Origin of the sequence: Pseudescherichia sp. AS216 (assembly GCF_037152055.1) — a bacterium.
Taxonomy (GTDB): Bacteria; Pseudomonadota; Gammaproteobacteria; order Enterobacterales; family Enterobacteriaceae; genus Pseudescherichia.
Genome location: NZ_JBBCMV010000002.1, coordinates 1 through 54,575, shown reverse-complemented (window position 1 = coordinate 54,575; position 54,575 = coordinate 1). Strand labels below are relative to the sequence as shown.

The window sequence follows — 54,575 nt, the reverse complement described above, 5'->3', positions numbered from 1 at the left end:
ATAGCTATAATCTTTCGGATGGATCAGGTTGAGATGGTAGTCGCAGCGGCGGATTAACACATCCTCACCCTCCTGGATCGGCAGGGCAATCTGGCTGTCGCAGCTGATCTCCAGATCGTTGCGCCGGTGGGAAAAACGCAGGCGAATGGTGCTGCTGCTGTTGATCACCAGCGGGCGAGCCGACAGCGTGTGCGGGAACATCGGCACCAGGGTAATGGCGTCCAGCGACGGGGTCAGAATGGGGCCGCCCGCCGACAGCGAGTAGGCCGTGGAGCCGGTGGGCGTGGAGATGATCAGGCCGTCCGAGCGCTGGGAGAAGGCAAATACCTCATCGATATAGACCTCAAACTCGATCATATGCGCCACCTTGCCCGGATGGAGAACCACCTCGTTGATGGCGGTGCTGATCCGCTTCTGGCAGTCGTGCTGGCACACCTGGGCCTCCAGCAAAAAGCGCTTTTCGGTGATGTAGTGCCCTTCAAGCACATCAGCCAGCTGCTGCTGGGCGTTATCAGGATCGAGATCGGTGAGAAAGCCGAGGTTGCCACGGTTGATACCGATGACCTTAATATCGTAACGCGCAAGGGTGCGGGCCGCGCCGAGCATATTGCCGTCGCCACCGACCACCACCGCCAGATCGGCCTGCTGGCCAATCTCCGCCAGCGTGCCGGTGCGCACGTTGGTCAGTTTTAGCTCCTGGGCGATCTGCTGCTCAACGATAACGTCATATCCCCGGCCAGACAGCCAGCGCCAGAGCATCTCATGTGTGGTCAGCGCCGTAGGGTGACGCGGGTGGCCGACAATCCCAATACAGGTGAAATGAGTACTCATTATCTGGAGTCCTTTTGCCAAATGAAGGGTGACAATCTTAAGGCTTCTCTTGAAACCGGAAAACTGATCCCCATAATAAGCGAAGTTAGCGAGATAAATGCAAAAAAACGCGGAGAAATTCATGAGTAGTAAAGAACAGAAAACGCCTGAGGGGCAAGCCCCGGAAGAAATTATCACGGAGCAGCATGAAGAGGTTGAGGCAGTAGAGTCTGACGCTTCTGTTGAGCAGGTGGATCCGCGCGATGAAAAAATTGCGAACCTCGAAGCGCAGTTAGTCGAGGCGCAGAATCGCGAGCGTGACGGTGTCCTGCGTATCAAAGCCGAGATGGAAAACCTGCGTCGCCGTACCGAGCTGGACATTGAGAAGGCGCACAAGTTTGCGCTGGAGAAGTTTATCAATGAGCTGCTGCCGGTGATCGACAGCCTGGATCGCGCGCTGGAAGTGGCGGATAAAGCTAACCCAGAGCTGGCACCGATGGTGGAAGGTATCGAGCTGACCATGAAGTCGATGCTGGATGTCGTGCGCAAGTTCGGCGTTGAGGTGGTGGCCGATACCAACGTGCCGCTGGATCCGAACGTTCACCAGGCGATTGCCATGGTTGAATCTGAAGAGGTCTCAGCAGGCAACGTGCTGGCCGTGATGCAGAAAGGCTACACCCTGAACGGCCGCACCCTGCGCGCCGCGATGGTCACCGTCGCGAAAGCGAAGGCCTAATCAGCACAACAGTAAGCACAGTGTAATTTGTAGGCCCGGTAAGCGAAGCGCCACCGGGCTTTACTGTGCTGAGGCTGCTATGCCGGGCGGCACTGCGTTTGCCCGGCCTGCAATTTCTGCGGCCTACATCTTTTATTCGGTCACGCTCTCCCGCAGCGGTTTAACCGGCAGCACCTTCACCTGCTTAATCATGTTGTCCTGCACGTCGAGAATATCGATATCGTACTGGGCAATACGTACCCGCGTTCCCGCCGCAGGGATCTCCTCTAACGCCTCCAGCAGCATGCCGTTGATGGTGCGTGCTTCTTCTTCCGGCAGCTGCCAGTTGAAGGCTTTATTGAGCTCCCGCACGTTGGCCGTGCCGTCAATGATCACCGACCCGTCGTTCTGCGGGGTGACCTCTTCCGCGAGGGTAGGGGACATTGAGGTGGTAAAGTCACCGACGATCTCTTCGAGAATATCCTCCACCGTCAGCAGACCCTGCACGTCACCGTACTCGTCGACCACCAGGCCAACCTTTTTCTTGTTACGCTGGAATTTCACCAGCTGGACGTTGAGAGGCGTGCCTTCAGGGATATAGTAGATCTCATCCGCCGCCCGCAGCAGCATCTCTTTGGTAAACTCCTGCTTCTCGGTCATCAGGCGGTAGGCTTCGCGCACCCGCAGCATGCTGATGGTGTCGTCCAGCGATTCGCGGTAGAGCACGATGCGTCCGTGCGGAGAGTGGGTCAGCTGGCGAACAATGGACTTCCAGTCGTCGTTGATGTCGATGCCGACAATCTCATTGCGCGGCACCATGATGTCGTTAACGGTGACCTTCTCCAGATCCAGCACCGACAGCAGCATGTCCTGATTCCGCCGCGACATCTGCGAGCGGGATTCATGCACAATGGTGCGCAGCTCCTCTTTGCTCAGCGCGCTGCTCACCACGACGTCGGCCTTGATGCCCACCATCCGCATCAGCAGACGGGTGACGGTATTGAGCAGCCACACCAGCGGCATCATGACGATCTGCAGCGGCCCGAGCAGAACGCTGCTGGGGAAGGCGACCTTTTCCGGGTAGAGCGCGGCGATGGTTTTCGGCAGCACCTCGGCAAAGACCAGTACCACAAAGGTCAGTACCCCGGTGGCAATCGCCACCCCGGCGTTGCCGTAGAGACGCATGCCGACGATGGTGCCGAGTGCGGAGGCGAGGATGTTAACCAGGTTATTGCCGATCAGCACCAGGCTGATGAGACGGTCAGGTTTACGCAGTAATTTTTCTACGCGCTTTGCTGCGCGGTTGCCTTGCTTCGCCATGTGACGCAGCCGGTAGCGGTTCAGCGTCATCATGCCGGTTTCGGAGCCGGAGAAGTAGGCGGAGATCACCACCATGACGATCAGCGTGATAATCAGCGTGGTGGTGGAGATGTGTTCCAAGAGAGTTCCTTACGTACTTTACGTTTGTGCTTAACCAGCAAAATGCTGAACAACGCGACTACCGAAGTAGGCCAGCGTGAGAAGACCAGCGCCCGCCACGTTAAACCAGACCACCGGGCGGCCGCGCCACCCTTTATGATAGTGTCCCCACAGCAGAACGATATAGACAAACCAGGCAATGATAGAGAGCACCGCTTTATCAATGTTCTCCATGGTGAACAGGTTGCGCATGTAGAACAGGCCGGTGCAGAGCGTCAGGGTCAGCAGCACCACACCGATCTGGGTGATGTGAAACATCTTACGCTCGATGCTCATCAGCGGCGGCATTTCGCTGCTAAAGGCCAGACGCTTGTTCTTTAGCTGGTAGTCGATCCACGCCAGCTGCAGGGCATACATGGCGGCAATGATCAGCGTCGCATAGGCAAACAGCGACAGGCCAATGTGCACCATCATTCCCGGCGTCGCTTCGAGGTGGGTGATGAACGCATTAGGCACAAAGGTGGCGAAAGCCAGGTTGATCAGCGCGAAGGCGTAGACGATAGGCAGCAGCAGCCAGCCGCGATTCTTTGACGCCACGATGGTCATCACCGTACAGATCATCAGGCTGACCAGCGAGCCGACGTTGAGCAGGCTCAGGTTTTGTCCCGTATCGCCGTCGGGAAAAATGCGCGCCTCCAGCGCCAGCGCATGGCTTACCAGGGCAATGACCGCGGAGATGATAGCCATCCGCCGCCAGCCGCTGTTTTTTTGCAGCAGGCCGGGAATAATCAGCGCAAGGCTGACGGAGTAAGCAATAAGCGCAAGCAGGGCAAAAACGGGCATAGTAATGTCGACAGTTGCAGTAGATAGAAGAGAGGCAGTATAGCGTTACGTGACCTTGCCTCCAACCGTTGCATCACACCCCTGACATCACAACCCCTACATCACAACAACAGCGGCTTCTGTTATACTGCCGCAAAATCGTATTTATGTGTCGCTCAGGCGGCCACCGTTTCCACCCCAGGTGAAAGACAATGTTTGATAATTTAACCGATCGTTTGTCGCGCACGTTGCGCAATATCAGTGGCCGTGGACGCCTCACCGAAGAGAACATCAAAGAGACGCTGCGCGAAGTGCGAATGGCACTGCTGGAAGCGGACGTCGCCCTGCCGGTTGTACGCGAGTTCATTAACCGCGTAAAAGAAAAATCGGTTGGACATGAAGTGAATAAGAGCCTGACCCCGGGTCAGGAGTTCGTCAAAATCGTGCGCGGCGAGCTGGTTGCAGCGATGGGCGAAGAGAACCAGGTGCTTAACCTGGCCGCACAGCCGCCTGCGGTAGTGCTGATGGCAGGCCTGCAGGGTGCGGGTAAAACCACCAGCGTAGGTAAGCTGGGTAAGTTCCTGCGCGAGAAGCACAAGAAGAAAGTGCTGGTGGTTTCCGCCGACGTCTATCGCCCGGCGGCGATCAAGCAGCTTGAGACTCTGGCCCAGCAGGTCGGCGTCGATTTCTTCCCTTCCGACGTTGCCCAGAAGCCGGTTGATATCGTTAACGCGGCGCTGAAAGAGGCGAAGCTGAAGTTCTACGACGTGCTGCTGGTGGATACCGCCGGTCGTCTGCACGTTGACGAAGCGATGATGGACGAGATCAAACACGTCCATGCCGCCATTAACCCGGTAGAGACGCTGTTCGTGGTTGATGCCATGACCGGCCAGGACGCCGCCAATACGGCGAAGGCGTTCAACGAAGCGCTGCCGCTGACTGGCGTGGTACTGACCAAGGTTGACGGCGACGCCCGCGGCGGTGCAGCCCTCTCTATTCGCCATATCACCGGCAAGCCGATCAAGTTCCTCGGCGTGGGTGAAAAAACCGAAGCGCTGGAGCCGTTCCACCCGGATCGTATCGCCTCCCGTATCCTCGGCATGGGCGACGTGCTGTCGCTGATCGAAGATATCGAGAGCAAGGTAGACCGCGCTCAGGCAGAGAAGCTGGCGAACAAGCTGAAGAAAGGCGACGGCTTTGACCTCACCGACTTCCTTGAGCAGCTCAAGCAGATGAAAAACATGGGCGGCATGGCCAGCCTGATGGGCAAGCTGCCGGGCATGGGCCAGCTGCCGGACAACGTGAAATCCCAGATGGATGACAAGGTTCTGGTGCGGATGGAAGCTATCATCAACTCAATGACGCTGAAAGAGCGCGCCAACCCGGACATCATCAAAGGCTCGCGCAAGCGTCGCATCGCGGCGGGCTGCGGCATGCAGGTGCAGGACGTAAACCGTCTGCTGAAGCAGTTCGATGACATGCAGCGCATGATGAAAAAGATGAAGAAAGGCGGGATGGCAAAAATGATGCGCAGCATGAAGGGCATGATGCCGCCAGCCGGTTTTCCAAAGCGTTAGTCGCTTTAGAGATTGCTTTTTGCCCCGAAACGAGTAAAATTTTCGGGCTTTTAATATGACACCGGGCTCCGTTCCTCGACGGGGCCTGTTGTTTTATTCACACAAGAGGATGTTATGGTAACTATTCGTTTAGCTCGTCACGGCGCTAAAAAGCGTCCGTTCTACCAGGTTGTTGTTACTGACAGCCGTAATGCACGCAACGGTCGCTTCATTGAGCGCGTTGGTTTCTTCAACCCAATCGCTAGCGAAAAAGAAGAAGGCACCCGCCTGGATCTGGATCGCATCGCTCACTGGGTTGGCCAGGGCGCTACCGTTTCCGATCGCGTTGCTACGCTGATCAAAGAAGCAAACAAAGCAGCTTAATCTGTCACGGTGGTCATGATGAGCATTAAAGTACCTGTTGAACCGATCGTATTGGGAAAAATGGGTTCTTGCTACGGGATCCGTGGTTGGCTCAGAGTGTTTTCCTCCACTGAAGACGCTGAAAGCATTTTTGATTACCAGCCCTGGTTTATCCAGAAGGCCGGTAAGTGGCAGATGGTCGAGCTGGAAAGCTGGCGTCACCACAATCAGGACATTGTCATTAAGCTGAAAGGCATTGATGACCGTGATGCCGCGAATGCGCTGACTAATTGTGAAATTGTCGTGGATTCGTCGCAGTTGCCGCCGCTTACTGAGGGTGACTACTACTGGAAAGACCTTATGGGTTGCCAGGTAGTGACCACAGAAGGCTACGCCCTGGGGAAAGTCATCGACATGATGGAAACCGGGTCAAATGACGTTCTCGTCATTAAGGCAAACCTGAAAGATGCGTTTGGTATCAAGGAGCGGCTGGTTCCGTTCCTCGATGGACAGGTTATCAAGAATGTCGATCTCACTACTCGCACAATCGAAGTAGATTGGGATCCTGGTTTTTAAACCTCCGGATAAACGGTAGGCACGGCACGATGGGGATTGGCTTGTGTTCATTGGTATAGTTAGCCTGTTTCCTGACATGTTTCGCGCCATTACCGATTACGGGGTAACTGGCCGGGCCGTTAAAAATGGCCTGCTGAGCATCCAGAGCTGGAGTCCACGTGACTTCGCTCATGACCGGCACCGTACCGTGGACGATCGTCCTTACGGCGGCGGACCGGGGATGCTGATGATGGTTCAACCCTTGCGGGATGCCATCCACGCAGCGAAAGCCGCGGCGGGTGAGGGCGCAAAGGTGATCTATCTGTCACCTCAGGGACGCAAGCTTGATCAAGCGGGCGTGAGCGAACTGGCAACGAATCAGAAAATGATTCTGGTGTGCGGGCGCTACGAAGGGGTCGATGAGCGTGTGATCCAAACCGAAGTCGACGAAGAGTGGTCTATCGGCGATTACGTGCTCAGCGGTGGTGAGTTACCAGCAATGACGCTGATTGACTCGGTTGCCCGGTTTATTCCAGGCGTACTGGGGCATGAGGCTTCGGCAACGGAAGATTCCTTTGCCGATGGGTTGCTGGACTGCCCACACTATACCCGTCCTGAGGTGTTAGAAGGCATGGAGGTGCCGGCGGTTCTGCTGTCGGGTAACCATGCCGAGATACGTCGCTGGCGTCTGAAACAGTCGCTGGGCCGCACCTGGCTTAGAAGACCTGAACTTCTGGAAAACCTGGCTCTGACTGAAGAGCAAGCAAAGCTGCTGGCGGAGTTCCGAAAAGAGCACGCACAACAGCAGCAAATACATGATGGGATGGCGTAAGCCTCCAAATATCAGTTTACCCAGGATAAGAGATTAAATTATGAGCAACATCATTAAGCAAATTGAACAAGAGCAGATGAAGCAGGACGTACCTTCCTTCCGTCCGGGTGATACCGTGGAAGTGAAAGTATGGGTTGTTGAAGGTTCCAAAAAACGTCTGCAGGCATTCGAGGGCGTGGTTATCGCTATTCGTAACCGCGGTCTGCACTCTGCATTCACTGTTCGCAAAATTTCCAACGGCGAAGGCGTTGAGCGTGTCTTCCAGACTCACTCTCCGGTAGTTGACAGCATTGCTGTTAAACGTCGTGGTGCTGTACGTAAAGCTAAACTGTACTACCTGCGTGAGCGTACCGGTAAGTCTGCTCGTATCAAAGAGCGTCTGAACTAAGGTTCGCTGTCGCGACATCCGAATTAGTCTTGTAGAATCAAGGGGTTGGAGTTTTCCAGCCCCTTTTTTTTGGCCTTGTGTCCACCAAATGCCCACCAAATAATGGACAGTGACCATTTTTGCCCATAAAAAAGCCCACCATAAGGTGGGCTGATTCAAAAATTCATGTGGCTTTGCCCGCCCGTAGCAGGGTGGGGCGGGGCGGCCACTACCACCCCTGGACACGTTATCGACCTGACAAACGTTTCATGCGTTACAAACGTGTGGCTACATTCAATATTCCGGCATTGGTTGTAACGTTCTTTCGTTGTTTTTGAGACCTGGAACGAGCTTCGGGTATGGGCAGCGCTACCGCATAGCGGACAATTCATCATTTTCTGTAGGCCTCGTCTTAAATTTGCAAGATATGTTATCCTTTTTTGTTTCATTTTTAAACTGCCGCCTCGCTATTCCATATCCAAATCTGCGATTTTTACTTCCAGTTCCAGCGATGTTGTGAAGCCGCCCTCCCCAATAGTGTTGGTCACAGTTGTAATCGTCCAGTCTGCCTCGTCTATCGGTCCCTTAAATCCGCTGACCCTTACCGGCAGCTCCGGGAACAGATCGCCGCGCCCCTTAGCCAGGTTGATAGAAAACGTTGCCGCCCCGCGCTGTATACGCTCCCATGTCATTTTGGCGGCCCGTTCGGCATTTGCTTTGTTGGCATAGGTACGGCTCAGAACCTTTACGTTCTCATCGGTGCCGATCAGATATTCACCCTGCTTAGGCTCCGGGGCCTTAGTTGGTTTCGCAGCTGCTTTACGACGACGGCGGCGTTTTACTTTTACCTCCTGCTTTTTCTTTGGCTCTTTGGTATGCAGCCAGCTGGCAACCACACCCGTATAGGCTCCGCGATCGGCCATGCTGAACCGGTGGCCATCACCGCTTGAACGGGTGATCGTCATAACAGGCAGCAGCTTGCCGCTGGCCGTCATGCCCTGACCCTGGCGAATAAACATGAGGTTGCCGTTTTTTACTGACGCGATAGCGCCATACTGGCGGGCCAGCCTCATCAGAAACGACCCGTCAGACTCATTGGTCTGATCGATATGGTCCAGCGGCTGCTTTGCCATATCTTCGCCAATTGCCTGCTGCAGCTTGTGCCTGGCGGCCATCTCGCTGATGACCGCCCCGACAGTGGTGTTATGCCATGATTTTTCACGCTTGATGTTCAGTGTGTTGCGGAAGTCAGCCGACCGCGCACGGATAGTTAGCCTGTCCGGCGCACCTGAGTGCTCAATTTCGTCTACCGTAAATTTTCCCTTCACATAGAGCGGTTCTCCCTGCCAGCCGATCGCCAGTGACAGCACCGCACCGCGGCGCGGCATCATCAACAGTCCGTCAGCATCATCCAGCTCCATATCCAGCTGGTCAGCCTCAAACCCCCGATTGTCCGTGTGCGTCAGCGATATCAGCCGTGGCTCAATCGTGGTTGTTATGTCCTTATTTTCGAGCGTGACGCGGAAAGCCGGTATCAGTCCGGTTCCTTCCATCCATGAGATACCTGTCATGACAATAACCCTCCGGCCATCGAGATTGCAGAATCCTTAAGCTGGGTAAGCTGCCCCGACAGATCGCCCAGCATGTTATTCAGCGACTCATCCACCCGTTTAAGGGTGATAGTGAATTCAATCTGTCGCGCCGCGCCATCACTGAATAATTCGCGTTTAGTCTGGTTGATGCTCTCTATAACAAACATGCCGTAAATCGTGCCGCTGCCCTCAATAAGTGGCCATGCCTTACCTGTCTCCGCCATCTGATCCAGCGTCAGCATCGAGAGATTGCCGCCAGTAATGGCAGGCATCAGCGTACCGTTCAGCGTGATAGTGTCCGTATCAGGTCCCACAAACTGCAGCACTGGCCGGGCGTTAACCCGGCTGTTACTGGCGTGACGCCACTGGCGCTGTAGCTGCAGCTCCTGATACGGAATAGTTTTCAGTGCGAAAACGAATAACCCCAGCACCATCATCATTCGAAGTCTCCCCTGTCTGAAAAATTACTCCGCGTGCGCGCACCGGCCCGGCGTTCACGTTCATCAAGTTGCCGCGCCACCTCGCGGGCTATGTCGTTAGCGCTTTGCCCTGGCTGGGCATAAATACTGATTGGCGCGTGAATACTGACGGGCTGAGTGATCACAGGCGCAGACGCACGGCGCGGCATTTCCTCCCGGTATTCCACGGCGGGAAGGCTGAACGGGTGCAGCGGTTTCGGCATGGCCGCAGCAGTTGGTTGTGAAACGCTGCTGAAAGCAAACGCAGCTGCAGCAGCCAGCGATGCAGTCCGGCGGCGGCTGGTTATACTGGCGGGTCCGTTTACGATCTCCGGGCCATTCTCACCCACCACGCCCCACTGGCCGCGAGGGATCACGCCACCATTATCATGGAACCCTGCAAACCCCGGCATTCCGTAACCGGCATACGGTGAACCTCCGGCGGGAAGAGTAACCCGGCCATCACTGCTTACCGTGGCGGGCTGCTGCCGGGTAATCTGCTCGGGCAACTTCGCTTTTGCCGCCTCCTGGCTGACAATCCCCAGCTTTTCCAGTAACCACGAAATGCCGGATTTCAGCGTTTCCAGAGGATGCATAACCATATTCAGACCGTCAGCCAGGGCCTCACCAAACTGCCGCCCCATACCCGCAGCACTCTGTAACTCCTGTGATGTTGATTTAACCGGCGTCAGAAGGTCATTAAACCAGCCCCACAGTGCCTGCACCTTATCGCCTATCCACTGGAACACTGGCCGCAGCGGCTCAAAGGCCGCGCTAATCGGTGCGGCTGCAGCTTTAAAGCCTTCAACCACGCCACCCAGAAACGCCTTAATTGGCTCCCAGTATTTCCAGACAACCATCGCCACCCCGGCCAGCGCGGCCACAACCAGCCCGATCGGACTTAACAGCACGGTCAGCGCCCCGGAAATAAACATTAACCCGGTGCGGAGCAGCGCCAGCGGTGACATGACCAGCCACAACAAAGAGCGGCCCAGCCCGCTTAACGCAGCCCGACCGGCGGCCAGCGGATTGAGCATGGCCCACATCCCACCACGCAGCAGCGCCAGCGGCCCGGAAACCACGCGGGACGCAGCGTTCCCCATGATGGACAGAGACGATCCCAGCGAGGAAATTGGACCTGACAGCGCACGCGAGGCGCTGGCGTTACGCGCAAATCCGCCTGAGAGCAATGTGAGAGGCGATTTAGCCAGCCACAGCAGACCGTTACCCAGACCCTGCGCAGAGCTGAGCAGACCCGGCAGAACACGAATTCCCAGCGTGCTCATGCTGAGGCGAACCACGGCCAGAGGCCCAATAATTGCCGCCACGGCGACCATCAGCGTACCCAGCACCACCGCCACAGCAGCAACCCCGGCGGTCACTTTAATCAGGGTTCCTGCCAACTCAGGATTTTCCTCAACCCACCGCCGCACTACACCAGTCACCTGACGGATATCACTCATTATTTCCATTAATGGCGGGCGTAAACTTTCCCCCAGACCGCTTAAAACGTTACTGGTTCCGGCCTTTGAAAGCATCCATTGCGCTGACAGGCTGTCTTTGTTGATATCGGATTCTTTCTGCATTGACCCGATTGATGCAGCGCCTTTAACCAGCCCTAACTGGCGGTACAGTTCCCCCATATTGTTTGCCAGCTTTCCAGCATCATCGCCAAATTCCTTACCAAACAGCTGCGTCAGGACATTCATTCGCCTTTCTTCTGGAAGGCGGTTAACCATTTCCAGTACGCGAGCAATGGTCCCCATGCTGTCTCTTACCATATCTTTTTCAAGCTGCGCAGGCTTTAGCTTCAGCGCGTCCATGCCGTCCATAAAGCGATCGCTCTGCATACTGGCAATCGACAGTTCGCGCACCATCGCATTGGATGCACTGGCGGCGACCTCCGGCGCTGCGCCCAGGGTCAGGAACGTGGAACCCAGAGCTGCAGCTTTGCGGAAGTCGAGTTTGTCGGCAACGCCCCCCATGCGTTGCATCACGTTGATAATGTCCGCGCCTTTTGATTTGGCGTTATCGTCGAGGTAGTTGATCACATCGCCCAGACGCTCAATCTCGCTGGTCGGGACCTTATACAGCCCGGCAATTTTCCCTAAATCCTCAGCCAGCTGATCAGCCGGCAGCTCAAACGCGGTTGCAGCCTTTGCCGACACGGATGCAAAATCAAGCAGCTCTTTTTTCAGCTCTGCCCATGTTTTGGCGTTTTCACCGACCCCCATGCGTGCGCCGCCTTCAACCAGGGCGGCATAATCGACGGCCCCGTTCTGCAGCGGTAGTTGCTCACTGGCCGTTTTAATGGCGGCCTGCAGCTCGTAAAAATGAGCGGTGCGGTTGCCGTTATCGTCGCGCAGCCCGTTAACCTGCTTCGCTACGCCTTTCATGGCATCTTCCAGGCTGGCATAGCTTTTAACCGCCGCCACAACCGGCGCACCCATGCCCACCCCTACAGCGGTCATTGCAGCACCTGCACCCGCTACCCTGTCGCGCACTTCCAGCGTTTTGCTGTACTGCTCGCGGGCAGCGTTCATCTTCCTCTGCTGCTCACCAACACGCCGCAGCCGGGCTTCCTGATCAGCCAGCTGGCGATTGTATTTTTCGGTTTCGCGGGTGATACGTGCCGTGGCGCTGGCCCCGTCGTTAGCGGATATCCCGACCCGGTACAGTTCTGCGCGAACCTGCCCGGCTTTTTGCTGTAGCCTGCCGTGGCGTTCCTCAAGCCGCTGGACTGCCAGCCGCTGGCGTTCCAGCGCCACAATCTGCCGCTGTGACGGCGGCCCCATCTGTCCCAGCTCATTGCTCAGCATACTGGCACGCTGACGGGCATAGCTCAGCCGGTCGCCCAGCTTCTGGCTTTCTGCCTGCAGCTTGCGGTATCCGTCCAGCTGCGAGCTGGTCTGGTTAATCTGTTTGAGGGCGTCGCGGGATTTTTTGACGGCGGCGGCCAGCTCCTGAGTGCTGGCGCGCGCCTGTTTGAAAGGACGGGTGAGCTTGTCCACCGCGTTTAAAACAACCTGCAGGCGCAGGTTACGATCACTCATCGGAGGCTCCGCTTCTCAAAATGGCTTTGTGCCGCCACTCCAGAACCTCAGTAAGCGTCATGTCAGCCGTGGCGGAGGGTGGCCAGTGAAACACGGTGGCGATGTCCGCCACCAGGTCTTCAACAATCAGCTCTGCTGGAAAGCTGACATTGCCGACTTCGGCAACAAAAAACTGACCAGCTCCAGTGACAGCTGAAACAGGTCGCCCGGCTCCAGCATCATTACCTCTGCACGGGTCAGCGCCGGGGTGGTGACGCGGGGAAGTACCAGCATCATCGAATCCACATCCATATCCATCAGCGCCTGGAGGCGTGCGCCACGCAGCGCCCCGGAATTAGGCTTACGCACAACGATTTCTGTAATTTCCGACTTGCCGCGCACAACCGGCGCATCCAGCGTTACGGTGGCTTCGTTTTTAATTTCAGGCAGTGCGTTTTCCGGCAGTTCGTTTTTTTCGTTTTTCATGATGAGTCCGCGTTAAAAATGAGTGAAGAGAGAAGGCGCGGCGAGCCGCGCCATAAATTACAGGCCGATGGCGGCGCGGTGCGCTTCCATCAGATCCACACCGTCAACAATCCAGACCATATTCACCAGGTCCACTTCATAGATGACTTCGCCGTTGATGGTCAGCTTCGCGTAACTGTTGGTGCTGGACACTTTTGTGGTGCTGCTGTCGCCCTGCTTATGCGTGCCAGAATCCAGTTCCTTGTGGCGGCCACGCACAACCAGCTCCACCGCCTGCACTTCACCGGTATCATCGCGCTGGATGGACTCAGCAAAGCGCAGCTGCACGCCGTCGACAGTGGTTGCTTTCAGCTGCTTAAAGAGCAGGGCCTCAGTGCCTCCGATCTCAAATTCAGTATCCAGCGCGCCATCGTCCAGGCCCATGCTGACATCGACCGCGCCCGGCATACCGCCGCCACGGTATTTTTCAAACTTCTGCGTGAATTTCGGCAGGGTCAGGGACTCCACAAGACCCATGTAGTTTTCCCCGTCGTTAAACAGGTTCAGGTATTTAAGTTTGCGTGGCAGTGCCATTTTTTCCCCTTAGCCTTTTACCTGGCTTGAAAAGTCCATCAGATAACGATCGGTGATGCGCTGGCGCAGCATCAGGTTTTCCAGCGGCGGGACTGGCGTGTAGTCGTAGTCCAGCATCAGCTGACCGGCCTTGAGGGTATCTTTATCGTTGACCGAATCATCCAGCCAGCAATCGCCGCCAAGCAGATACCCCTGATTCACCAGGTTGCGAATTTTGGCGCGGATACCTTCGATAATGTCGCGGGCCAGTGAAGGCGTAAGCGGCTTATCTACCGCCCACATCTGGCCTTCTGCCATTGTGTCCATCAGCACCTGGGCTGTGCGGGTGTAGTTCTCAAACGCGAACAGCGGATCGTCGCTCAGACAGCGGGAACCCCAGAAGCGGAAACCATCACGGCGGATCAGTGTGGTGATATCGTTCTGGTTCAGCAGGCCCGCATCGGTTGCCGGATCCTGCAGATCCCAGAACACGTCCGCAGAAAGACCCGTCACGCCATTTACGCCAACGTTAGACAGGGATTTGTGCCAGCCCGTGTCGTTGTCGATTTTGGCGCGCAGGCCGAGGGCGCGCGCGGTGGCGTATGCCGTCGCCTCTGCGTTCGTGGTTGTATCCCAGCTGACAAAATCAGGCCAGATCAGCATTCCCTCGCGCTGGCTGAAATTGGCGCGATAGGCAATCGCCTCTTCGATGGTTTTGCAGCCGTATGCAGTGAGGTAGGCAAAGCCGCGAAGGGACTGCGCCACGCTCAGCAGCTCCGTGGCGACAGCTTTGGTGTCATGGCCCGGCACGCCGAGAATGCGGGGCTTAACGCCAAGCTGGCTTTGTGCAGCAAGAAGGGCTTTCATGCCGGTGCGGCGGCCCTCTGCGGTCACGCCGCCGATAATGTTAGAGGTGGTTTCTGCTTCGGTTTCGCCCTGCGGGACGCGGACAACAACCGTAACCGGCTTTGCCTGATCGCCGATAGCATCCAGTGCGCGGGCCAGCGTGCCGCTTTCGCCTGCCTTGCCGCTTGCCGTCAGTACGTCAGTCAGCAAAACGGGCTTATTCAGCGGGAACGCGGCGGCGTCGGCATCGTCAGCCGTACAGACCATCCCGACGATGGCCGTACTAACGGTGCTGATCGTGCGCGTGCCTTCGTTAATCTCCTGCACGCGGACGCCGTGGTGATATGAATCCTGAGCCATATAGTTTCTCCAGAGAATGGGTCAGGACCATGTTGCAGGCATCACGCGGTCAGGTCAGTTGGTGCGGGTTGTATGGTCTTTAGCACAACAGGAGGAAGAGAGGCAGGAGGGGAGAGCGTATCGAGCAAGGTCACTTCTGACCGTGCTGCTGTTGATGGCCAGCACGGTCACAACTAACCGTGCGTGCCGGTATCAGGGCAGTAAAAACCCCGCAGCGCGGGGTTGGTTTTATTGCGGTTTCTCCGGCCATTCAATATCCGGCGCGGTTGCCGTGTCGATAGCGGTAAGCGCGTCCAGATAATCCAGCCAGGCGGTAAACGTCGCCTTCTCTGCCGCAGAGAGCCGTTGTAGTGTCAGCTTTGACGGCCACTGCTGGCTGTTGATATAGCCATTTGCGGCGGAGATACGCCACTGGCGTTCGTCCTCAGCCACTGCCTGTAATTCTGCCTGCGTCAGCGGCGGAATATCAGCCCAGCATGGCATTCCATCATCTCCGGCGATGCGTAACTGCCCCGCAGGCGGCTCTGCTATAAATTCACTGACAACTTCATCAGAAACCGGAATAGCGTCGAATGGCCATACATTTTGCGCTTTGTAGTCAGCCTCTTTTTCAGGCAGATAAAACGCGTTAGTGGTTGCACTGTAAAACATTGTCATACCCCTATGGAACTCCAGAAAAAGGCGCTGGCTCCGGCGCTCACCTGTGCATCCTGAAACTGAAAAGATTTAACCTGGAAGCCGATATTATTAACAATACGGTCATCCAGAATAATGCTCTGCATTGCGCTGGGTTCGGTGCTTTGCCTGTATCCAAACCCAATGTTGAATGGCCGCTGGGAATACGCCACAGGGTAATTCACCGTTACCACCCCGCCAGCGCCGGGAATGGCGCTGCCCCACTGCCAGATCAGCCCGCCCGGCAGGCGCATAAGTCCGGTCGAGCGCAGATCGGATGCAAAATAGGACATATCAGGTATCTGCCCTGCGCCAGCACCAACAGCACGCTTTGCCGCCTCACCCAGTCCAAGATAGGAATGCAGTCCGGCGACGCTTCGACCCGCCAGCGCTGTCAGGGTGGCATCAAGCGGCTGCTTGCCCGCAAGGGCGTTAATCATGTTTGCCGCAAAACTCGGATCGTTCCCCAACGCATCAGCCAGTTCTTTCAGCGTGTCCAGCGCCGCCGGTGATGACGCAATGAGAGACGAGATAGCCTGACTGACTGCCTGACTGACGTAATCACGGGTTGCCAGCCTGATGACCTGACTTGACGGGCTGTGACGCATATAGGGCGTATCTGCACGGCCCGCCTCAAATCCCGCTGCGGACGCATAATCGGCGGTCAAAACAGACAGGTAAGCCACAAGACCGGCAATATTTTTACCCGCCAGCGCCGACAGGGTTGCATCCAGTGGCTGCTTGCCTGCAAGGGCTTTGACCATGTTCGCTGCAAAACTCGGATCGTTCCCCAGCGCATCAGCCAGTTCTTTCAGCGTGTCCAGCGCCGCCGGTGATGACGCAACGAGAGACGAGATAGCCTGACTGACTGCCTGACTGACATAATCACGCGTTGCCAGCCTGACGATCTCATTTGTAGGGCTCTGCCGGATATACGGGTATTCCTTTCGACCCGCCTCAAACCCTGCTGCTGATGCATAATCACCGGCCAGCGCGGAGAGCCATTCCATGATCCCGTTAACATCCTTACCTGAAAGCGCCGTTAACGTGTCATTGAGCGGCTGCTTACCCGCCAGTGCATTGCTGACAACTATCATCGCGTCGTCGACATATTTCCGGGTTGCCAGAATAACCGACGGATCGATTTTCAGCGTCACGGCCTCTGTGCTGCTGACGATCAGCACCATACGGATAACCTGCGTCCGTCCCGACCCCTCAGCCAGTAGCGGCTTATAAGTTTCGGCACAGTTGGCAACGGCAATCATTTCCCCCGCATCGTCATACAGTCCGATTTCACGTATCCACCAACCCCCCTCGTTTTCCGGGATCACCTGCTCTGCAATAATCTGGCTCAGGTTTTGCGGGTCGACCGTCAGCGAATTAAGCCCGGCACGTCGCCGCTCGTTAACCAGCTTTGTCTGTGAGGGGGACGGCGTGGGCAGCGTACCGCCACCATCGCCAACCCCCATCTGCGTCAGTTTCAGCTGAACCCCCAGCGCCGTAGCCTGCGCCAGCTTCGCTTCTCCGCGCGTGGTCAGGTAGGCAAAGAATTTTTGCGCCATGTTATACCCTTACAGTGTCAATAATATGGACCGCACCGCCCGTCAGGACTGCGCCGCCTACCTCAATAGCTTCCGGCGTGTACGGATAAACTGTCAGGGTTTCACCGACATAACATCCGGCCCCCTGACTGATCGCCCCGTTTACCTGCAGGTTGATACTCATGCCCAGCATGTGCCTGCTGCACGGTTTCGCGTCACTTATCACGCGCTCCAGTTCGGCATAGGTTTCTTCCGTTATGCCCTGGTCCTGTACGCCCACATCCAGCCGGAATGTTCCGGGCACGTCTCCGGTTTTCCACCACTCAATAACCCTGATCAGGAAACCAAACGGCTGCACAGCCCGACGAACGGCGCTGATGGTCCCTTTATGCTGATGGATAAAAAATGCATCCCGGACCACCTGACGTTTCACATCCTCCGCCCAGCTTTCGTCCCAGCGGTCAACGGAGAACGCCCAGGCCAGATAGGGCAAAAATTTCACCGGGCAGGTGGCGGGGTTCCACAGATCACGCAGCGGCACATTCAGCCCGGTGATATCGCTGCACGCGGCGGCAAGGCGGCGCTCCAGTGCGGACGATCCCGGCGGTAACAGGCTATTCATCCGTACCACCTTTCAGCACAGACCAGCTTTCGCACCACGCGGCCTGGGTTTTATCCAGCACCACATCCTGCGCCGGGCTTGCCAGTTCCACGCGCTGCACACCCTCAACGTGCAGCGCGCCATAAATGGCGCTGCGCCGGATATCACGTCCCAGCCGTGTCTGGCTGGCGATATAGGTTTCAAGCCGTGTGCGGGCGGCGGCCAGGATTGGCTCCGCTTCCGGTCCGGGATAGAAATACAGCGTGGCGTTAATCTCATAGGGCACGATCGCCGCACTCTGCACCGTCACGCGGTCCGCCAGAGGGCGAATACTTTCATCGTTAAGCGCCGCATCCACGACGGCCAGCAGATCGGCAGGTGCAGCGCCGTTCCCGTCGCGGTTCAGTACCGTTATCACCACTGTTGCAGGGGCGGGACTGGTTGCCGACACATCAGCAACACGCCCGTCTGCGCTGCGTGCATGGAATTCATAAGCCGCTGTAGGCCCGGCCACAGACAAGCCTTCAAATGCCTGCGGCACGCGCAGCCTTAACTCGTCGTCGGTTTCCATCACCGCCGCAACCGGCGGCACGGCGTTATCATCGGCAGGCGTGACGACCAGACGCCCGACGCCGTAGTTAGCAGCCAGCTGATCCAGATCGCTGCTGAGTGCATAGGCCACCATGACAGCCTGGGCGGCCTCGTTGATGCGATGGCGTAAGAGGATTTCGCGGTAGGTATTTTCCTGCAGCAGCTTCACCACCGGATCGGATTCCAGCGCCAGCGTGCGCCGTGCCGCGTCCTGTTCGTCAGAAGGATAAAGCGCGACAAAAGCCGCCTTACGCACTGCCAGCAGGGTTTCAAAATCCGGTACATCGACAATTTCCGGGGCGGGAAGCTGGGAGAGATCGACGGAACTCATACGACTGTCCCCACGTCTACCGAAAGGCTGAGAGGGGCGTTATCTGCACGGTAGCCCGTCAGGTTAACAACCATTTTGCCGTCCATGCTCGTTTCCGTAGTCACGCCCGTCAGCCTGATACGTGGTTCCCAGCGGCACAGGGCACTGTATGTTGCCGCCATGACCTGCAGCCGGGTAACGGCGTTCTGCGGCTGGTCTATCAGTTCAGCCATCAGCGAGCCGTATTCCCGGCGCGCCAGACGTGAACCAACCGGCGTCACCAGAATATCGCGCACAGACTGACGGATGTGCTCAACGTCCGTCAGCGCGCCGCCTGTCTGCGCGTTCATACCCAGATACATCATCAAGCTGGCCCTCCCGTTAAACTGCCGCCACTCTGAACGCCGTTGTGTTTGTGGCTGTGCACTACAACGCCGTTTGAAATCATTGCCCCGCCGGACTGCGTGACCTCACCGTTGATCACGACCTCGCTGTTGATACGCGTCCGGGCGGCTTCAACGACAAACTCGCCCGTTTTTGCCTGGATGCTTTCCGGTGCTTCTAACACAATCTTTGCCCCAGCTTTTAGCAGGTAGCGCCCGGTTTCCGGCTCGTACTCAATCCAGCCGCCGTCCGGGAACGTTGTTACCTGTGCATCCTCAGATACAGAAGGCGGCGGGTTGTCGTTTGAGTAAATCGCCGGTAACACAAACGCCGTGGTGAGATCGCCGCCGATGGACAGCAAAACAACCTGCTCACCCACGGACGGCCGCCACCATGTTCTGGACCGGCCAGCGCGCATCGTCAGCCAGTTAAGCCACGTCGTCTGCAGTTCGCCGGTCTGCACCCGGCACTGCCAGTTTTCTGCATCCACTTCGGTCACTACCCCGGTTCTGACCAGGTTCAGCAGCAGGCGGTACATCTCAGCAAGGTTAAATTCGGGATTTTTCATGGGATCAGTTTTCCATTTTTGCCGCCGGGTGATGAGTCGCGGGCGTTGTGCGATGCGCCAGACAATGCGCGGTCAGCGGGACAGATGTTCCATGATGAGATCGCGCACTATCTCTTCAGATGCGTCAGTTATGCCGAGCAGCTCCCGGCGGGCATAAGTGACTTCCGGCCCGTACTTCCTGACACGATCGCGCAAGCCGTAGTGATGGACGCGGGCTATACGCTGAACCCGGCCTTCAAAGGCCACCTCTGCAGCGTCGTTAGTGGTCCGGGTTTTGAGATAGCGGGCGGTTCGTAGTTTGCTGAACATCTGCCGACGGATGCGGCCCGACTTCGCCCGTCCTTTCGCTTTTCGGGGTTCGTACGCGCTGCCGTCCGGGTTGCGCTGCAGCTTAATATTCTGCTGCTGTTGCTGCCGCAGCTGCACGGCCACATCACGCATCAGCTTTCGCCGCTGCGCCGTTCCCAGCTGGCTAATCAGTGTCTCCAGCCAGCTATCCAGCTGTTTCAGCTCAGCCATAATGTGCTAACCAGTGCTCATCGTGGCTGGCCGGTCCGTCCGGCTCCGCCACTGCCTCCACCGTTGCCACACCATCACGGACCGTAACCAGCACACGCTCCGTCAGCGCCAGATAAATGCTGATATCGGCCAGATCGTTTTTCAGGATTTCCACCTCAAAACGAAACAGCCTTTCGCGCAGCTCCTGGTTCTGCATGGCGTCCGGCTGGTTTTCCGTCAACCACTGCAGCACCACAGCCGTCAGCAGATTCTGATCGCCACTAAAATCAGTAACGACCATATTCAGGGTGTACTGGTATTCCCAGCCAAGCCCCGGCACGGCTGTGCTGATGACTTTTCCGTCGTCAACGAACAGATGCAGCGCGTCAGGGTTGGCACTCAGGTAGGGAATGCTATTCAGCGCCGTTCGCAGGGATGAGGGTTTGTTCATGGTATTCCTGACAGTCAACAATCATATCCACCCTGGCCGCACACTGCGCCCAGCCCATTTCCGCCGCCTCTTTCGCCGCCAGTAATTCGCCGTTATTGGTCGGCCCGCTTGCTGGCAGCTGGCAGCGCGTCACCTTCGGACAGGAAAGCACGATAACCGGCCGCTCCGGTAATTGCGGGGCGCTGTTGCAGCCGGATAACATCAGCAGGCAAAGGAGTGTCAGCCCACTTTTTAACGTCAGGGTTTTCATTGGTCAGCCTCTTAATCTGTTCAGCCCGCGCCACTGCAGCGAGGGTGATTGCGTCCTGTTCCTGCTGATAGGCCAGCTGAAAGCTGTCGTTTGCCCTGGCCATCAGGTCAACCGCAGCCAGCTGACTCTTTGCGTTAGCCAGGCTTTGATTCAGCCCGGTAATATCGCGATCCCTGTCGCCGATATCCCGCCGGGCCTCCCGTAACTGCCAGCCCAGCCACAGCGTCAGGGCCAGCAACAACACACCGACGATCGTTACGCTGCGGGGCATGGTTTCGCACCTGCAAGCCAGTCTTTCAGCAGCTCAGCCAGCATCCAGCGCATACAGCGAACCAGTACCACACAGAGCAGGTAAACGACCGCAGTGACAAACCACCCGGAATACAGCAGAGCTGTGACAATGAAAATGCAGCTGATAATCCACCTGGCCGTTTTCCATCCCGGCAGCGACTTACCCAGCCCGAACATTTTGCAGAGAATTGGCGGCATCGCTTCGCTGCCGGGTTTGACTACCCCCCGCTCACAGAACGCGTAAACGATGTAGCCAAAAAGGCCGAGCATCAGCAGACCGACTGAGAGAAACGACAGTAAAAATGTGAAACAGGCCGCCGCGCTCATCACCACGCTGCCGGGATGAAAAATTCCCCATGCCAGCGCCCCCAGAAACAGAACATCAATCACCCATGCAATCAGTTTGTTTTTCACTGCGTGACTCCTTTTAAACACCATGCCAGTTCCCGCGCGCGGCGGTTTTCAAGCCCTTTGTTTTTTATCCCGTTGACGTACACCCAGCGCGGAAGCTGTTTGCACGCCTGCAGCCATTGACCGCGTTTGATAAATGCCGCCATCGTTGATTTACACACCGCGCCTGTGCCAACGTTAAACGCAAGACTCACCAGGCTGTCATAAACCTGCTGCGGCATGGCTACCGGCACACATGCTGCCAGCCTGCGCTCTACATTGAGCACGTCGCCGATCAGGTTGCTGGCCGCCTGATGCTCGTTGATGGTTTTACCCGGCACCACTCCGGCGGTATGCCCGATCCCGTTAGTCCAGACCCCGGCGTCGCACTGGTACGGTGTCAGGCGACAGCCCTCATAATCTGCAATCAGCTGCAGCCCCTGCGGGGAGGTTTTCAGCAGCTCAAACTGTGGCAGCGTGGCAGCGATCGCCAGCACCACACCAATCAGGCAACGCTTAACGATTGACGCGCTCATAAGCCTCCCGGCTGATAGTTCCGGCTTTCAGCAACTGGAACGACTGGTGCCGGTAATACCATGTGATCCCCAGCGCCCCCGTACCCAGCACCATTCCGAAAACGGTTCCCACATCCTGGATATCCCAGTTACCCATCCAGGCGAGGAAAACCGCTATCCAGTAGGTCAGGGCTGCTGTTACCCGTTCGATAGTCATATTCACTCCCAGAGCTGCACGGTCTGCGCCGTGGAGCTGCTGACCAGCTCAGGCAGCTCCACCTCTAAACCGTGCGGCAGAATGGGGCCAACAGCAGCCAGCCCCGGATTGGCGGCCAGCACCGCTTCTGTCATGCCCAGCGTGCGCCCGTAGTGACGCCAGCAAATTGCGTCTACCGTGTCATACTGCTGCGCCCGGACTTTCATCAGATAAGCTCCACCGTCATGTGGGGCAGGTCCTGCAGGCGGGCGATCGCCCAGCGTGCATCCCGCCACAAATCACCCAGGCCGCTCTCCATTTCGTCCGCCTTTTTGTTCCCCTCCGCCGTGCTGTCAAAGTCCCGGTACGTCTCAACCGTCAGCGCCTTTGTCCAGCACCAGACGGCGCGGCGGTACAGCTGCACGCGCTCGCTTTCACCACCAATTTTTTCCGCCGGGACATCAGTCAGGACAGCACAGCCCCGGTCCATTTGTTTCTGACGAAAACTGAACAGCTCCGCGTTCACCTCAGAAACGGCGGTCAGTGCCTGCTGCCTCAGCCTCTCCGTTGTTACCGTTCCGTCCAGGCGCATTTCACGGCGGCACTCAGCCAGATCGAGATCGGGCCAGAAAAAGGTATTCTGGATAATGTCCTGCGCGCTTTCTTTCACCGGCTCCGGCGAAACAAATTTCATGTTCATTCACTACTCCCTGATGGGTGGGCGGTGGACGGGGTTTTGATGCGGCGTATAGCCTGTCGCCACCCCGTGCCGCCCCGCGCGTGGGCACGTTCGGTTAGCCGCCGTTGACGGCTTTTTTCAGCCGGGCTTCCAGCTGCTTAATTTCGGTTTTCACGCCGCAGTTCATATCCAGCTGCAGGGCGCGCTTGAGATGATTCAGCGCCGCAACGGCCTGATCGTTGTCACGCAGGGCAAACCCCAGCGCCTTGTAAATCCGGGCACGGGACTGATCCGGCATGTCGTGCGACTCAACAAGCTCCAGCGCCTGCGTCAACAGGGCAGCGCTGAACGTTTCACCGCCTGCAAACGCCCGCATAGCGGCGTCGGCAAACTCTTCTGCAATCGCGGTGGCCGTGGTGCGGTTAAATCGCTGGGGCAGGACCCAGCCATGCCGCAGGGCGTGGCTGGCAATCTCCAGCGCACCGGTGTAATTGCCGGTATCGATACGCCAGATAAGAACGAACATGGCCACATCGTCCTGGCGCGCGGAATCTGCTTTCAGCACTCCGGCAACCCAGGCGTCATAGACGGGCAGAAATTCACGTTTCAGGGCAATCTTGCGTTCCGTTCCCTGTACCGTTTTCAGGCGGCGCATGTGCTCGCCAAGCTGCATCAGCATTTTTTCATAGCCGCTGGCCCCGGCGACACTGCCGCCCGGACGGGCGGCCTCCTGTGCCTGGACAAAGCGCGTATGTGCGCGGAATGGGTTCATAATTACGCCTCGCCGCCTGCCGGATTCTCAGCCGTCTGCGGTGCTGCCGATGCGTTCATGCTCTGCACGACGGTCGCCGCCATTGCCACGATGCGCGCCAGCTGCTCATCTGACATATCCGCCGCTGCAGTCTGCTGCGCCGGTGCGTCTTCGGCTTCCAGTACCTCGATGTTTTCAATCAGGGCCACGCAGTCATAATCCTCAACCACGTACGCCTCATTGACAGATTCGAAGTTCTCGATTCGATCGCGCTTCGGATTGTCGATAACCGCGCGGCGGCGCGTTCCGTCCTGCCAGTAAATCGACAGGTTATCCAGACGGGTGATCAGGATGGCGTTAGCCGGGAAGAAAGGAGCCTGCACAGCGGGCAGGCCGCCGATACGCTTCTGGCTGATAATCAGATCGGCGGCCAGCGCCTCGCTGTTCGGCTGGTCACGGTTGACGATAGGGAAATATTTATCGGCCATCAGCGAACGGCCACAGATAACGACCAGCTCAGTATCGTCCTGGTACCACGGCTCGATTTTCTCGCTGACCGCGCCCATAACCAGTGCGTCGAGGTTTTTAAAATCGCCGCCCTTGCCGATCCGCACCGTCTGAGAAATAACGCTGCCATCGCTGCCCACAATCCGGCTCAGTACGCGCACCGGCGCTTCACGGCGGATTTTCTCCAGCCAGCCGATATTCACGTCCTGCAACAGTGGATAGGTCAGGCGATCAGAGGTCTTTTCCCGGCGCTCACCGTTAAAGCCGATCATGATGCGGTCCAGCGCCTGGCGCTTGATAATCGCGTCACGGATGCGGATCTGGAAGTCTTCAAACTTTGCCCACAGGTCCAGCTTTTCATAGCCCAGCGCGGTATCAAAGTTAGTCTGGGTGCACTTGTAGCCTTCGCCGTCGATATAGGTCGGATCGGTTGGTTCACGCTCTTTTTTGGTGGTATCCGTGGTTCCGGCCACTGTCGAGCCGACGCCCAGACCCAGACGCTCACCGGACTGCTCATCCACCGGCACGATATTGATACGCGTCAGGAACGCGGACGACTCCTGGATTTTAGTTTCCAGCGTCTGCGCGACCGATGGCTCAGCGTTGTATTTAGAACCAATATCGCTTACGTCGATTCCGTTAAGCTTCGCCAGCTGCTGCAGGTAAGCGTTAAAGGCAAAGCGGGTTTTCTTTTTCATCGGGTTTTATGCTCCGTCAGCAGGTGGTTAATTGTTCTGAGCTGCCGTTACCGCCGGAAGAGAACGGACGGCGATCGCTGCGGCTATCTTCCCCGGCTAACTGCTCGCGCAGGGTGGAAAGCCCGGTTTCTGCCGTGGACAGCTGTTGCTGCATGGCATCCAGGCGCTGTGAAAAATCATCTTTCAGATTGCCGACGCGCTGGCCGACTTCTGCCACCGATTCAGACAGTGCCTGGTGTGCCCCCGCGACCTCTTCAACGGCCTGATGCACGTCAGCAAAGCGGGCGTCGTCGTCAGCGGATTTACGGGAAAGCAGCGCTTTGATGCTGGCGAACAGGCCCGGCTTTTCTTCCGGCAGGTCTTCAAATTCGAAGAGGGTTTCTTCGGCAGCGGTGAAGAGGTTGTCGCGGTCTTGTTTGCGACGTGCCAGCGGATTAGCCTCAGCGCTGGCGCTAAACTGCAGCATTTCCGTGCCAAGACTGGCCGGATCGTCAGTGACAGCCAGGCCGACCAGATAGGCTTCCCCGGTGTCGGAAAATTTCGGGTTTACTTCCATTGAGGTGAAGAGCTTCTGCAGCTTCGCGGTCATGGAAACCAGCTCGTCGGTCGGGACAATCCAGGCGTATAACGCCATCTTGCCTTTCAGCGGGCCTTCACTGATTTCCTCTGCTTCCAGCGCTTCCACGATGCCGAAACGGCGGAAAGAGCTGTCAGGCGTATAGCCCTTGATGTGCTCCATATTGACTACAGCGGTGTAGACCTGCTGGCTGTAATTCTCCGCCATCTGGGTCAGCCATACGCGCTCAATGACGCGCCCGTCAGTGGTGGCACCTTCCACCCCAATACGAAAACGCTTTGATTTTTTTGCCATCTGTCCGGCTCCGGTTGTTCTGGACGTGTCGAGAGGCTTTATGTTTGCGTTTCAGGGGAGGGATAAACAACGCGCGGCCATTGTGGGAAAAATGGCACAACAGGGCGAAGCGGCGCAGGTGAACGCGGGGCCGTAGTCTGACGCCATGAACATGACGACGATTAACCCGGACCTCGACCCGCGAAAACAGGCGATGTTTCTGTATTTCAGCGGTATACGCATCGCCCGCATTGCTGAAATGCTGGGAGAGAAACCCGCAACCGTTCACAGCTGGAAAAAGCGTGACAAGTGGAGCGATATCGGTCCTCTGGATCAGATGCAGCTGACCACGGCGGCGCGCTATTGCCAGCTCATCATGAAGCCCGCAAAGGAGGGGCGAGATTTTAAGGAAATTGACCTGCTGGCCCGTCAGGCTGAGCGCCACGCCCGCATTGGTAAATTTAACGAGGGCGGCAACGAAGCCGACCTCAATCCGAAGGTAGCCAACCGCAACAAAGGCCCGCGCAGGCCGCCAGAGAAAAACGTTTTCAGCGATAACCAGATCGAGAAGCTGGAAGAAATTTTCCACTCCACCATGTTCGACTACCAGCGCCAGTGGTGGGAAGCCGGGAATAAATACGCCGTCAGGAACCTGCTGAAATCACGCCAGATCGGGGCGACGTTCTTTTTTGCCCGTGAGGCACTGATTGATGCGCTCATCACCGGACGCAACCAGATTTTTCTCTCAGCGAGTAAAGCCCAGGCTCACGTTTTCAAGCAGTACATTGTTGAGTTTGCGAAAGAGGTTGATGTAGAGCTGCGCGGCGATCCGATGGTGCTGCCAAACGGGGCGACGCTGTATTTCCTCGGAACCAACGCCCGGACCGCGCAGAGCTATCATGGAAACCTCTATCTGGACGAATATTTCTGGATACCAAAATTCCAGGAGCTGCAGAAAGTGGCGTCCGGTATGGCGCTGCATAAAAAATGGCGTGAAACCTACTTCTCCACGCCGTCCAGCCTGACGCACAGCGCCTATCCGTTCTGGTCCGGTGCTCAGTTTAACAAGGGCCGGACAAAGCACGACAGGATAGAGATCGACCTTTCCCATAGCCATCTGGCGAAGGGCGCACTCTGTGCTGACGGCCAGTATCGCCAGATCATCACCGTGGAAGATGCGGTGCGAGGTGGCTGCGACCTGTTCGACCTGGAGCAGCTGCGCCAGCGCTACAGTCCGGAGGATTACCAGAACCTGCTGATGTGTGTGTTTATGGACGATCTGGCGTCCGTGTTTAACCTGGCCCTTATGCAGGGCTGCATGGTGGACAGCTGGGAAGTCTGGGACGACTTTGAGCCGCTGATGATTCGCCCGTTCGCTAACCGCCCCGTATGGATCGGCTATGACCCGGCGAAAGGGACAACGAACGGCGACAGTGCCGGGTGCGTGGTGATCGCGCCCCCTCTGGTGCCGGGCGGCAAGTTCCGCATCCTGCAGCGCTACCAGTGGCGCGGGATGGACTTCCGCGCCCAGGCAGAAGCCATCCGGCAGCTGACCCTGCAGTTTAACGTGACCTATATCGGCATCGACTCGACCGGCGTGGGCCACGGCGTCTATGAGAACGTGAAAGCGTTTTACCCCGGCGTCCGTGAGTTTGTCTACAACCCCAACGTCAAAAACGCCCTGGTGCTCAAAGCCTACGACATCATCGCGAGCCGCCGCCTTGAGTTTGACGCGGGCATGACCGACGTCGCGCAGTCATTTATGGCGATCCGCAAAAGCACCACGGCCAGCGGAAACCGCCCAACGTATGAGGCCAGCCGCAGCGAGGAAGCCAGCCACGCCGATCTGGCATGGGCAACCATGCACGCACTCTTTAACGAACCGCTGGAAGGCGCAACGGCGAATAACAGCACTATTGTGGAGATTTACTGATGGGTAAACGTAAGCCCGGCGCGCAGGAGCTGCGCCGCCAGTCTGCCGCGCAGACCATGACCGAACAACCCGGCGGCGCTCATGCCGAGGCGTTTTCATTCGGGGACCCCGTGCCGGTGCTCGATCGCCGCGAACTGCTGGACTATCTGGAATGCGTTCAGGTCGACAGGTGGTATGAACCGCCCATCAGCCTGGACGGGCTGGCGCGTACGTACCGCGCAGCGGTCCATCACAGCAGCGCAATACAGGTGAAACGTAACATTCTGGTCAGCACTTTTAAGCCGCACCGCCAGCTGTCCAAGCAGGCATTTGGCCGTTTCGTCCAGGACTTTCTTGTCTTCGGGAATGCCTATCTTGAGAAGCGGGTGAACCGGTTAGGCGACACGCTGACGCTTGAGGCGTCACTTGCCAAGTTTACCCGGCGCGGCATTGACCCGGATCATTACTGGTTCGTGCAGTACGGCTATCAGAAGCAGCCCTACGAGTTTGCGCCGGGGCGGGTCTTTCATCTGATGGAAGCGGATCTGAACCAGGAGATTTATGGCCTGCCGGATTACCTGTCCGCCATTCCGTCCACGCTGCTGAACGAGTCCGCGACTATGTTCCGCCGGAAGTATTACCTGAACGGCAGCCACGCGGGTTTTATCATGTACATGTCAGATCCCGCGGCTAACCAGCAAGACGTGGACAATATCCGCGAGGCGCTAAAAAAATCGAAAGGGCCGGGCAACTTCCGAAACCTGTTTATGTACAGTCCGAACGGAAAGAAGGACGGCATTCAGATCATCCCGCTGTCTGAGGTTGCGGCAAAGGATGAGTTTCTAAACATCAAAAATGTGAGCCGGGATGACATGCTGGCCGCCCATCGAGTGCCGCCGCAGCTGATGGGCATCATTCCGACTAACACCGGCGGGTTTGGTGATGTTGAGAAAGCCGCCCGCGTCTTTGTCCGTAACGAGCTGCTGCCATTGCAGAAGCGCATGGAAGAACTAAACGAATGGGCAGGAGAGGAGATAATTAAATTTGCTACTTACTCGCTTGAGTAGGTGTTATTCTAATATTAAGCAGGGTAGCAGCAAAGCTTCTACCCTGCATTAATATCAAATTAAGTGATAAAGTTTTCCTGATAAAGACATCGTTCTAGCTATAGCTTTGTCAGTATTCCATTCTAATCCGCTAGACTTAATTTCATTCAAAAACTCGTCAACTACCAATAAACTTGATTTCTCGTATTCTTGTGCCTTTTTCTGTAAGTCAGAATTTTTACTAGATTCATTCAATGTGAAACATAATGGCAGAAGATTTCCTATTAACCCGACCGTGCCTGTGTCGAAATTACTTTGAGAGCCGATATGCTCAAGTGAAACTAGATCCATCTTAAGCTCATTTGTTCCTCGCAATTCCTTTTCTAACCTTTCAAACATATACATTATAAGTTTTCGTTGAGAGGTTTTTTTATTGGTGTAAGATAAATTTTTAATAAATGATTCATTGAATACTTTTTCATTTGGACGTTTCGCTAGGAAATAATCAGTCGCATTGCCTAATACTTTCTCTATTTCTTTTTTGTTACTAGCTTTATCAAGACTAACTGCGAGAACGGAATACTTAGCATCTATCCCAGAAGGTCTTAAGCGACAAATAGCATTAAATTTGAAATGGAAGCTCTCAAGCTTATCCAGACATTCAATTAATTTTTTTTGTGTTAAGCTCTTAGATTTATCCCTCCTTTTCCTAAGAAGAGATAGAATGAAAGGCCTCGGAATGGATACATTGAACGTTTCAAAAGCTGTTAATGAGTTAAATATATGCCTTTGGTCTTGCTGAGGCCAATCATCAATATCAGGAGAGATTATCTTACAGTACAATTCAACATCTCTATGAAGCTCATCCAAGAAAGACGTTGCAGTTAAGCCAGTTACTCCATCATTTAACTCTCTCTTAAATGCGCGGTATAATTGATCTTCTCCAATATAATTAAATTTTGAGAGCCACCAACATCTGACGTAGTCTGCCATCGTTGAGTTGCTGTCTCTTTCTTCAATGCAACTTATAATATAATCCCATTTTTCCCTCGCTTTATCGACAGGATATGTCTCGGCACAGCTTTGAAAAACTTTATTTTTTATCAAGTCAATCGAGCTGAGATTTATTCCTCTAGCATTTAGCACTTCAAATATATCATAAGCATCATCTTCTTTGCCTACAGATATTCTTACCAACTTGAGGTAATTGGTTATCATGCTATATACTGCACTTAAACAAAAAAGATAGTCTTCTTTGTTATATTTTGATGCGCCATCTCTTAATAAAGCACTACATAGAGCTTTTTTACCAAGCTTTCTATTTAAAAAAATCCCAGCATAATGGATTTTCTTATCCTCATCACATGTTGTTTTGGGTTTATGATCAATTCTATCTTGAAAACTAAGCTTAAAAAAAGTCCTATCACTATTTTTTGATAACTTCTCAACAACAGATTCGCCATTAGCATTAATGGAATTTCTATTGTAGGTTTGATTAGCCGTGACTATGTATGTTTTAAAAATATCTTCTGCAAAATCGTTTTGATTGTATTTCCTTAAAAGTCTTGATATTAATGAAAGCAAAATTGTTATGACACTGAAACGCTGTTGGCCATCAACAACTTCCAACACGTCATCACTATCAGCTCCAGATAATACTATTGTACCGATAAAATACTCATTACATTCAAAATCATCGCCCTTTGGATTTAATTTCACATTACGTGTGATATCCTGCCAAAACTCATCAAGCTGCAATTTCTCCCAACTAAATTCCCTTTGGTTTCTTGGTATGACATAACGCTGCTTAACAGAAAGTATATTTTTAATATTTAATGGTGTGGCGTCGAAGTTCATATTAATCTCTCTAAGAAAATGTATGCCTAATTTTTAAGTTTGTATTATCTTTTTGGGGGGAAGTATAACTTAACTCTTCTATCACTCTGTATGCAAGCGATTCGTAAAGTTACTCCTTCCATACAATCATTATAGTAATTACAGATCCTTGGTCAGCACATTTTTTGTTGCCTTCCATCTCGAATGTCCGCACCATAACGGCTAGCCTGTAAGGCCCTCTAAGCTACGCTGAATTTCGTATTATCTCAGGCATCGCATAGCTACAATGAACCTTACTGCGACCTGCACATGCACGATTTGCTACCTTCCCGGCATGCCTGCCGGGGTCAAAAATAGTCTTATAACCTCGCCTTGACCTTAAAGCGCGCGCTCGTAGCCCCGCCACGCCTGCGCGCTTCATGTAATAGTTTTCATGCAGGTGCATGAAATATGAAAAAGCCCGCCAGAACTGGCGGGCCGGGGCATAGACGATCCTCTAACGATCCTTCATTTTCATGCACCATAGACATGCACAACCGCATGAACGGCGCGGCAATGGTAAAACCATCAGATCACAGGGCAGTTATCGTCGTTTATTGTGCGGTTAATGAGGTGCGTAACCCTGCCTAAAACAACCACATCATCCAGTGCTTCGCCTTCCAGTGCTTCGCCGTCGGATGTTATAAAAGAGTGACCGGCGACTTTTGCGAAATGCGTACGCCCGAATGCCTGGATCAGAACGTCCGCACCAGGCGTACATTTTAATGCGGGGTTAATCACCGCATAACCTGCTGATGTTTCAATAACGCGACCGTTTCCTGTGATATCACAGAGGTCGTTTATGTTGAGTGGGAGTTCAACATAGTCCTGTGCCGGTGATGGAAATCCCATATCTAACGCCTCGCTTTGCTCGTTGTTCAACCCCATGAAAACCAAAACTAAAGTTTTGGCATTCATAGGCTTATCTTATTCGGCTTCGTAAAAAATATTGCTTCCCGTTTCTTCATTTTCTTGATGAGCTAAATCTGCGATAAGGCTAAGCGCCAGCTTTAGATCGGACGGTTTGCAATTTGCCAACAACGATACTTCCGCAATGAACTGCACGCAGGCCCACTTATGCGCACGGCTTGAATCTTCCAGAATCATAATCCCCCCTCACAACAATACTGTATATAATCACAGTATATAAAAAACTGTGGGATGTGAAATGTTTTTTTACCTTTCAATCGGATATGTCTGAGGAAAATTGTTAAGCGCAACAATGGCTAACCGCATTCACCTGTAAATTAGCAGCGTTATTTTGCGGCCTTTTCAAGCTGGCGAACCCTGCTCATGATGCTGACCGCCCTAGCTGAGACTGGCGTTTTAGCAGCATAAACGTCACCACTTGCAGAACATCTACGCCAGCGATCACCGATAAACAGCACCGCACCGGAAATTAAAGACAGCGCCTCTCCCTGGCTAAGTGTTTCACCAGTTAAAACATGCATCTCGTCGATTGCCCTGGCTATAGCGGCCGCGTTCTGCTCTGTAACGTGGTCGAATTTTTGCCCGGTAGCCGTTTTTTTCTTCCGCAAACGTTCTGTTAACTGCCTGCGTTCGCGCCGGTTTAGTGGTCGGGTGAGATCGACGCCGGGATCCAGCACCGGATCCCCCGTACAGTTATTGACAGAACTCCGAGAGGGCGCAGGAGCGCCCTTAACGTCAACGGCCAGGTCAACGGCCCGCTTCGGCACAATTTTCCACTGCACAACGCGGGTTATAATTGGCGAGCCGTCGCCAACTTCGGTGTCGTAAATACCTTTCACACGTACTATTTCCTCACCGTATTCATTGACCGAATCGCTGCTCTCGTACCATGTGCGCACCTGTAGATCGTCACGGCGCACGAACGGGCCGCCCTGGGCGTTAACGTAACCAGCCCAATCACCTTCATGTGCTGCGTCATGTACCAGGGCAAATTCAATACTGAGGCCGTGAGCCGTTTCGGTGTCGGCCATCTTGCGCAGCTCGCGATAAACCGTAACCGGCGCGCCGCCTACAAACTGGAATTGCCGGATGTGCCAGCGGGCGGCCCAGGCTGAAACTGCGGGGGCAGAGTCTTTGAGCATTTCACCGCTTTCATCGTCGCGCTCACCATCCAGCGCAAAGCCATCGATATTTTTAGATATGTATTTTGCGATATAACCAGTAGCGCGCCCCTTATTAGGGTCGATAGCTTCTGCGTGAAAACGGGCTTTACGGGCTTTGTCGCTTTTCAGCTCCTGCCTGTCTTCCTTGCAGGCGTACTTACTGATGATTGCGCGCACGCGTGCCACATCCTCCGGCAACATAAACATCAGCATGTGCCAGTGCGGCGTAGCATCGTGATGAGGTTCGGCCACACGGATCCCGAATACGCGGATTCCATCACGGTGAAGTTTGGCGCGGATTTTAGCCCACAGTCCTGTCAGGTAACTTTGCGTGTCTGCCGGGCTGGACCCATTCCATTTCGTGTTACGGTATCCAGCACGGGTTGTAGCGTGGAATTTTGACGGAGCTGTGAGGGTGTAGAACTCCCCAACATAGCCCAGCTGATTACTGATTTTTTCAAAACCATCAATTCGGTTCATCAGCTCGCCGCGTCGAATAGACGGATTAGCGACGCTGCCGTCGTATTTCTCAATCAGGCTAATACGGTTGCCTTGTTCGTCTTCAAGATCCATTCCTTTGAGAAATTCACGGGTGCGTTTCCGCTGCTCACGCCATTCCATTACGCAAACCTTGCTCGCGTATGCTGTGCGGGTTTTGCTGACATTACCCATGGCGATTTGCAGATGCTCCCGCCAGTCTGATGCAACGCGGCGAAGGCGGTTTCTCCACCATTTTTCTGAGGCCATGCGCAGGGTAGCCGGGGCCACATCCTCAGCTGTCACAAATTTAGTGGTGATGCGTTCCCACAGCGGCGGCGCATTTCTGAAATGCCGCGTGATACGGGCGGCGCAGTGGTAGGAGGCGTGCAGGATTTTAAGGTCGCTGCCGGCCTCCACCTCGATAGTCCCCAGCTCGGAGATTATGAAGTTGGAAATGTCACCGGCAAGCAGATCGATATCGGCCTTTGACATATCCGGCAGACGGTTAAACCGGCCCGTCATATTTACCAGGCGGGACGCCATAAAACGCACGTCAGCGGCGTTAAACTGGCCGCCGAACGCAGCACAGGAAACTTCTGTCTCGATCCCGGCGATGCTGTATTTATTCTTAACCAGCTCAAGGCGTGGCAATGCCTTCCGGGTGAAATTCACCAGAAAGGCATTGGCCCGCGCTAAACCGTGGTGGCGCTCCAGCTCATCAGCCCGGCGGCGCACGTCGTAACGTACGCAATCCGGCTGTAACTCCAGCTCATGCCGCGCACGCAGCAACGCCGCAATCTGCTGATCGCGGCGGTGCTGTTCTGCGTGGGTCGGGTACGGGCTTGCGATAGCTTCGCGGGGCGCGTTCCATGCATAGGCCAGTCTGCTCACGGTTGCGCCATATGGAAAAATGAAAAATCAGCAGAAGCGGCCGCGAGATCAACACCCGAAAAGACGATTGGGGATTTTGAGACTGACTTTATTATCAGCTCAGGGGCAGACTTTTGACTTGCAGCTGCGGCACCAACGCTGCGCGGGGCATTCAGTCGAACAAAATCAAATCCGGCATATAGCAGGTGCACAGTATCAATGTCGCAGTTTGAGACAACGATGTTCACGCCCTCGCCAGCCAGCTTCCTGAGCTTACGCGCCAGCTTGCCGTGATCAAGATGCGTAAAGCCGCCGCCATGGTAAGCGGTGAAATTTGATGACTCAGTCAGATAAGGCGGATCACAATAAACAACGTCCCCGCCCCGCGCCTGTGACAGCGTCTCCATATAACCAGCGGTGATAAAAGTTGCCCGTTTCGCTTTTTCTGCAAAAGCTAAAATTTCCTTTTCTGGAAAGTACGGATTGTTATATTTCCCATACGGGACGTTGAAAAGGCCGCGCTGGTTATAGCGGCAAAGGCCATTAAAACCATGACGATTAAGAAACAGAAAAAGTGCTGATTTCCATTCAGGCTCACAGTCATGATTGAAGGAATCACGACTATCGTAATAGCCATGCTCAGTATTGAAGGTTGCAAAAAGGTGCTTTGCACGGTCAATCAGATCACACGGGTCATCAACGATAGCTTTGTAGAACGCTATCAAATCAGGATTTACATCAGCGATCAGGTATTCGTCATATTCCGTGTTCATCATGACGGCGCAAGAACCGGCAAACGGCTCAACAAGGCGCTGACCTTTTGGCAGGTGGGGATGCAGGCGCGGCATGAGTCGGGCTTTACTGCCCGCCCATTTCAGCGGGGTTTTGGCGGTCATATTGCACCTCCGTTGTAGTGCTTACCTTTCCGTTCAGCGATTTCCTGACAGGTAACGCAGCACTGCACGCCCGTAATAACAGCCCGGCGCTCAGCAGGAATATCGCCCCCGCACGCCTGGCAGAAAAACGCAGAAGGCGCAACCGGACGGCTACGCGCGTTGTGGATATGACGATCACGATTTTCCTGTTCGCGCTGCTGTGCGAGATCCATTGAGTCGGCCATTAGTGCAGCTCCTGAGATTCATTTTCAAAGCGGGCCGCTTCACGGCGCAGCAGCTCGGCGGCTTCTTTACCGTTCAGCCCCTGCTGGGTGATATGGATAGCCAGCGACTCAAGACGGATTGAAACAGCTAGAGCGCGGTCTTTGCGTTCCTCGTTTTTTGCGGCGGCCAGCAAGACGGTCAGCGCATCGTTGTCGGCTTTGAAATTGCGGGTTTCGGTATTACGCATATTCATTTCTCCAGAATTTAGGCAAAAGAATGCCCGGCGGGTTTACGCCATTAATTTCGTTTGGGGTTAATTACTCAGGTAGTACGCTTTCATGCAGCGAGAAACGACGGGGTAATATTTCACCCCAGCGTGCTATTTCGTTCATCGCCTTAATCAACAACAACCGGCGGGACTGGTCGAAATATTCAAACGGCTTCCCGACCTCATCGCTTTTAAACGCGCCTGGCTCGTTGCGGTTTGCCAGCGTCATGACAACGAATTTAAAGTTGTCATCCAGCTTGTTGAAATTACGCAGCGCACCGTTTTGCGTGGCTTTTAGTTTCTGATGAAACCGGGCGAAACACTCCTCGCCGGACATCTTCTCCGGCTGCACATCAGCACAACCAGCATTATTAAACGGCATCGCACCTGCATTGATTGGTGCGGACATGTTGTTAATCATATCAACCTCAAAAAAGCTTTAACCCGGCGCTTAAACGACGCGGGGCGCGCAGTGCGCAGTTCACTTAATAATGCCGACTGGTCGCGGCTGGGATTCCAGCGCTTACGGTCGCTTCCCATGATCCAGCCGTGGCCGTAGCTCATAGATGGGCTTTGACGTACAAGCAGCGATGCGAATGAAGGCTCATGTTTCATGCTCACCTCACATCAGGCCGAAGGTTACGCCGATACCGCTGACAGTATCTACAGCGCTGGCTACTGCCGGGTTGCCCTGGACGCGTGCTTGCAGTGCGATGGCCGTTAACGTCAGCATTCTGATACCGGAATTAACGCACTCGATCATTCCGTGCTTACGGGCTGGCGTCAGCCGTTCCGTTGATACAGCACCGCTTGCCAGCGCGCCGAGTTCGCCCATTGCTCGCATAACATAGGTTTGCATTTTCTCGGGTGCCAGTTCGTTCACTGGTACACAAGGCAGACAATGAATCTGAGCTAAAAACCCGTCAACAAGAGTTGAGTCCTCAGTCAGGTCAGTCAGCGCCCATATCTCACGTGGTGTTAACTGATGCGGCTGCTCAGGGTTGAGCTTGTTGTAAAGCGTATGCGCCTTGATACCCGCTTTTACTGCCAGCTCTTTAACGTTGTGAGTTGCAGCGAACTTTCTGCAAGCATCATCAAAGTGAGCATGTGACGAAACTCGAAAATCTAACATGCAATAAGTCCTTTTCAACTTGCATAATCAAGATGGTTAGGCAGCAACGTAGCGGCAGTTAATACCTTGCTGTAATAAGCGACCACGAAAAGCCACCATGTTGATACGGGCTGCGCCACCATCTTTCCTGCGCGGCATGAGAAGGAGATCACCATCAGCAACCATCTGTTTTACGGTGCGGACGCTGTAGCCGTACTGTACTGCAAACTCTTCGTACGTCATCAGATCGGGGCCTGACGGGATTGCAATTTGTGGAGTCATGGGGGATTATCTCCGGTTAGTTGTTGTTTTAGTGCATTGGCGTGCATTTGTGGAACTATGAGAGAGACTATACCGCATAATGCGGCCTGTCAATCTCACATATCAAAGGATTCTAATTGTGGGTGAAGGCAATAAAAGTGCTCAGTCCGTCCTGTCCCGTATGAGACAGGCGTATGGTGTAGGCTCAAACGTAGAATTAGCTGACCGTATGAATACCCCAAAGTCTACTGTAAGTAATTGGGTATCAAGGGATAGTGTTCCATTTAGGTATGTGATGGTTTGCTCCCAGGAGACAGGTGCAGATCTAGACTGGCTTCTTAAGGGTGAGCTTGCAAATGCAAGCTTGGTGGGTGCAGAGAAAGGGAAGACTTTCAATAAGGGGACAACCTACTTCTCTTTATTGGAATCCGGCGGCCAGGCCGTACTACATCGCTTACTGTTAGCCTATGGCTTCACTATGCAAAAACAACTTGGCGATCTCCTGGGGCTATCTTCCGGAACTATAAGCACGTGGGTACGCCGTAACCATTTCCCTGGTGACGTTGTTGTTGCCTGTGCGCTTGATACAGGAGTGGACTTGAAATGGTTGGCTACCGGGGAAGGCAATCCAAGCAATACATTAACCACTTCTAATGAAGCTGCATCACATATGATTTCGATCCCCCTGCTTAGTTTAGAAAATGGTAGGCTGGAAAATAAAGGCAACACAGTTGCTGATTCAAACGTTGTACCTAACGTAAATAAAGATTGCGTTTATATAGTGAAAGGCCCGGTTTCTTGGTTGGTTAACATGAAAGAGAACACACCTATTAATGGGCTGTGCCTTCTAGATGTTGATGGGGTAATAGATATTTATAATATTACGCGGCTTCCGGGAAATAAAATCACAGTTAGCTCCACTTCAGGCATATCGTTCCAGTGCATGGTTGATGATGTAACATGCCGTGGTACGGTAATTAAAACAATTAATTAGAGGTTTGCTAATATGCTTAGAATACTGACTGCCTTTTTTATAGCTTTGCCAGTGATTGCTGCGGCCGCGCCTCAGCAGTTCAAGACCGTAACGGCCCTCATGGATGAATACAATGATTACTCCAACGATGCCGGAACCTTCAAAGTGATATCTGAAGCCCCCTTAAAAATCCAAATCTCACCAAAGGTTTTTTCAGGAGATAGCGATACAACTATAGAAGTAGCATCGTACAAAGCCTCAGTCTATGCCGCATATAGGACCTTGCTGCAAACTCCAGCCAAAGAAGTCAATGTAACCATTGTTCCTTTATCTTTTGATTTATCTAAACATGAAAAACGCTACTTAAAAGATAAAAAGTTTTCTTTCACTGTTACAAAAGAAAAAGTATTCCAGCTAGCTCATAGCTTTGCAGGAACCGCTAACCCTGATGAAATAATTGGGAGTGATGGCTACGAATGGACTGATAATTTTAGCTCATGCTGCTACTTGGAAAGCGGGCATCCCGGCGTAGTGAAATTTGCACATCAATTAATTAAATAAAACTATGGCAATCAAAAAACTCAGCTCTGGAGAATGGCTTGCCGATTTCCGTGTCGATGGGAAAGACAGCCGCCGTATTAGAAAAAAATTCGCCACGAAAGGCGAGGCTGTCTCGTACGAGCAATATTATCGTGATGAAGCCCAAAATAAGCCCTGGATGGGTGAGAAAGAAGATCGCAGGCGCTTAAGTGAGATAATTGAGCTTTGGCATAACCTTCATGGACAGGCGTTGATTGCTAGCAAGACTCGATTGGCGAAGCTGCACATCGTATGTAATGGCCTGGGCAATCCTATCGCTTCTCAACTGACCGCCAAAGATTGGGCGCACTATCGCGATCGCCGTCTTCGTGGCGAGATCGATAATGGCTTCCATAAAGACCCGGCGGACTGGGCGGTGAAGCCCATTACAGTGAACCGGGAACAACAATATTTAATGGCGGTTTTTAATGAGCTTAAGCGCTTAGGAGAGTGGAGCCTGCCAAACCCTTTAGATGGTATAAGGGTTTTTAAAGAAGCCGACAAAGAAATGTCATGGCTCACGGCTCCTCAAATTGTTGAACTGTTCCGGGCCTGTGAAAAGTATGGAAAGAATGATCTCACCACTATCGTAAAAGTGTGCCTGGCAACAGGGGCAAGATGGGGAGAAGCGCAGAGACTAATTCGCTCTCAGCTCTCTCCTTATAAACTCACCTTTACTAAGACAAAAAGCGGAAAGAACAGAGCCGTTCCGATCCCCAAATGGCTTTATGATGAACTATCCCCGCGACAAGGCAGAATGTTTAAGCCGTGCTATCAGGAGTTCAGAAAGATGCTGGCCTTAACAGATATCGAACTTACTGAGGGTCAAAAAACGCATGTATTGCGGCATACTTTTAGCTCTCATTTTATGATGAACGGCGGCAACATCCTTGTCCTCCAAAAAATTCTGGGACACGCTAACATCCGGGAAACGATGAGATATGCTCATTTCGCCCCTAGCCATCTTGAGGAAGCCGCAGCACTTAACCCTATTGCCGATCCAGTGTCCATCATGTCCATATAGTGCCCACCTAGCATGTTTGTGACAGCACTTGATTGCACCAGTGATACACTTAACTTACTGTAAAATATAACTTTATGTTATTTATCAATAGGGTAAATTAAAAGCGTCTGAACTAAGGTTCGCTTTCGCGACATCCTGATAAAAAGGGGCTGGCCTGTAGGCTGGCCCCTTTTTTTATGCCTGTGCGCCCGATCTGTTAACCCCCACGTTATAAATCCTTTACAATGTCGGCTCTCGACCGGAGGGCTAGTGGCTAATCTGATGCATCACTCAACATGGAAACGCGCAGCGGCATTGACCGCGCTGTTTGCGATCCTGCTGATCGTGGTTGCGCCGCTGATCTCCGTTGCGCTGCAGAAAGATCCCATGAGTGCTATGCCAGGCATGCACCACGAGATGTCGATGATGCCTGACCATCACGCCATGCCTGAGCATTCGCCCGCATCGCAAAGCACGCCGGTCGACCATGCCGAGGCGTGCGGCTACTGCGTGCTGTTAGCCCATGTGCCAGGGGTGATCCTTGCGCTTATCGTTCTGCTCTGTGGCGTGCTGCTCAGGCTGCGGGTAACGCCACCGCGGCCCGCCGTCTGCCACTGGCACTTCTCTCCCTGGCTCTGCCCCGATACCCGCGCGCCGCCGCGCCTGTCTGCTTTTTCCCTTTAAAAAACTCAATCAATAACTTTTTGCCTTAGAAAGGAAAAGTATGACTACCAGCACTTCGCGCGCGGCATGGGTAAACCTGCTGCGACGCCTCCATTTCTACATCGGCCTCTTTGTGGGACCGTTTATTTTCATTGCCGCCCTCAGCGGGACGCTGTATGTGGCCACCCCGCAGCTGGAGAGTGCGCTCTATCACGATGCGCTCTACGGCACCCTAAGCGGGGAGCATCAACCGCTGGCCGAACAGGTAGCGGTGGCCGAGCGGGTGACCGGGGGAACATTGCGTCTGCATGCCGTCCGCCCTGGGCTGATTAGTGGAGAGACGACGCGGGTGATGTTTGCCGATCCGCAGCTTGGCGTTTCGGAGAACCGGGCTATCTTTATCGATCCCGTGACCCTGGCGGTCAAAGGCGATATGACCGTCTATGGCACCAGCGGTATTCTGCCTCTGCGCCAGACTATCGATTATCTGCACCGGTCCCTGCTGCTTGGCGATGCCGGGCGACTCTATAGCGAGCTGGCAGCGTCGTGGATGTGGATTGCTGCTCTCGGCGGTATTGCGCTGTGGTGGTTTACGCGGCCCAAACGACGGATTAACAATCGGGTGCAGAACAGCCGTCGTCTGCACGTAAGCCTGGGCTGGGTGCTGCTGGCGGGCATGCTGCTCTTCTCCGCGACCGGTTTGACCTGGTCCCAGTGGGCGGGAGGTAACGTTGATAAAATGCGCGCGGCGCTGGGCTGGATGACGCCGCAGGTAAATACCCAGCTGCACGGAGCCGCCGAGCCTGCCGATCCCCATGCGGAACATCATGCCCATCACGAGCATCATGAGGGAATGACAATGCCCATGGCGGAGAGCGACGCCGACAGCGTGCAGTATGATGAGGTATTGCAGGTTGCCCGTCAGGCCGGCATCAATGCTGCCCGTCTTGAGATCCGCCCGCCGCGAAGTGCAGACCAGGCGTGGACGGTCACGGAGATCGACCGGGCGTGGCCAACGCAGGTTGATGCCGTGGCGATCGATGGCCACACGATGACCGCGATCGATCAGACACGCTTTGCTGACTTCCCGCTGATGGCGAAGCTAACCCGCTGGGGCGTCGATTTCCATATGGGCGTGCTGTTCGGCCTGCCAAACCAGCTGGCGCTGATCCTGTTTGGCGGTGCGCTGTGCGTTAGCATCGTCGTGGGTTACCGACTGTGGTGGATCCGCCGTCCGGCTCAGGGCGGCGTGAGTCCAGTGCAAACTCTGGTACAGAGCTGGCTGGCGCTCGGCTGGGGAGGACGGTTAATCACCCTAATCCTCGCTCTGCTGATTGGTCTGGCGCTGCCGGTGTTGGGGATTAGCCTGCTGCTGTTTATCGTTATCGATGTTCTGCGCTGGCGTCGGGCCAGCGCCGCCCAATTGCAGCCGGAACAGGAGTCAGGGCGTCTTTGAGTGGCGCTGCTTGACCTTGTACATGTTTTTGTCCGCCAGCTCCAGCAGGCTCTCGGCGCTGGCGTGCTCCCATGCCAGCGCATAGCCAATGCTGAGGGTCATCATGGTGGTAGAGCCGTTATGCAGATCGAAAGGGCGATAGAACTGCTGGGCTAGCGCGCCTGAGAGACGCTTTACCTCGTGCTCGGTGTGTACGCCGGTCAGGATCATCGCAAACTCATCTCCGCCGAGGCGGTAGGCCGTATGCCGCTTGCCGCCAAAGGCGGATAACCTTTTCGCCACCTCTATGAGAACGCTGTCGCCAACGGCGTGTCCCCATGTGTCGTTGATGTATTTGAAGTTATCACCGTCAAGAAACAGCAGCGCCGAGCAGCTTTGGGCAGCCTCATCCTTCATCAGGGCGGCGATGGCGTTGCGAAACGCGGCGCGGTTAGCCAGTCCGGTCAGCGGATCGTGCAGGGCGGTGCGCAGGAGCAGGGCGTTGCGCGCCTGTAAACTCAGCTGCCACTCCTCCATCTCATCCAGCAGGCTGTTAAAGTCCTGACCAAAGCGATGAAACTCGTCAATACGCTCGTCGGCGACGCGACGGGAAAAATTGCGGTAGGTCCGCACGTCGTGCACCACGTCAGTGATATTTTGCAGCGCGTTGAACACGCCGTTATGCAGGTAGCGACTGATGGCAAGCGCCACGGCCGAGGCAAACAGGATAGATCCGGTCAGCACACCGAGGGAGAGCAGAATAAAGTGGCCAATCAGGCTGGCCTGGGCAGTGAGATACAGCTCGCCAATCTGGGTACCGTCGTGCATGATCGGCTGCCTAACCGGGTCGGGAAGCAGCCCCTGGCGAATCAGATCGCTGGCTTTGTCATAGCTGCTCTCCGGCATCGAAGACCAGCCCGCCACCACATGCTGTTTTGCATCCCGTACCTCTGCCGCGCTATAGAGCCCTCGCTGGCCAAGCATAGAGAGCGTATCCGCAGCGGCGGCCGCATCATGGCGGGCAAGAGCAAATTCCAGATTGCGGCTCATGGTCGCGCCCGTCAGCTCTAAGTTACGTAGGGCGTACTGTTTTAACGTCAGTACCGACGTGACGGAGATAAGAAACCAAACCAGCGTCATCGTAATAATCACGTTAATAATATTGATTCGACGTAGGGTACGTTTAAAAGTTGGGCGTGAAAGATCCCTATTCATCATTATTTCCCCGCAACGACGGCTGATAATTACACGTAGCAGAAAAACAGCGTTTACCTGCATATACCCTGTTAAGATCGTGGTTATATTACCCTGGATAGATCAGGGGTGATCTCGACGTATTCACAGATTGAATAATATTCCGGCAGTTAATTGAGAACGGCGTCGCGGGTGCCTTCGTCCATCCCTGCTTGCCAGGCGCTACGCAGCTGTGCGGCGCTCTCCTGCGTGTCGCAGCCAGCAGGGTAGATTTTACCCGCGCGGCCCCAGGCATAGAGAAAATCGTCGTGGCAGATCCTTTTCAGGCCTGCCTTGTAGCCTTGTAAATAGCGATTTCGATCAACGTCGGTGTCATTATGTACGGCAGCCAGGACCTTGTTCTCTTTGACCACTGCGCCAGAGAGGGCGTCGTCTTTTCCGGCACTGTACCAGTCGGTGCCGGTCCAGGTGGGAGCGTGTGTATAGGGTTCAACCGAGCAGCCAGACAGCAGAATGGCTAAGAGTGCGTACATTCCAGGTTTCATTATCGTGCTCCTTTTTCTTTTATTATAGCGTAGCCTGGTTGCCGTCAGGTTGCTCATGTACATTTTACTTTACGTAAAAAACACAATTAAATTGCATTTTAAGGGGTTGTGTAAACAATTGTGTACGTATTATGGATTGAAATCTTTACCGATTGTGATACTGTTAGATTACTCTCTGCTGAGAACACTATCGCTAAAGACTATCGCAACAAACGACCAGGATCGCCATCATGCAAAAAGACGCGCTGAATAATGTCCATATCGCCGACGAGCAGGTTTTAATCACTCCGGAACGCCTGAAGGCGGAGTTTCCGCTGACGGCGGAGCAGGAGGCGCAGATCTCTCAATCGCGCCAGACCCTCTCCGACATCATTGCCGGGCGCGATCCGCGCTTGCTGGTGGTATGCGGACCGTGCTCCATTCACGATCCGCAGGCGGCCATTGAGTACGCTCACCGCTTTAAAGCCCTTGCCGAGGAGGTCAGCGATAACCTCTACCTGGTCATGCGCGTCTACTTTGAAAAACCCCGTACCACCGTTGGCTGGAAAGGGTTGATTAACGATCCGCATATGGACGGTTCGTTTGATGTCGAAACCGGGCTGAAAATTGCCCGTAGCCTGCTGGTGGAGCTGGTCAGCATGGGCCTGCCGCTGGCAACCGAAGCGCTGGATCCCAACAGCCCGCAGTACCTGGGCGATCTCTTTAGCTGGTCTGCCATCGGCGCACGCACTACCGAGTCCCAGACCCACCGTGAAATGGCCTCTGGCCTCTCAATGCCGGTTGGCTTCAAGAACGGCACCGACGGCAGCCTGGCGACGGCGATCAACGCCATGCGCGCGGCGGCAATGCCGCACCGTTTTGTGGGCATCAACCAGGCAGGCCAGGTGTGCCTGTTGCAAACCCAGGGCAACCCGGACGGACACGTGATCCTGCGCGGCGGTAAAGCGCCAAACTACAGCCCGGCTGACGTGGCGCAGTGCGAGAAAGAGATGATACAGGCGGGCCTGAAGCCAGCCCTGATGGTAGACTGCAGCCACGGTAACTCCAATAAAGACTACCGCCGCCAGCCTGCGGTAGCTGAATCCGTCGTGGCGCAAATCAAAGATGGTAACCGGTCGATCATTGGCCTGATGATCGAGAGTAATATTCATGAAGGTAATCAATCGTCCGAGCAGCCGCGCGGTGATATGAAATATGGCGTCTCCGTGACCGATGCCTGCATCAGCTGGGAGACCACCGACGCGCTGCTGCGTGAGATTAACCAACATCTGCGTGGGCATCTGGCAGCACGTCTGGCTTAAGAGGTTGTTATGGTTGCTGAATTGACCGCGCTGCGCGATCAAATTGATGAAGTAGATAAGGCGCTGCTGGCCCTGCTGGCGAAGCGTCTGGATCTGGTGGCCGAGGTCGGCGAGGTTAAGAGTAAATATGGCCTGCCGATTTACGTGCCCGAGCGCGAGGCGGCTATGCTGGCTTCCCGCCGTCAGGAGGCCGAGTCGCTTGGCGTGCCGCCGGATCTGATTGAGGACGTGCTCAGGCGTGTGATGCGTGAATCCTACTCTAGCGAGAACGATAAAGGGTTCAAAACCCTCTGTCCGACGCTGCGACCGGTGGTGATTGTGGGCGGCGGTGGCCAAATGGGCCGGCTGTTTGAGAAGATGCTGACCCTCTCCGGCTACCAGGTGCGAATACTTGAGAAAGATGACTGGGCGCAGGCGGGCAATATTGTCGCCGATGCCGGGATGGTGATCGTCAGCGTGCCTATTCATGTCACCGAGCAGGTGATTGCCTCGCTGCCGCCGCTACCGGAGGATTGCATCCTTGTCGATCTGGCCTCGGTAAAAAGCGGGCCGTTGCAGGCCATGCTGAGCGTGCATAAAGGCCCCGTACTAGGGCTGCATCCGATGTTCGGCCCGGACAGCGGTAGCCTGGCGAAGCAGGTGGTAGTCTACTGCGACGGACGCAAGCCAGAAGCCTACCAGTGGCTGCTGGAGCAGATTCAGGTTTGGGGTGCCCGTTTGCACCGTATCAGCGCCGTCGAGCACGATCAGAACATGGCGTTTATTCAGGCGCTGCGCCACTTTGCCACCTTCGCCTACGGGCTGCATCTGGCAGAGGAGAACGTGCAGCTGGAGCAGTTGCTGGCGCTCTCCTCGCCCATCTACCGTCTGGAGCTGGCAATGGTTGGGCGGCTGTTTGCCCAGGATCCACAGCTCTACGCGGACATCATTATGGCCTCGGAGAGTAACCTGGCGCTGATCAAGCGCTACTACCAGCGCTTTGGCGAAGCGATTGAGCTGCTGGAGCAGGGCAACAAGCAGGCGTTTATCGATAGCTTCCGCAAGGTTGAGCACTGGTTTGGCGACTACGCCCAGCGCTTCCAGAGCGAAAGTCGGGTGCTGTTGCGTCAGGCAAACGACAACCGTCAATAGGTTAAAAGCTGTATATACTTTAAGGCCAGTGGGTTACCCGCTGGCCTTTTTACTGTATGGGAGTCTCTATGGCTGAGCCGCAACTGCTGTTTGATTACACCGGCCATCTGCCGGAATGTCCTGTCTGGAGCGAATCGGAACAGGCGCTGTACTGGGCCGATATTCTGGAGGGGGAGATCCACCGCTACCATCTGGCCTCCGCTGAGCATACCGTGCTGCGGTTTCCAGAAGAGGTGGGCTGCTTTGCCCTGCGCGAGAAGGGCGGTTTCATCGTTGCGATGCGTAGTGCCATCTGGCTGGCAGACAAGCGTGGCCTGCTGACTCAAAAAGTGTGTGATAACCCCTCTAATCCGGAGCTGGCGCGCTTTAACGACGGTGGGACCGATCATGCTGGGCGTTTTTACGCTGGCACGTTCTGGGCACCGCAGGATTACAACGGTGCGCTGCTGATGCGGATCGATAACGATTTGGCTCCGAAGGTGATCCAGTGCGATATCCGTGGGGCCAACGGATTAGCCTTTAGCCCGGACGGGACGTGGATGTATACCTCTGACACGCCGCAGGAGGTAATCTACCGCACACCGCTGGATGAGCAGGGCGAGCCCGGCAAGCGCGAGGTATTCCGCACCTTTAAAAAAGAGGAGGGGCAGCCGGACGGAGCGGCAACGGACGTTGAGGGCTGCTACTGGAGCGCGCTGTACGACGGCTGGCGCATCGCACGTTTCTCTCCCGAGGGCGAGCAGCTGGAAGAGTATCGCCTGCCGGTGCGCTGCCCGACGATGGTGTGCTTTGGCGGCGAAGATATGAAGACGCTGTTTATCACCACCACCCGAGAGAATATGAAGCAGGACGAGCTGGCGAAGTTTCCGCTCTCCGGGGCTCTCTTCACCCTGCCAGTGAACGTGGCAGGCGTGAAGAAATCCCCTTTTATTGAGCGTTAAGCCGGATCGACCGGCACAACGTTTTCGCCAGGATAGCAGCCCAGCACTTTCAGCGAGCGGGTGATCTCCCCGAGCTCGCGCAGGGCTTTCTGCATGGATGCAGACTCCAGGTTAGCCTGGATATCCAGATAGAACATCTCTTCCCACGGATTACCATGAATGGGCCGTGACTCCAGCTTGGTCATAATCAGGTTGTGGTTACGCAGCACCAGCAGCGCCTCAACCAGCGCCCCGGCCTGCTGGCCCGTGGCCATCAGCAGCGTTGTTTTAGCTGGCACCTGATCGGAGACGTTAATCGGTTTACGCGCCAGCACGATAAAGCGAGTAATGTTTTGCGTCTGGTTTGCCAGATTGCGCTCCAGCACCTGCAGGCCATACAGCGCGCCGCCCGCCTCGCTGCCCAGCGCCGCTACATGCGGTGAATTCGCCTGGGCCACTTTCTCCATTGCCGCCGAGGTGCTCTCGGTGTACTCGATTTTCCACTGTGGATAGCGGTTTAAAAACTGGCTGCACTGTTGGAAGGGCTGCGGGTGGCTGTAGACCGTGTCGATTTTGCTTAAATCGGTCGTACCCGAGACCAGCACGCAGTGATCGATCGGCACGGTCATCTCCCCGACGATCGCCAGGCTGGTGTGCTGGAGCAGATCGTAGACGTCGTTGATCGCCCCGGAGCTGGTGTTCTCCAGCGGCACGACGGCATAGTCGGCCTGGCCGGTCTCCACCTGCTGAAAGATATCGTGGAACTTTGCGCAGCCGCTCTCAATAAACTGCTCGAAGTGGCGCGCCGCGTACTGACGCGCGGCCAGGTGCGAATAGGAGCCTTTGGGGCCGAGAAACGCGATCCGCGCCGAGTGCGGGTTGGTTTGATTAAGATGCTGCTGAAGCAGGGCCTGCTGCGTAAGGACGGAGTCTTCAATAATCAGCTGGAACAGGCGGGTAATGTAGTGCGCATCGAGATGGTGCGTTTTGCCCAGCTGGATCAGGTGCTCCAGCAGATCGCGTTCGCGGTCGATATCGCGCACTGGACGGTGGGAGGTGAGCTTGGCTTTGCCCACCTCAACGGCAAGCTGACGACGCTCGGCCAGCAGCGCCAGCAGTTGCTCATCCAGGGCACTTATCTTTTTACGCAGATCCAGCAGCGGGTTTTCCGGTGTCATAGTGTTGCCTTAGTCATTATTGTTATCTGTCTCTCAGCCATAAAAAAAGGCCCCCCGGTTTGGGAGGCCTTGCTGTTCGTCTTCGCACATACTCTTACACGACGAAACGCCTCCCGTTCAGGGGAAGGTAAAAAAGCGTGCGAAGAAAAACGGCGTCTGTTTCATGGGAGAGTCCTGTCTATGTCTACACGTAAAGTAACCGTACTGTTTTCACCCTGTCAATAAAAAACGCGCCCGAAGGCGCGTGGGTGAGACACTCAATGTAAAGGACTACTCTTCGTAAAGGATTACTCTTCGTCTTCTTCAACGAAGCTGGCGTCTTTCACCGACGTAGCGGCGCGACGGGCTTCACCTTTGTGCTGCACTTTATTGAGCTGCCGTTCCAGCTTGTTAATCAAGTCGTTGATAGCGGTATACATATCATCGTGTCGGCCGCTGGCAACCAGCTGGCCATTAGGGGTATTAATGGTTGCGTCGGCAACAAAACCCTGCGGCTCCTTCGAGAGGATGATATGGGGATTAATCAGATGAGTTTGCCATTTTTCAAGCTTGGCGAGACGGTCTGCGACATGCTGGCGAATTGCCGGAGTAATTTCCATTTGTTTACTGGTAATGTTCACTGTCATAGATGTTACCTCTTGTCTTTCCGTCCAGGTGATCTCAGCATACCTGTCTGAAGGTCAAAAAGTGTGATTTCTATCACGTATTTTTGTCACTTTTTGTCAATGACGACATTTTGTGAGGCAGGACAGGAAGAGTTGCGATTTCACTTGAAGGATAGGGGAAGGGGAGTCATAGTTGATAGGTTATGTCGCGGCATTACCTCTTTAGAGTCAGCCGAAACCGCATAAAAAAACGGCAGCCCGAGAGCTGCCGTTTGTGTTTTTGACTGTCAGGTTTTGACTATCAGGTATTGCTGCTGTTGGACGCGATAATCTTCGCGACTTTATCTGCCTGAGCACTCATCTGCATCTGGCGATAGGCATTTTCCATCAGCGGCAGGGCGTTACGCGTCGCCTGCGTGTCAGGGTAGTCGCGCAGCATGCCTTCTACGCGGTTGACTACCGCTACCCACGCGCCGCGTTCGGTATAGTATTCCGCTACGGAGTACTCATACTTCGCCAGGCGATCCTTCAGGAACACCAGGCGTTTGGTGGCATCGGTAACGTACTGGCTGTTCGGATAGCCGCGTACCAGCTTCGAGAAGTCATTAAACGCATCGCGGGCGTGCTGCGGATCGCGGTCGCTACGATCGACGCCGAAGAAACCCTGTAATGCACTGTCGTCCAGCGCCATGTCGGTCAGGCCGCGCATGTACATCACGTAATCAATGTTCGGATGAGTCGGGTTCAGACGGATAAAGCGATCGATCGCGGCCTGAGCCAGCGGCAGATCGGCATTTTTATAGTAGGCGTAGATCAGATCCAGCTGAACCTGCTGGGAGTAAGGGCCAAACGGATAACGGTTATCCAGCGCTTCCAGTTGCGTTATTGCCTGTTTCCAGTTACCGTCCTGCAACTTTTGCTGAGCAGTCGCATAGATTTCATTAGGCGGATTATCAGGTACCTCTTCCTTTGAACTGGAGCAACCCACCAAAGCCAGGCTCAACGTGGCGGCTGCCACCAGATATTTCATGCGCGTCATGACGTTTTGACTTTCCTCAAAATGTTTATGCGGGAGGATTCTCTGTTCCTGCTCCCGATTAAGACCAGCTACAATAGCACACTATATTAAACGGCAAAGCCGTAAAAACCCAAGGTTAACGAAGAAGCTGTCTATGGCACAACTAGTACAACTCACCGCAACGGTGTCCGAAAATCAACTCGGTCAACGCTTAGATCAGGCATTGGCCGAAATGTTCCCGGATTATTCACGTTCGCGCATAAAAGAGTGGATCCTTGACCAGCGCGTGCAGGTCAACGGCAAGATTTGCGACAAGCCCAAAGAGAAAGTGTTGGGCGGCGAGCGCGTCGCCATCGATGCCGAGATCGAAGAAGAGGCGCGCTTTGAGGCGCAGGATATCCCGCTCAACATTGTCTATGAAGATGACGATATTCTCGTGATCAACAAGCCGCGCGATTTCGTGGTGCATCCGGGCGCTGGTAACCCTGACGGCACCGTACTGAATGCGCTGCTGCACTACTATCCGCCGATCGTTGACGTACCGCGCGCCGGCATCGTGCACCGTCTGGATAAAGACACCACTGGCCTGATGGTCGTTGCTAAGACCGTTCCAGCTCAGACCCGGCTGGTAGAGTCCCTGCAGCTGCGCGAGATCACCCGTGAATATGAAGCCGTTGCCATTGGCCATATGACGGCGGGCGGTACGGTGGAAGAGCCAATCAGCCGTCACCCGACCAAGCGTACCCATATGTCGGTGCATCCGATGGGCAAGCCGGCGGTGACCCACTACCGCATCATGGAACACTTCCGTGTGCACACGCGTCTGCGCCTGCGTCTTGAAACAGGCCGTACCCACCAGATCCGTGTTCACATGGCGCACATTACCCATCCGCTGGTGGGCGATCAGCTCTACGGTGGCCGTCCGCGTCCGCCGAAGGGCGCGTCTGACGAGTTTATTACTGCCCTGCGCCAGTTCGATCGTCAGGCGCTGCACGCCACCATGCTGCGTCTCTATCACCCGATTACCGGTATTGAGATGGAGTGGCATGCGCCGATCCCACAGGATATGGTCGACCTCATCGACGCCATGCGCGCCGATTTTGAAACGCATAAAGAGGACGTTGACTGGCTATGACATCGCTGATTGTTCCGCAGTGGCCGCTGCCAGAAGGCGTCGCGGCCTGTAGTTCGACCCGCAACGGCGGCGTGAGCCTTACCCCCTGGGACTCCCTGAACCTGGGTGCACACTGCGGCGACAACCCTGAGCATGTCGAAGAGAACCGTCGCCGGCTGTTTGCTGCAGGCGGTTTACCCTCTAAGCCCGTCTGGCTGGAGCAGGTGCACGGCAAAACGGTGCTTACCCTTACCGGCGAGCCTTACACCTCTAAACGCGCGGACGCCTCATACAGTAATACCCCCGGCACGGTGTGTGCTGTGATGACTGCCGACTGTCTGCCGGTGCTGTTCTGTAACCGTGCGGGAACCGAAGTCGCCGCTGCGCATGCAGGCTGGCGCGGTCTGTGCGCGGGCGTGCTGGAAGAGACGGTGGCCTGTTTTGCAGATAAACCGGAAAACATCATCGCCTGGCTGGGGCCAGCCATTGGTCCCGATGCGTTTGAAGTGGGCCCGGAAGTCCGCGACGCGTTTATTGCCGAAGATTCGAACGCTTCAGCGGCATTTCGTGCGGCAGGCGAAAAATATTTTGCCGATATCTATCAGCTTGCCCGTCAGCGGCTGGCCCGCGTCGGCGTAGACGCCGTCTACGGTGGCGACCGTTGCACCTTCAGTGAGCAAAGTGAATTCTTCTCTTATCGCCGTGACAAAACCACCGGGCGCCTGGCAAGTTTCATTTGGCTGATATAACCTAAAGAATCAAGACGATCCAGTACGTGTAATATTCTTTGTACATAATTTAGATCATTAACCTTGAATAATTGAGGGATGACCTCATTTAATCTCCAGTAGCAAATTTGACCTGTATTATGGGAGGAGTTATGCGTCTGGATCGTCTTACTAATAAATTCCAGCTGGCTCTTGCCGACGCTCAGTCACTCGCGCTGGGGCAAGACCATCAATTTATCGAACCACTTCATCTTATGAGCGCCTTGCTGACACAGGAGGGGGGTTCGGTACGTCCTTTACTCACCTCTGCCGGTGTCAACGCTGGTCAGCTCCGCACCGCCATTGACCAGGCGCTAAGCCGCCTGCCGCAGGTAGAAGGTACCGGCGGGGACGTACAGCCGTCGCAGGATCTGGTGCGGGTGCTCAACCTCTGCGACAAGCTGGCGCAGAAACGTAACGATAACTTTATTTCGTCAGAGCTGTTTGTTCTGGCGGCGCTGGAGTCGCGCGGCACGCTCGCCGATCTGCTGAAAGCCGCGGGGGCGAATACCAACAACGTGACCCAGGCAATTGAACAGATGCGCGGAGGAGAAGGCGTGAACGATCAAGGGGCCGAAGACCAGCGTCAGGCCTTGAAGAAATTTACCGTCGATCTTACCGAGCGTGCCGAACAGGGCAAGCTCGATCCGGTGATTGGCCGCGACGAAGAGATCCGCCGTACTATTCAGGTACTGCAACGTCGTACCAAAAATAACCCGGTGCTGATCGGCGAGCCGGGCGTGGGTAAAACTGCCATTGTTGAAGGGCTGGCGCAGCGTATCGTTAACGGCGAAGTGCCGGAAGGGCTGAAGGGCCGTCGGGTGCTGGCGCTGGATATGGGCGCGCTGGTGGCAGGCGCAAAATATCGCGGTGAGTTCGAAGAGCGCTTAAAAGGCGTGCTGAGCGACCTGTCAAAGCAGGAAGGCAACGTTATTCTGTTTATTGACGAGCTGCATACGATGGTGGGCGCAGGTAAGGCCGATGGCGCAATGGACGCCGGGAATATGCTGAAACCGGCTCTTGCCCGCGGTGAGCTGCACTGCGTCGGCGCAACCACGCTGGATGAGTACCGTCAGTATATTGAGAAAGATGCAGCCCTGGAGCGACGCTTCCAGAAAGTGTTCGTTGCCGAGCCATCGGTTGAAGATACCATCGCTATTCTGCGCGGGCTGAAAGAGCGCTATGAGCTGCATCACCATGTGCAGATCACCGACCCGGCCATCGTAGCGGCTGCGACGCTGTCCCATCGCTACATTGCCGACCGTCAGCTGCCGGATAAAGCTATCGATCTGATCGATGAGGCCGCATCCAGCATTCGAATGCAGATCGACTCCAAGCCGGAAGAGCTGGACCGTCTGGACCGGCGCATTATTCAGCTCAAGCTTGAGCAGCAGGCGCTGATGAAAGAGTCCGATGACGCCAGCATCAAGCGTCTGGAGATGCTTAACGGCGAACTGGCTGATAAAGAACGCCAGTACTCAGTGCTGGAAGAGGAGTGGAAGGCAGAGAAAGCCTCGCTCTCCGGAACGCAGACCATTAAAGCTGAGCTGGAGCAGGCGAAGATTGCGATTGAACAGGCCCGCCGCGTTGGCGACCTGGCCCGCATGTCCGAGCTGCAGTACGGGAAAATCCCCGAGCTGGAGAAACAGCTTGAGCAGGCTACGCAGTCGGAAGGCAAAACCATGCGCCTGCTGCGTAACAAAGTGACCGATACCGAGATCGCCGAAGTGCTGGCGCGCTGGACCGGGATCCCGGTCGCCCGCATGATGGAAGGCGAGCGCGAAAAACTGCTGCGTATGGAGCAGCAGCTGCATAGCCGTGTGATTGGCCAAAACGAGGCCGTTGAGGCCGTATCGAACGCCATTCGTCGCAGCCGGGCTGGGCTGTCCGATCCCAACCGTCCGATTGGCTCTTTCCTGTTCCTTGGGCCAACCGGGGTAGGGAAAACCGAACTGTGCAAAACGCTGGCTAACTTTATGTTCGACAGCGACGATGCCATGGTGCGTATCGACATGTCCGAGTTTATGGAGAAACACTCCGTGTCGCGGCTGGTGGGTGCGCCTCCAGGATACGTCGGCTATGAAGAGGGCGGGTACCTCACCGAGGCGGTTCGCCGTCGTCCCTATTCCGTTATCCTGCTGGATGAAGTAGAGAAAGCGCATCCGGACGTATTCAACATTCTTTTACAGGTGCTGGATGACGGACGCCTGACGGATGGGCAGGGGAGAACGGTCGACTTCCGCAATACCGTGGTGATTATGACTTCCAACCTGGGGTCCGATCTGATCCAGGAGCGCTTCGGTGAGCTGGACTACGGCCATATGAAAGAGATCGTTATGGGCGTGGTGAGCCACAGCTTCCGTCCGGAGTTCATCAACCGTATTGATGAGGTCGTAGTATTCCATCCGCTGGGTGAGAAACATATCGCCTCGATTGCCCAGATCCAGCTGCAGCGTCTTTATAAGCGTCTGGAAGAGCGTGGTTATGCTGTGCAGATGTCAGATGAGGCGCTGAAGCTGCTCAGCGCGAACGGTTACGATCCGGTGTATGGCGCGCGTCCGCTGAAACGCGCTATCCAGCAGCAGATCGAGAACCCGCTGGCTCAGCAGATCCTCTCTGGGGAGCTGATTCCTGGCAAAACGGTACAGCTGGTGGTGAAAGACGATCGCATTGCCGCCGTGCAGTAACAGTTAACAGAGAGTAAAAAGCGTAAAACGAGCCCCACGGGGCTCGTTTTTGTTTATAAACCAGGCGAAATAGTGCTTTGCATCACCGTTTCGCCTAAATTTTAGGCTATCGATAAGTTTTTTCGATTTAAGACTTGTCAGCTCCGAATAACTCCCTATAATGCGCCTCCACTGACACGGAACAACGGCGAATAAGCCGGCCGGTCAGCGAGGCGCCTCCGGGCACTTCGGCAGAGAAAAGCGAAAATAAACGCTTGACTCTGAATGAGGAAAGCGTAATATACGCCACCTCGCAACGGTGAGCTGAAAGCCACGTTGCACTGCTCTTTAACAATTTATCAGACAATCTGTGTGGGCACTCGAAGACATGGATTCTTAACGTCGCAAGACGCTAAATGAATACCAAGTCTCTGGAGTGAACATACGTAATTCATTACGAAGTTCTTTCTTTAGAAATAAAGAACGAAGAGCATCAAACTTAAATTGAAGAGTTTGATCATGGCTCAGATTGAACGCTGGCGGCAGGCCTAACACATGCAAGTCGAACGGTAGCACAGAGGAGCTTGCTCCTTGGGTGACGAGTGGCGGACGGGTGAGTAATGTCTGGGAAACTGCCTGATGGAGGGGGATAACTACTGGAAACGGTAGCTAATACCGCATAACGTCGCAAGACCAAAGAGGGGGACCTTCGGGCCTCTTGCCATCAGATGTGCCCAGATGGGATTAGCTAGTAGGTGGGGTAATGGCTCACCTAGGCGACGATCCCTAGCTGGTCTGAGAGGATGACCAGCCACACTGGAACTGAGACACGGTCCAGACTCCTACGGGAGGCAGCAGTGGGGAATATTGCACAATGGGCGCAAGCCTGATGCAGCCATGCCGCGTGTATGAAGAAGGCCTTCGGGTTGTAAAGTACTTTCAGCGGGGAGGAAGGC

The 54,575-nt window shown here is 54.9% G+C and carries 65 protein-coding genes, 1 rRNA gene and 1 other annotated feature (1 of these 67 running past the window's edge); of the genes, 20 read left to right on the top strand and 46 right to left on the bottom strand.

Annotation, left to right across the window (positions count from 1 at the left end; all coding sequences use genetic code 11):
* On the bottom strand, positions 1-831 hold the 5' portion of the coding sequence (gene nadK, locus WFN61_RS05820; RefSeq protein ID WP_144817891.1) for an NAD(+) kinase. Its footprint begins 48 nt before the window's first position; the window shows 831 of its 879 coding nt (coding positions 1-831); it begins with the start codon at positions 829-831; its stop codon lies off the left edge, out of view.
* 121 nt (positions 832-952) lie between these two features.
* Here nadK and grpE point away from each other — a divergent pair, with 121 nt between their 5' ends.
* Positions 953-1,546 carry a nucleotide exchange factor GrpE gene (gene grpE, locus WFN61_RS05815; protein ID WP_144817892.1) on the top strand — a complete coding sequence of 198 codons (594 nt, stop codon included), beginning with the start codon at positions 953-955 and terminating at the stop codon, positions 1,544-1,546.
* A 132-nt stretch (positions 1,547-1,678) separates the two neighbouring features.
* Here the strand turns inward: grpE and WFN61_RS05810 are convergent, their stop codons facing one another.
* On the bottom strand, positions 1,679-2,965 hold the full coding sequence (locus tag WFN61_RS05810; protein ID WP_144817893.1) for an HlyC/CorC family transporter: 1,287 nt from the start codon (positions 2,963-2,965) through the stop codon (positions 1,679-1,681).
* Between the two features lie 30 nt (positions 2,966-2,995).
* Positions 2,996-3,787, bottom strand: coding sequence for a cytochrome C assembly family protein (locus WFN61_RS05805; protein ID WP_144817894.1), 792 nt, complete (start codon positions 3,785-3,787; stop codon positions 2,996-2,998).
* Between the two features lie 191 nt (positions 3,788-3,978).
* Between WFN61_RS05805 and ffh the strand changes: the two genes are divergently transcribed.
* The 5 genes from ffh to rplS all read left to right on the top strand — a co-directional run bounded on the left by ffh (position 3,979) and on the right by rplS (position 7,460).
* The gene (gene ffh / locus WFN61_RS05800; protein ID WP_144817895.1) at positions 3,979-5,343 is read left to right on the top strand and encodes a signal recognition particle protein; all 1,365 of its coding nucleotides are present in this window, start codon (positions 3,979-3,981) and stop codon (positions 5,341-5,343) included.
* Between the two features lie 114 nt (positions 5,344-5,457).
* A complete protein-coding gene (gene rpsP / locus WFN61_RS05795; protein WP_042387512.1) occupies positions 5,458-5,706 on the top strand; it encodes a 30S ribosomal protein S16 in 249 nt (82 codons plus the stop codon).
* Between the two features lie 15 nt (positions 5,707-5,721).
* Positions 5,722-6,261, top strand: a complete 540-nt coding sequence (gene rimM, locus WFN61_RS05790; RefSeq protein ID WP_144817896.1) for a ribosome maturation factor RimM — start codon at positions 5,722-5,724, stop codon at positions 6,259-6,261.
* A 43-nt stretch (positions 6,262-6,304) separates the two neighbouring features.
* Positions 6,305-7,072, top strand: coding sequence for a tRNA (guanosine(37)-N1)-methyltransferase TrmD (trmD, locus tag WFN61_RS05785; RefSeq protein WP_042387508.1), 768 nt, complete (start codon positions 6,305-6,307; stop codon positions 7,070-7,072).
* Between the two features lie 40 nt (positions 7,073-7,112).
* Positions 7,113-7,460: a 50S ribosomal protein L19 gene (gene rplS, locus WFN61_RS05780; RefSeq protein WP_006178051.1), complete on the top strand. Its 348-nt coding sequence runs from the start codon at positions 7,113-7,115 to the stop codon at positions 7,458-7,460.
* A gap of 155 nt (positions 7,461-7,615) precedes the next feature.
* On the opposite strand, the gene WFN61_RS05775 is transcribed toward rplS, so the two are convergent.
* From WFN61_RS05775 to WFN61_RS05650, 26 genes are all read right to left on the bottom strand, one after another.
* Positions 7,616-7,834, bottom strand: a complete 219-nt coding sequence (locus WFN61_RS05775) for an ogr/Delta-like zinc finger family protein (protein WP_337038573.1) — start codon at positions 7,832-7,834, stop codon at positions 7,616-7,618.
* A 72-nt stretch (positions 7,835-7,906) separates the two neighbouring features.
* Positions 7,907-9,010, bottom strand: a complete 1,104-nt coding sequence (locus WFN61_RS05770) for a phage late control D family protein (protein WP_337038210.1) — start codon at positions 9,008-9,010, stop codon at positions 7,907-7,909.
* Positions 9,007-9,471 (bottom strand): phage tail protein, encoded by a 465-nt coding sequence (locus WFN61_RS05765; RefSeq protein WP_337038207.1) that lies wholly within the window; start codon positions 9,469-9,471, stop codon positions 9,007-9,009. The genes WFN61_RS05770 and WFN61_RS05765 overlap by 4 nt, the downstream gene beginning before the upstream one ends.
* Positions 9,468-12,542 (bottom strand): phage tail tape measure protein, encoded by a 3,075-nt coding sequence (locus WFN61_RS05760; protein WP_337038205.1) that lies wholly within the window; start codon positions 12,540-12,542, stop codon positions 9,468-9,470. Before WFN61_RS05760 ends, WFN61_RS05765 begins: the two co-directional genes overlap by 4 nt.
* Positions 12,535-12,654 carry a GpE family phage tail protein gene (locus WFN61_RS05755; protein WP_336855504.1) on the bottom strand — a complete coding sequence of 40 codons (120 nt, stop codon included), beginning with the start codon at positions 12,652-12,654 and terminating at the stop codon, positions 12,535-12,537. The genes WFN61_RS05760 and WFN61_RS05755 overlap by 8 nt, the downstream gene beginning before the upstream one ends.
* Before the next feature lie 14 nt (positions 12,655-12,668).
* The gene (locus tag WFN61_RS05750; protein ID WP_337038202.1) at positions 12,669-13,007 is read right to left on the bottom strand and encodes a phage tail assembly protein; all 339 of its coding nucleotides are present in this window, start codon (positions 13,005-13,007) and stop codon (positions 12,669-12,671) included.
* A gap of 57 nt (positions 13,008-13,064) precedes the next feature.
* Positions 13,065-13,580, bottom strand: a complete 516-nt coding sequence (locus tag WFN61_RS05745; protein WP_337038199.1) for a phage major tail tube protein — start codon at positions 13,578-13,580, stop codon at positions 13,065-13,067.
* Positions 13,581-13,589: 9 nt separating this feature from the next.
* Positions 13,590-14,765: a phage tail sheath protein gene (locus WFN61_RS05740; RefSeq protein ID WP_337038196.1), complete on the bottom strand. Its 1,176-nt coding sequence runs from the start codon at positions 14,763-14,765 to the stop codon at positions 13,590-13,592.
* Positions 14,766-14,993: 228 nt separating this feature from the next.
* Positions 14,994-15,416 (bottom strand): tail fiber assembly protein, encoded by a 423-nt coding sequence (locus WFN61_RS05735; protein WP_436880854.1) that lies wholly within the window; start codon positions 15,414-15,416, stop codon positions 14,994-14,996.
* Between the two features lie 2 nt (positions 15,417-15,418).
* The gene (locus WFN61_RS05730) at positions 15,419-17,002 is read right to left on the bottom strand and encodes a phage tail protein (protein WP_337038192.1); all 1,584 of its coding nucleotides are present in this window, start codon (positions 17,000-17,002) and stop codon (positions 15,419-15,421) included.
* A gap of 1 nt (position 17,003) precedes the next feature.
* Positions 17,004-17,603 (bottom strand): phage tail protein I, encoded by a 600-nt coding sequence (locus WFN61_RS05725; RefSeq protein ID WP_337038189.1) that lies wholly within the window; start codon positions 17,601-17,603, stop codon positions 17,004-17,006.
* Entirely contained in the window at positions 17,596-18,504 is a 909-nt protein-coding gene (locus tag WFN61_RS05720) for a baseplate assembly protein (protein WP_337038186.1), read from the bottom strand. The genes WFN61_RS05725 and WFN61_RS05720 overlap by 8 nt, the downstream gene beginning before the upstream one ends.
* Positions 18,501-18,851 (bottom strand): GPW/gp25 family protein, encoded by a 351-nt coding sequence (locus tag WFN61_RS05715; protein ID WP_337038183.1) that lies wholly within the window; start codon positions 18,849-18,851, stop codon positions 18,501-18,503. Before WFN61_RS05715 ends, WFN61_RS05720 begins: the two co-directional genes overlap by 4 nt.
* Positions 18,848-19,435, bottom strand: a complete 588-nt coding sequence (locus WFN61_RS05710) for a phage baseplate assembly protein V (protein ID WP_337038180.1) — start codon at positions 19,433-19,435, stop codon at positions 18,848-18,850. Before WFN61_RS05710 ends, WFN61_RS05715 begins: the two co-directional genes overlap by 4 nt.
* A 72-nt stretch (positions 19,436-19,507) precedes the next feature.
* Positions 19,508-19,954 carry a phage virion morphogenesis protein gene (locus WFN61_RS05705; protein ID WP_337038176.1) on the bottom strand — a complete coding sequence of 149 codons (447 nt, stop codon included), beginning with the start codon at positions 19,952-19,954 and terminating at the stop codon, positions 19,508-19,510.
* Positions 19,947-20,384, bottom strand: a complete 438-nt coding sequence (locus tag WFN61_RS05700; protein ID WP_337038174.1) for a phage tail protein — start codon at positions 20,382-20,384, stop codon at positions 19,947-19,949. The genes WFN61_RS05705 and WFN61_RS05700 overlap by 8 nt, the downstream gene beginning before the upstream one ends.
* Positions 20,347-20,586, bottom strand: coding sequence for an Rz1-like lysis system protein LysC (gene lysC / locus WFN61_RS05695; RefSeq protein WP_337038171.1), 240 nt, complete (start codon positions 20,584-20,586; stop codon positions 20,347-20,349). Before lysC ends, WFN61_RS05700 begins: the two co-directional genes overlap by 38 nt.
* Positions 20,477-20,905, bottom strand: a complete 429-nt coding sequence (gene lysB / locus WFN61_RS05690; protein ID WP_337038169.1) for an Rz-like lysis system protein LysB — start codon at positions 20,903-20,905, stop codon at positions 20,477-20,479. Before lysB ends, lysC begins: the two co-directional genes overlap by 110 nt.
* Positions 20,890-21,339 carry a DNZ54_00345 family protein gene (locus WFN61_RS05685; RefSeq protein WP_337038167.1) on the bottom strand — a complete coding sequence of 150 codons (450 nt, stop codon included), beginning with the start codon at positions 21,337-21,339 and terminating at the stop codon, positions 20,890-20,892. The genes lysB and WFN61_RS05685 overlap by 16 nt, the downstream gene beginning before the upstream one ends.
* Positions 21,336-21,851, bottom strand: a complete 516-nt coding sequence (locus tag WFN61_RS05680; protein ID WP_337038165.1) for a lysozyme — start codon at positions 21,849-21,851, stop codon at positions 21,336-21,338. The genes WFN61_RS05685 and WFN61_RS05680 overlap by 4 nt, the downstream gene beginning before the upstream one ends.
* Positions 21,832-22,047, bottom strand: coding sequence for a hypothetical protein (locus tag WFN61_RS05675; RefSeq protein ID WP_337038163.1), 216 nt, complete (start codon positions 22,045-22,047; stop codon positions 21,832-21,834). The genes WFN61_RS05680 and WFN61_RS05675 overlap by 20 nt, the downstream gene beginning before the upstream one ends.
* A gap of 2 nt (positions 22,048-22,049) precedes the next feature.
* Positions 22,050-22,253, bottom strand: coding sequence for a tail protein X (locus WFN61_RS05670; RefSeq protein WP_337038162.1), 204 nt, complete (start codon positions 22,251-22,253; stop codon positions 22,050-22,052).
* Entirely contained in the window at positions 22,253-22,720 is a 468-nt protein-coding gene (locus WFN61_RS05665) for a head completion/stabilization protein (RefSeq protein ID WP_337038572.1), read from the bottom strand. Before WFN61_RS05665 ends, WFN61_RS05670 begins: the two co-directional genes overlap by 1 nt.
* A 100-nt stretch (positions 22,721-22,820) precedes the next feature.
* Positions 22,821-23,477 (bottom strand): phage terminase small subunit, encoded by a 657-nt coding sequence (gene gpM, locus WFN61_RS05660; protein WP_337038158.1) that lies wholly within the window; start codon positions 23,475-23,477, stop codon positions 22,821-22,823.
* Between the two features lie 2 nt (positions 23,478-23,479).
* Positions 23,480-24,661 carry a phage major capsid protein, P2 family gene (locus WFN61_RS05655; RefSeq protein WP_337038155.1) on the bottom strand — a complete coding sequence of 394 codons (1,182 nt, stop codon included), beginning with the start codon at positions 24,659-24,661 and terminating at the stop codon, positions 23,480-23,482.
* Between the two features lie 16 nt (positions 24,662-24,677).
* Positions 24,678-25,532: a GPO family capsid scaffolding protein gene (locus WFN61_RS05650; protein ID WP_337038153.1), complete on the bottom strand. Its 855-nt coding sequence runs from the start codon at positions 25,530-25,532 to the stop codon at positions 24,678-24,680.
* A gap of 145 nt (positions 25,533-25,677) precedes the next feature.
* Between WFN61_RS05650 and WFN61_RS05645 the strand changes: the two genes are divergently transcribed.
* Together WFN61_RS05645 and WFN61_RS05640 are read left to right on the top strand one after the other, a co-directional pair.
* Positions 25,678-27,444: a terminase ATPase subunit family protein gene (locus tag WFN61_RS05645; protein ID WP_337038150.1), complete on the top strand. Its 1,767-nt coding sequence runs from the start codon at positions 25,678-25,680 to the stop codon at positions 27,442-27,444.
* Positions 27,444-28,490, top strand: a complete 1,047-nt coding sequence (locus WFN61_RS05640; RefSeq protein ID WP_337038147.1) for a phage portal protein — start codon at positions 27,444-27,446, stop codon at positions 28,488-28,490. The genes WFN61_RS05645 and WFN61_RS05640 overlap by 1 nt, the downstream gene beginning before the upstream one ends.
* Positions 28,491-28,544: 54 nt before the next feature.
* On the opposite strand, the gene WFN61_RS05635 is transcribed toward WFN61_RS05640, so the two are convergent.
* From WFN61_RS05635 to WFN61_RS05585, 11 genes are all read right to left on the bottom strand, one after another.
* Positions 28,545-30,326: a DUF262 domain-containing protein gene (locus WFN61_RS05635; protein WP_337038144.1), complete on the bottom strand. Its 1,782-nt coding sequence runs from the start codon at positions 30,324-30,326 to the stop codon at positions 28,545-28,547.
* Positions 30,327-30,872: 546 nt separating this feature from the next.
* Entirely contained in the window at positions 30,873-31,262 is a 390-nt protein-coding gene (locus tag WFN61_RS05630; protein ID WP_436880853.1) for a hypothetical protein, read from the bottom strand.
* A 9-nt stretch (positions 31,263-31,271) separates the two neighbouring features.
* Entirely contained in the window at positions 31,272-31,451 is a 180-nt protein-coding gene (locus tag WFN61_RS05625) for a hypothetical protein (RefSeq protein ID WP_337038141.1), read from the bottom strand.
* A gap of 149 nt (positions 31,452-31,600) precedes the next feature.
* On the bottom strand, positions 31,601-33,808 hold the full coding sequence (locus tag WFN61_RS05620) for a replication endonuclease (protein WP_337038140.1): 2,208 nt from the start codon (positions 33,806-33,808) through the stop codon (positions 31,601-31,603).
* Entirely contained in the window at positions 33,805-34,683 is an 879-nt protein-coding gene (locus WFN61_RS05615; protein ID WP_337038137.1) for a DNA adenine methylase, read from the bottom strand. Before WFN61_RS05615 ends, WFN61_RS05620 begins: the two co-directional genes overlap by 4 nt.
* Positions 34,680-34,907, bottom strand: coding sequence for a TraR/DksA family transcriptional regulator (locus tag WFN61_RS05610; RefSeq protein WP_337038135.1), 228 nt, complete (start codon positions 34,905-34,907; stop codon positions 34,680-34,682). Before WFN61_RS05610 ends, WFN61_RS05615 begins: the two co-directional genes overlap by 4 nt.
* Complete coding sequence (locus WFN61_RS05605) at positions 34,907-35,134, bottom strand: DUF2732 family protein (protein ID WP_337038133.1); 228 nt, start codon at positions 35,132-35,134, stop codon at positions 34,907-34,909. Before WFN61_RS05605 ends, WFN61_RS05610 begins: the two co-directional genes overlap by 1 nt.
* 70 nt (positions 35,135-35,204) lie before the next feature.
* Complete coding sequence (locus WFN61_RS05600) at positions 35,205-35,564, bottom strand: hypothetical protein (protein ID WP_436880852.1); 360 nt, start codon at positions 35,562-35,564, stop codon at positions 35,205-35,207.
* An 8-nt stretch (positions 35,565-35,572) separates the two neighbouring features.
* Positions 35,573-35,770: a phage filamentation protein Fil family protein gene (locus WFN61_RS05595; RefSeq protein ID WP_337038130.1), complete on the bottom strand. Its 198-nt coding sequence runs from the start codon at positions 35,768-35,770 to the stop codon at positions 35,573-35,575.
* 7 nt (positions 35,771-35,777) lie between these two features.
* Entirely contained in the window at positions 35,778-36,287 is a 510-nt protein-coding gene (locus WFN61_RS05590) for a phage regulatory CII family protein (protein ID WP_337038127.1), read from the bottom strand.
* A 36-nt stretch (positions 36,288-36,323) separates the two neighbouring features.
* Complete coding sequence (locus WFN61_RS05585) at positions 36,324-36,548, bottom strand: hypothetical protein (RefSeq protein ID WP_337038125.1); 225 nt, start codon at positions 36,546-36,548, stop codon at positions 36,324-36,326.
* Positions 36,549-36,666: 118 nt separating this feature from the next.
* Between WFN61_RS05585 and WFN61_RS05580 the strand changes: the two genes are divergently transcribed.
* The 5 genes from WFN61_RS05580 to WFN61_RS05560 all read left to right on the top strand — a co-directional run bounded on the left by WFN61_RS05580 (position 36,667) and on the right by WFN61_RS05560 (position 41,201).
* Positions 36,667-37,521: a phage repressor protein CI gene (locus tag WFN61_RS05580; protein WP_337038124.1), complete on the top strand. Its 855-nt coding sequence runs from the start codon at positions 36,667-36,669 to the stop codon at positions 37,519-37,521.
* A 12-nt stretch (positions 37,522-37,533) separates the two neighbouring features.
* On the top strand, positions 37,534-38,061 hold the full coding sequence (locus WFN61_RS05575; protein ID WP_337038121.1) for a hypothetical protein: 528 nt from the start codon (positions 37,534-37,536) through the stop codon (positions 38,059-38,061).
* A 4-nt stretch (positions 38,062-38,065) separates the two neighbouring features.
* Positions 38,066-39,103, top strand: a complete 1,038-nt coding sequence (locus WFN61_RS05570) for a phage integrase (protein ID WP_337038120.1) — start codon at positions 38,066-38,068, stop codon at positions 39,101-39,103.
* A gap of 261 nt (positions 39,104-39,364) precedes the next feature.
* The gene (locus WFN61_RS05565) at positions 39,365-39,766 is read left to right on the top strand and encodes a DUF2946 domain-containing protein (protein ID WP_436880888.1); all 402 of its coding nucleotides are present in this window, start codon (positions 39,365-39,367) and stop codon (positions 39,764-39,766) included.
* A gap of 40 nt (positions 39,767-39,806) precedes the next feature.
* Positions 39,807-41,201, top strand: a complete 1,395-nt coding sequence (locus tag WFN61_RS05560) for a PepSY-associated TM helix domain-containing protein (protein WP_337038117.1) — start codon at positions 39,807-39,809, stop codon at positions 41,199-41,201.
* On the opposite strand, the gene dgcN is transcribed toward WFN61_RS05560, so the two are convergent.
* Together dgcN and WFN61_RS05550 are read right to left on the bottom strand one after the other, a co-directional pair.
* A complete protein-coding gene (dgcN, locus tag WFN61_RS05555) occupies positions 41,187-42,395 on the bottom strand; it encodes a diguanylate cyclase DgcN (RefSeq protein ID WP_312283162.1) in 1,209 nt (402 codons plus the stop codon). The genes WFN61_RS05560 and dgcN overlap by 15 nt on opposite strands.
* 149 nt (positions 42,396-42,544) lie before the next feature.
* On the bottom strand, positions 42,545-42,919 hold the full coding sequence (locus WFN61_RS05550) for a DUF2799 domain-containing protein (protein WP_144817901.1): 375 nt from the start codon (positions 42,917-42,919) through the stop codon (positions 42,545-42,547).
* Between the two features lie 230 nt (positions 42,920-43,149).
* On the opposite strand from WFN61_RS05550, the gene aroF reads away from it, so the two are divergent.
* From aroF to WFN61_RS05535, 3 genes are all read left to right on the top strand, one after another.
* On the top strand, positions 43,150-44,220 hold the full coding sequence (aroF, locus tag WFN61_RS05545; RefSeq protein WP_337038113.1) for a 3-deoxy-7-phosphoheptulonate synthase AroF: 1,071 nt from the start codon (positions 43,150-43,152) through the stop codon (positions 44,218-44,220).
* Between the two features lie 9 nt (positions 44,221-44,229).
* On the top strand, positions 44,230-45,351 hold the full coding sequence (tyrA, locus tag WFN61_RS05540; protein WP_042387500.1) for a bifunctional chorismate mutase/prephenate dehydrogenase: 1,122 nt from the start codon (positions 44,230-44,232) through the stop codon (positions 45,349-45,351).
* Positions 45,352-45,419: 68 nt separating this feature from the next.
* On the top strand, positions 45,420-46,292 hold the full coding sequence (locus WFN61_RS05535) for an SMP-30/gluconolactonase/LRE family protein (protein ID WP_144817904.1): 873 nt from the start codon (positions 45,420-45,422) through the stop codon (positions 46,290-46,292).
* Here WFN61_RS05535 and pheA read toward each other — a convergent pair.
* From pheA to bamD, 4 genes are all read right to left on the bottom strand, one after another.
* Entirely contained in the window at positions 46,289-47,449 is a 1,161-nt protein-coding gene (gene pheA, locus WFN61_RS05530) for a bifunctional chorismate mutase/prephenate dehydratase (RefSeq protein ID WP_312176726.1), read from the bottom strand. The two genes, WFN61_RS05535 and pheA, sit on opposite strands and share 4 nt — an antisense overlap.
* 40 nt (positions 47,450-47,489) lie before the next feature.
* Positions 47,490-47,615, bottom strand: a sequence feature (Phe leader region).
* Complete coding sequence (gene pheL / locus WFN61_RS05525) at positions 47,567-47,614, bottom strand: pheA operon leader peptide PheL (protein ID WP_181016674.1); 48 nt, start codon at positions 47,612-47,614, stop codon at positions 47,567-47,569. Its footprint overlaps the feature before it by 48 nt.
* Positions 47,616-47,736: 121 nt before the next feature.
* Entirely contained in the window at positions 47,737-48,075 is a 339-nt protein-coding gene (gene raiA, locus WFN61_RS05520) for a ribosome-associated translation inhibitor RaiA (protein ID WP_144817906.1), read from the bottom strand.
* Positions 48,076-48,355: 280 nt separating this feature from the next.
* Positions 48,356-49,093 (bottom strand): outer membrane protein assembly factor BamD, encoded by a 738-nt coding sequence (bamD, locus tag WFN61_RS05515; protein WP_144817907.1) that lies wholly within the window; start codon positions 49,091-49,093, stop codon positions 48,356-48,358.
* A gap of 133 nt (positions 49,094-49,226) precedes the next feature.
* On the opposite strand from bamD, the gene rluD reads away from it, so the two are divergent.
* The 4 genes from rluD to WFN61_RS05495 all read left to right on the top strand — a co-directional run.
* Positions 49,227-50,207 carry a 23S rRNA pseudouridine(1911/1915/1917) synthase RluD gene (gene rluD / locus WFN61_RS05510; RefSeq protein WP_144817908.1) on the top strand — a complete coding sequence of 327 codons (981 nt, stop codon included), beginning with the start codon at positions 49,227-49,229 and terminating at the stop codon, positions 50,205-50,207.
* Positions 50,204-50,935 (top strand): purine nucleoside phosphorylase YfiH, encoded by a 732-nt coding sequence (yfiH, locus tag WFN61_RS05505; RefSeq protein WP_337038112.1) that lies wholly within the window; start codon positions 50,204-50,206, stop codon positions 50,933-50,935. Before rluD ends, yfiH begins: the two co-directional genes overlap by 4 nt.
* A 131-nt stretch (positions 50,936-51,066) precedes the next feature.
* Entirely contained in the window at positions 51,067-53,640 is a 2,574-nt protein-coding gene (gene clpB / locus WFN61_RS05500; protein ID WP_154058751.1) for an ATP-dependent chaperone ClpB, read from the top strand.
* A gap of 480 nt (positions 53,641-54,120) precedes the next feature.
* Positions 54,121-54,575: ribosomal RNA gene (locus tag WFN61_RS05495) — 16S ribosomal RNA — on the top strand; the annotation flags it as partial.

Excerpts from the sequence above, each read along its gene's own strand:
- WFN61_RS05600 (WP_436880852.1), bottom strand. The coding sequence starts at position 35,564 with ATGTCCGCACCAATCAATGCAGGTGCGATGCCGTTTAATAATGCTGGT.
- WFN61_RS05770 (WP_337038210.1), bottom strand. The coding sequence starts at position 9,010 with ATGACAGGTATCTCATGGATGGAAGGAACCGGACTGATACCGGCTTTC.
- WFN61_RS05640 (WP_337038147.1), top strand. The coding sequence starts at position 27,444 with ATGGGTAAACGTAAGCCCGGCGCGCAGGAGCTGCGCCGCCAGTCTGCC.
- WFN61_RS05625 (WP_337038141.1), bottom strand. The coding sequence starts at position 31,451 with ATGATTCTGGAAGATTCAAGCCGTGCGCATAAGTGGGCCTGCGTGCAG.
- WFN61_RS05700 (WP_337038174.1), bottom strand. The coding sequence starts at position 20,384 with ATGAACAAACCCTCATCCCTGCGAACGGCGCTGAATAGCATTCCCTAC.
- clpB (WP_154058751.1), top strand. The coding sequence starts at position 51,067 with ATGCGTCTGGATCGTCTTACTAATAAATTCCAGCTGGCTCTTGCCGAC.
- WFN61_RS05610 (WP_337038135.1), bottom strand. The coding sequence starts at position 34,907 with ATGGCCGACTCAATGGATCTCGCACAGCAGCGCGAACAGGAAAATCGT.
- WFN61_RS05740 (WP_337038196.1), bottom strand. The coding sequence starts at position 14,765 with ATGGCTCAGGATTCATATCACCACGGCGTCCGCGTGCAGGAGATTAAC.
- WFN61_RS05680 (WP_337038165.1), bottom strand. The coding sequence starts at position 21,851 with ATGAGCGCGTCAATCGTTAAGCGTTGCCTGATTGGTGTGGTGCTGGCG.
- WFN61_RS05760 (WP_337038205.1), bottom strand. The coding sequence starts at position 12,542 with ATGAGTGATCGTAACCTGCGCCTGCAGGTTGTTTTAAACGCGGTGGAC.
- WFN61_RS05725 (WP_337038189.1), bottom strand. The coding sequence starts at position 17,603 with ATGAATAGCCTGTTACCGCCGGGATCGTCCGCACTGGAGCGCCGCCTT.
- WFN61_RS05595 (WP_337038130.1), bottom strand. The coding sequence starts at position 35,770 with ATGAAACATGAGCCTTCATTCGCATCGCTGCTTGTACGTCAAAGCCCA.
- lysB (WP_337038169.1), bottom strand. The coding sequence starts at position 20,905 with ATGCCCCGCAGCGTAACGATCGTCGGTGTGTTGTTGCTGGCCCTGACG.
- pheA (WP_312176726.1), bottom strand. The coding sequence starts at position 47,449 with ATGACACCGGAAAACCCGCTGCTGGATCTGCGTAAAAAGATAAGTGCC.
- WFN61_RS05565 (WP_436880888.1), top strand. The coding sequence starts at position 39,365 with ATGCATCACTCAACATGGAAACGCGCAGCGGCATTGACCGCGCTGTTT.
- WFN61_RS05550 (WP_144817901.1), bottom strand. The coding sequence starts at position 42,919 with ATGAAACCTGGAATGTACGCACTCTTAGCCATTCTGCTGTCTGGCTGC.
- bamD (WP_144817907.1), bottom strand. The coding sequence starts at position 49,093 with ATGACGCGCATGAAATATCTGGTGGCAGCCGCCACGTTGAGCCTGGCT.
- WFN61_RS05720 (WP_337038186.1), bottom strand. The coding sequence starts at position 18,504 with ATGAGTTCCGTCGATCTCTCCCAGCTTCCCGCCCCGGAAATTGTCGAT.
- WFN61_RS05650 (WP_337038153.1), bottom strand. The coding sequence starts at position 25,532 with ATGGCAAAAAAATCAAAGCGTTTTCGTATTGGGGTGGAAGGTGCCACC.
- WFN61_RS05750 (WP_337038202.1), bottom strand. The coding sequence starts at position 13,007 with ATGAAAAACGAAAAAAACGAACTGCCGGAAAACGCACTGCCTGAAATT.
- WFN61_RS05655 (WP_337038155.1), bottom strand. The coding sequence starts at position 24,661 with ATGAAAAAGAAAACCCGCTTTGCCTTTAACGCTTACCTGCAGCAGCTG.
- grpE (WP_144817892.1), top strand. The coding sequence starts at position 953 with ATGAGTAGTAAAGAACAGAAAACGCCTGAGGGGCAAGCCCCGGAAGAA.
- WFN61_RS05670 (WP_337038162.1), bottom strand. The coding sequence starts at position 22,253 with ATGAAAGTCCGGGCGCAGCAGTATGACACGGTAGACGCAATTTGCTGG.
- WFN61_RS05735 (WP_436880854.1), bottom strand. The coding sequence starts at position 15,416 with ATGTTTTACAGTGCAACCACTAACGCGTTTTATCTGCCTGAAAAAGAG.
- WFN61_RS05710 (WP_337038180.1), bottom strand. The coding sequence starts at position 19,435 with ATGAAAAATCCCGAATTTAACCTTGCTGAGATGTACCGCCTGCTGCTG.
- WFN61_RS05615 (WP_337038137.1), bottom strand. The coding sequence starts at position 34,683 with ATGACCGCCAAAACCCCGCTGAAATGGGCGGGCAGTAAAGCCCGACTC.
- rimM (WP_144817896.1), top strand. The coding sequence starts at position 5,722 with ATGATGAGCATTAAAGTACCTGTTGAACCGATCGTATTGGGAAAAATG.
- WFN61_RS05630 (WP_436880853.1), bottom strand. The coding sequence starts at position 31,262 with ATGAATGCCAAAACTTTAGTTTTGGTTTTCATGGGGTTGAACAACGAG.
- WFN61_RS05575 (WP_337038121.1), top strand. The coding sequence starts at position 37,534 with ATGCTTAGAATACTGACTGCCTTTTTTATAGCTTTGCCAGTGATTGCT.
- gpM (WP_337038158.1), bottom strand. The coding sequence starts at position 23,477 with ATGAACCCATTCCGCGCACATACGCGCTTTGTCCAGGCACAGGAGGCC.
- WFN61_RS05675 (WP_337038163.1), bottom strand. The coding sequence starts at position 22,047 with ATGACTATCGAACGGGTAACAGCAGCCCTGACCTACTGGATAGCGGTT.
- aroF (WP_337038113.1), top strand. The coding sequence starts at position 43,150 with ATGCAAAAAGACGCGCTGAATAATGTCCATATCGCCGACGAGCAGGTT.
- WFN61_RS05765 (WP_337038207.1), bottom strand. The coding sequence starts at position 9,471 with ATGATGATGGTGCTGGGGTTATTCGTTTTCGCACTGAAAACTATTCCG.
- WFN61_RS05745 (WP_337038199.1), bottom strand. The coding sequence starts at position 13,580 with ATGGCACTGCCACGCAAACTTAAATACCTGAACCTGTTTAACGACGGG.
- WFN61_RS05775 (WP_337038573.1), bottom strand. The coding sequence starts at position 7,834 with ATGATGAATTGTCCGCTATGCGGTAGCGCTGCCCATACCCGAAGCTCG.
- WFN61_RS05560 (WP_337038117.1), top strand. The coding sequence starts at position 39,807 with ATGACTACCAGCACTTCGCGCGCGGCATGGGTAAACCTGCTGCGACGC.
- WFN61_RS05805 (WP_144817894.1), bottom strand. The coding sequence starts at position 3,787 with ATGCCCGTTTTTGCCCTGCTTGCGCTTATTGCTTACTCCGTCAGCCTT.
- rplS (WP_006178051.1), top strand. The coding sequence starts at position 7,113 with ATGAGCAACATCATTAAGCAAATTGAACAAGAGCAGATGAAGCAGGAC.
- WFN61_RS05605 (WP_337038133.1), bottom strand. The coding sequence starts at position 35,134 with ATGCGTAATACCGAAACCCGCAATTTCAAAGCCGACAACGATGCGCTG.
- dgcN (WP_312283162.1), bottom strand. The coding sequence starts at position 42,395 with ATGAATAGGGATCTTTCACGCCCAACTTTTAAACGTACCCTACGTCGA.
- rluD (WP_144817908.1), top strand. The coding sequence starts at position 49,227 with ATGGCACAACTAGTACAACTCACCGCAACGGTGTCCGAAAATCAACTC.
- WFN61_RS05590 (WP_337038127.1), bottom strand. The coding sequence starts at position 36,287 with ATGTTAGATTTTCGAGTTTCGTCACATGCTCACTTTGATGATGCTTGC.
- WFN61_RS05705 (WP_337038176.1), bottom strand. The coding sequence starts at position 19,954 with ATGGCTGAGCTGAAACAGCTGGATAGCTGGCTGGAGACACTGATTAGC.
- WFN61_RS05645 (WP_337038150.1), top strand. The coding sequence starts at position 25,678 with ATGAACATGACGACGATTAACCCGGACCTCGACCCGCGAAAACAGGCG.
- tyrA (WP_042387500.1), top strand. The coding sequence starts at position 44,230 with ATGGTTGCTGAATTGACCGCGCTGCGCGATCAAATTGATGAAGTAGAT.
- WFN61_RS05535 (WP_144817904.1), top strand. The coding sequence starts at position 45,420 with ATGGCTGAGCCGCAACTGCTGTTTGATTACACCGGCCATCTGCCGGAA.
- WFN61_RS05730 (WP_337038192.1), bottom strand. The coding sequence starts at position 17,002 with ATGGCGCAAAAATTCTTTGCCTACCTGACCACGCGCGGAGAAGCGAAG.
- raiA (WP_144817906.1), bottom strand. The coding sequence starts at position 48,075 with ATGACAGTGAACATTACCAGTAAACAAATGGAAATTACTCCGGCAATT.
- ffh (WP_144817895.1), top strand. The coding sequence starts at position 3,979 with ATGTTTGATAATTTAACCGATCGTTTGTCGCGCACGTTGCGCAATATC.
- rpsP (WP_042387512.1), top strand. The coding sequence starts at position 5,458 with ATGGTAACTATTCGTTTAGCTCGTCACGGCGCTAAAAAGCGTCCGTTC.
- yfiH (WP_337038112.1), top strand. The coding sequence starts at position 50,204 with ATGACATCGCTGATTGTTCCGCAGTGGCCGCTGCCAGAAGGCGTCGCG.
- lysC (WP_337038171.1), bottom strand. The coding sequence starts at position 20,586 with ATGTTATCCGGCTGCAACAGCGCCCCGCAATTACCGGAGCGGCCGGTT.
- WFN61_RS05585 (WP_337038125.1), bottom strand. The coding sequence starts at position 36,548 with ATGACTCCACAAATTGCAATCCCGTCAGGCCCCGATCTGATGACGTAC.
- WFN61_RS05570 (WP_337038120.1), top strand. The coding sequence starts at position 38,066 with ATGGCAATCAAAAAACTCAGCTCTGGAGAATGGCTTGCCGATTTCCGT.
- WFN61_RS05635 (WP_337038144.1), bottom strand. The coding sequence starts at position 30,326 with ATGAACTTCGACGCCACACCATTAAATATTAAAAATATACTTTCTGTT.
- WFN61_RS05665 (WP_337038572.1), bottom strand. The coding sequence starts at position 22,720 with ATGAAATTTGTTTCGCCGGAGCCGGTGAAAGAAAGCGCGCAGGACATT.